The sequence below is a fragment of the Amycolatopsis lexingtonensis genome (assembly GCF_014873755.1).
GTDB lineage: Bacteria > Actinomycetota > Actinomycetes > Mycobacteriales > Pseudonocardiaceae > Amycolatopsis > Amycolatopsis lexingtonensis.
The window spans coordinates 7170037-7226375 of sequence record NZ_JADBEG010000001.1; the positions used below are offsets into that span (position 1 = coordinate 7170037).

General features: G+C 71.4%; 55 protein-coding genes and 1 tRNA gene (2 of these 56 only partly in view). 21 read left to right on the plus strand and 35 right to left on the minus strand.

The genetic code is table 11. The features are described from left to right. From H4696_RS32975 to H4696_RS32985, 3 genes are all read left to right on the plus strand, one after another. Positions 1 to 743, plus strand: partial view of a homogentisate 1,2-dioxygenase gene (locus H4696_RS32975; protein WP_086857359.1) — the 3' portion only. The gene continues 430 nt to the left of window position 1, outside the view; the window shows 743 of its 1173 coding nt (coding positions 431-1173); its start codon lies off the left edge, out of view; it ends in the stop codon at positions 741 to 743. A gap of 71 nt (positions 744 to 814) precedes the next feature. Beyond that, positions 815 to 2623, plus strand: coding sequence for a substrate-binding and VWA domain-containing protein (locus H4696_RS32980; RefSeq protein WP_086857358.1), 1809 nt, complete (start codon positions 815 to 817; stop codon positions 2621 to 2623). Positions 2624 to 2636: 13 nt separating this feature from the next. Then, positions 2637 to 3374, plus strand: a complete 738-nt coding sequence (locus H4696_RS32985; RefSeq protein ID WP_086857357.1) for a hypothetical protein — start codon at positions 2637 to 2639, stop codon at positions 3372 to 3374. On the opposite strand, the gene H4696_RS32990 is transcribed toward H4696_RS32985, so the two are convergent. Next, positions 3371 to 4582, minus strand: a complete 1212-nt coding sequence (locus tag H4696_RS32990) for an MFS transporter (protein ID WP_086857356.1) — start codon at positions 4580 to 4582, stop codon at positions 3371 to 3373. The two genes, H4696_RS32985 and H4696_RS32990, sit on opposite strands and share 4 nt — an antisense overlap. A 92-nt stretch (positions 4583 to 4674) precedes the next feature. On the opposite strand from H4696_RS32990, the gene H4696_RS32995 reads away from it, so the two are divergent. After that, entirely contained in the window at positions 4675 to 5601 is a 927-nt protein-coding gene (locus tag H4696_RS32995) for a LysR family transcriptional regulator (protein WP_086857355.1), read from the plus strand. On the opposite strand, the gene H4696_RS33000 is transcribed toward H4696_RS32995, so the two are convergent. Beyond that, a complete protein-coding gene (locus H4696_RS33000; RefSeq protein ID WP_086857354.1) occupies positions 5568 to 6590 on the minus strand; it encodes a hypothetical protein in 1023 nt (340 codons plus the stop codon). The two genes, H4696_RS32995 and H4696_RS33000, sit on opposite strands and share 34 nt — an antisense overlap. 156 nt (positions 6591 to 6746) lie before the next feature. On the opposite strand from H4696_RS33000, the gene H4696_RS33005 reads away from it, so the two are divergent. Further along, on the plus strand, positions 6747 to 7541 hold the full coding sequence (locus H4696_RS33005; protein ID WP_086857353.1) for a DUF2470 domain-containing protein: 795 nt from the start codon (positions 6747 to 6749) through the stop codon (positions 7539 to 7541). Here the strand turns inward: H4696_RS33005 and H4696_RS33010 are convergent. Then, the gene (locus tag H4696_RS33010; protein ID WP_086857352.1) at positions 7533 to 7994 is read right to left on the minus strand and encodes a PPOX class F420-dependent oxidoreductase; all 462 of its coding nucleotides are present in this window, start codon (positions 7992 to 7994) and stop codon (positions 7533 to 7535) included. The two genes, H4696_RS33005 and H4696_RS33010, sit on opposite strands and share 9 nt — an antisense overlap. A gap of 22 nt (positions 7995 to 8016) precedes the next feature. Here H4696_RS33010 and H4696_RS33015 point away from each other — a divergent pair, with 22 nt between their 5' ends. The 3 genes from H4696_RS33015 to H4696_RS33025 all read left to right on the plus strand — a co-directional run bounded on the left by H4696_RS33015 (position 8017) and on the right by H4696_RS33025 (position 10761). Then, positions 8017 to 8829 (plus strand): CPBP family intramembrane glutamic endopeptidase, encoded by an 813-nt coding sequence (locus tag H4696_RS33015; protein WP_086857351.1) that lies wholly within the window; start codon positions 8017 to 8019, stop codon positions 8827 to 8829. Positions 8830 to 8869: 40 nt separating this feature from the next. Continuing rightward, positions 8870 to 10057, plus strand: a complete 1188-nt coding sequence (locus tag H4696_RS33020) for an arginine deiminase (protein ID WP_169734869.1) — start codon at positions 8870 to 8872, stop codon at positions 10055 to 10057. 149 nt (positions 10058 to 10206) lie between these two features. After that, on the plus strand, positions 10207 to 10761 hold the full coding sequence (locus H4696_RS33025) for a ferritin (RefSeq protein ID WP_169734865.1): 555 nt from the start codon (positions 10207 to 10209) through the stop codon (positions 10759 to 10761). Positions 10762 to 10828: 67 nt separating this feature from the next. Here the strand turns inward: H4696_RS33025 and H4696_RS33030 are convergent, their stop codons facing one another. The 4 genes from H4696_RS33030 to H4696_RS33045 form a co-directional block, all read right to left on the minus strand. Beyond that, on the minus strand, positions 10829 to 11653 hold the full coding sequence (locus tag H4696_RS33030; RefSeq protein ID WP_086857348.1) for a hypothetical protein: 825 nt from the start codon (positions 11651 to 11653) through the stop codon (positions 10829 to 10831). Continuing rightward, a complete protein-coding gene (locus H4696_RS33035) occupies positions 11650 to 12162 on the minus strand; it encodes a SigE family RNA polymerase sigma factor (protein WP_086857347.1) in 513 nt (170 codons plus the stop codon). The genes H4696_RS33030 and H4696_RS33035 overlap by 4 nt, the downstream gene beginning before the upstream one ends. A gap of 198 nt (positions 12163 to 12360) precedes the next feature. After that, complete coding sequence (locus H4696_RS33040) at positions 12361 to 12714, minus strand: DUF952 domain-containing protein (protein ID WP_169734864.1); 354 nt, start codon at positions 12712 to 12714, stop codon at positions 12361 to 12363. A 103-nt stretch (positions 12715 to 12817) separates the two neighbouring features. Beyond that, a complete protein-coding gene (locus H4696_RS33045; RefSeq protein ID WP_086857346.1) occupies positions 12818 to 13699 on the minus strand; it encodes a DUF5926 family protein in 882 nt (293 codons plus the stop codon). Between the two features lie 53 nt (positions 13700 to 13752). Between H4696_RS33045 and H4696_RS33050 the strand changes: the two genes are divergently transcribed. Then, entirely contained in the window at positions 13753 to 14919 is a 1167-nt protein-coding gene (locus H4696_RS33050; protein ID WP_192782665.1) for a cytochrome P450, read from the plus strand. Between the two features lie 206 nt (positions 14920 to 15125). On the opposite strand, the gene mca is transcribed toward H4696_RS33050, so the two are convergent. Further along, entirely contained in the window at positions 15126 to 15971 is an 846-nt protein-coding gene (mca, locus tag H4696_RS33055; RefSeq protein ID WP_086858105.1) for a mycothiol conjugate amidase Mca, read from the minus strand. Further along, positions 15968 to 17323, minus strand: coding sequence for an MDR family MFS transporter (locus H4696_RS33060; protein ID WP_086858106.1), 1356 nt, complete (start codon positions 17321 to 17323; stop codon positions 15968 to 15970). Before H4696_RS33060 ends, mca begins: the two co-directional genes overlap by 4 nt. A 90-nt stretch (positions 17324 to 17413) precedes the next feature. Between H4696_RS33060 and H4696_RS33065 the strand changes: the two genes are divergently transcribed. Next, positions 17414 to 18004, plus strand: coding sequence for a TetR/AcrR family transcriptional regulator (locus H4696_RS33065; protein WP_086858107.1), 591 nt, complete (start codon positions 17414 to 17416; stop codon positions 18002 to 18004). On the opposite strand, the gene H4696_RS33070 is transcribed toward H4696_RS33065, so the two are convergent. The 13 genes from H4696_RS33070 to H4696_RS33130 all read right to left on the minus strand — a co-directional run bounded on the left by H4696_RS33070 (position 18001) and on the right by H4696_RS33130 (position 31869). After that, on the minus strand, positions 18001 to 19023 hold the full coding sequence (locus tag H4696_RS33070) for a DUF4328 domain-containing protein (protein ID WP_086858108.1): 1023 nt from the start codon (positions 19021 to 19023) through the stop codon (positions 18001 to 18003). The genes H4696_RS33065 and H4696_RS33070 overlap by 4 nt on opposite strands. A 3-nt stretch (positions 19024 to 19026) precedes the next feature. Beyond that, positions 19027 to 19386, minus strand: coding sequence for a rhodanese-like domain-containing protein (locus tag H4696_RS33075; RefSeq protein WP_086858109.1), 360 nt, complete (start codon positions 19384 to 19386; stop codon positions 19027 to 19029). 53 nt (positions 19387 to 19439) lie between these two features. After that, positions 19440 to 21068 (minus strand): solute symporter family protein, encoded by a 1629-nt coding sequence (locus H4696_RS33080; protein ID WP_086858110.1) that lies wholly within the window; start codon positions 21066 to 21068, stop codon positions 19440 to 19442. Beyond that, positions 21065 to 21415, minus strand: a complete 351-nt coding sequence (locus tag H4696_RS33085; RefSeq protein WP_143265012.1) for a DUF485 domain-containing protein — start codon at positions 21413 to 21415, stop codon at positions 21065 to 21067. The genes H4696_RS33080 and H4696_RS33085 overlap by 4 nt, the downstream gene beginning before the upstream one ends. Positions 21416 to 21619: 204 nt before the next feature. Further along, a complete protein-coding gene (locus H4696_RS33090) occupies positions 21620 to 23410 on the minus strand; it encodes a sodium/solute symporter (RefSeq protein ID WP_086858111.1) in 1791 nt (596 codons plus the stop codon). A gap of 31 nt (positions 23411 to 23441) precedes the next feature. Further along, positions 23442 to 23972 carry a hypothetical protein gene (locus tag H4696_RS33095; RefSeq protein ID WP_086858112.1) on the minus strand — a complete coding sequence of 177 codons (531 nt, stop codon included), beginning with the start codon at positions 23970 to 23972 and terminating at the stop codon, positions 23442 to 23444. A gap of 13 nt (positions 23973 to 23985) precedes the next feature. After that, positions 23986 to 24819 (minus strand): LytR/AlgR family response regulator transcription factor, encoded by an 834-nt coding sequence (locus H4696_RS33100; RefSeq protein ID WP_163046789.1) that lies wholly within the window; start codon positions 24817 to 24819, stop codon positions 23986 to 23988. 93 nt (positions 24820 to 24912) lie between these two features. Next, a complete protein-coding gene (locus H4696_RS33105; RefSeq protein WP_086858114.1) occupies positions 24913 to 26298 on the minus strand; it encodes a glycoside hydrolase family 16 protein in 1386 nt (461 codons plus the stop codon). A 158-nt stretch (positions 26299 to 26456) separates the two neighbouring features. Continuing rightward, positions 26457 to 27302: a S49 family peptidase gene (locus H4696_RS33110; RefSeq protein ID WP_086858115.1), complete on the minus strand. Its 846-nt coding sequence runs from the start codon at positions 27300 to 27302 to the stop codon at positions 26457 to 26459. Between the two features lie 20 nt (positions 27303 to 27322). Continuing rightward, complete coding sequence (locus tag H4696_RS33115; protein WP_086858116.1) at positions 27323 to 28648, minus strand: histidine kinase; 1326 nt, start codon at positions 28646 to 28648, stop codon at positions 27323 to 27325. 247 nt (positions 28649 to 28895) lie between these two features. Further along, a complete protein-coding gene (locus tag H4696_RS33120; RefSeq protein ID WP_086858117.1) occupies positions 28896 to 29756 on the minus strand; it encodes an Fpg/Nei family DNA glycosylase in 861 nt (286 codons plus the stop codon). Between the two features lie 39 nt (positions 29757 to 29795). After that, positions 29796 to 30236: a DUF983 domain-containing protein gene (locus tag H4696_RS33125; protein WP_086858118.1), complete on the minus strand. Its 441-nt coding sequence runs from the start codon at positions 30234 to 30236 to the stop codon at positions 29796 to 29798. 103 nt (positions 30237 to 30339) lie between these two features. Then, positions 30340 to 31869: a sigma-70 family RNA polymerase sigma factor gene (locus tag H4696_RS33130; RefSeq protein WP_086858119.1), complete on the minus strand. Its 1530-nt coding sequence runs from the start codon at positions 31867 to 31869 to the stop codon at positions 30340 to 30342. Between the two features lie 187 nt (positions 31870 to 32056). Here H4696_RS33130 and H4696_RS33135 point away from each other — a divergent pair. Further along, a tRNA-Gly gene (locus tag H4696_RS33135) sits at positions 32057 to 32129 on the plus strand. Positions 32130 to 32218: 89 nt separating this feature from the next. Here H4696_RS33135 and H4696_RS33140 read toward each other — a convergent pair. The 5 genes from H4696_RS33140 to H4696_RS33160 form a co-directional block, all read right to left on the minus strand. Then, a complete protein-coding gene (locus H4696_RS33140) occupies positions 32219 to 32512 on the minus strand; it encodes a YiaA/YiaB family inner membrane protein (RefSeq protein ID WP_086858120.1) in 294 nt (97 codons plus the stop codon). Positions 32513 to 32580: 68 nt separating this feature from the next. Beyond that, positions 32581 to 32979 carry an immunity 7 family protein gene (locus tag H4696_RS33145; protein ID WP_086858121.1) on the minus strand — a complete coding sequence of 133 codons (399 nt, stop codon included), beginning with the start codon at positions 32977 to 32979 and terminating at the stop codon, positions 32581 to 32583. 21 nt (positions 32980 to 33000) lie between these two features. Then, positions 33001 to 33540: a DUF2716 domain-containing protein gene (locus H4696_RS33150; protein ID WP_086858122.1), complete on the minus strand. Its 540-nt coding sequence runs from the start codon at positions 33538 to 33540 to the stop codon at positions 33001 to 33003. 374 nt (positions 33541 to 33914) lie between these two features. Then, positions 33915 to 35432 (minus strand): serine/threonine-protein kinase, encoded by a 1518-nt coding sequence (locus tag H4696_RS33155; RefSeq protein ID WP_086858123.1) that lies wholly within the window; start codon positions 35430 to 35432, stop codon positions 33915 to 33917. A 68-nt stretch (positions 35433 to 35500) separates the two neighbouring features. Beyond that, positions 35501 to 36124 carry a hypothetical protein gene (locus H4696_RS33160; protein ID WP_225955870.1) on the minus strand — a complete coding sequence of 208 codons (624 nt, stop codon included), beginning with the start codon at positions 36122 to 36124 and terminating at the stop codon, positions 35501 to 35503. Between the two features lie 214 nt (positions 36125 to 36338). Between H4696_RS33160 and H4696_RS33165 the strand changes: the two genes are divergently transcribed. Then, complete coding sequence (locus H4696_RS33165) at positions 36339 to 37472, plus strand: hypothetical protein (protein ID WP_158104281.1); 1134 nt, start codon at positions 36339 to 36341, stop codon at positions 37470 to 37472. On the opposite strand, the gene H4696_RS33170 is transcribed toward H4696_RS33165, so the two are convergent. Together H4696_RS33170 and H4696_RS33175 are read right to left on the minus strand one after the other, a co-directional pair. Then, positions 37473 to 40652 (minus strand): glycosyltransferase, encoded by a 3180-nt coding sequence (locus H4696_RS33170; protein ID WP_086858126.1) that lies wholly within the window; start codon positions 40650 to 40652, stop codon positions 37473 to 37475. A 10-nt stretch (positions 40653 to 40662) separates the two neighbouring features. Next, a complete protein-coding gene (locus H4696_RS33175; RefSeq protein ID WP_086858127.1) occupies positions 40663 to 42069 on the minus strand; it encodes an SAM-dependent methyltransferase in 1407 nt (468 codons plus the stop codon). Positions 42070 to 42158: 89 nt separating this feature from the next. On the opposite strand from H4696_RS33175, the gene H4696_RS33180 reads away from it, so the two are divergent. After that, positions 42159 to 43451, plus strand: a complete 1293-nt coding sequence (locus tag H4696_RS33180) for an alginate O-acetyltransferase AlgX-related protein (protein ID WP_192783095.1) — start codon at positions 42159 to 42161, stop codon at positions 43449 to 43451. 125 nt (positions 43452 to 43576) lie between these two features. Further along, the gene (locus tag H4696_RS33185; protein ID WP_086858128.1) at positions 43577 to 44803 is read left to right on the plus strand and encodes a DUF1707 domain-containing protein; all 1227 of its coding nucleotides are present in this window, start codon (positions 43577 to 43579) and stop codon (positions 44801 to 44803) included. Between the two features lie 168 nt (positions 44804 to 44971). Here the strand turns inward: H4696_RS33185 and H4696_RS33190 are convergent, their stop codons facing one another. The 3 genes from H4696_RS33190 to H4696_RS33200 all read right to left on the minus strand — a co-directional run bounded on the left by H4696_RS33190 (position 44972) and on the right by H4696_RS33200 (position 47650). Then, positions 44972 to 45640: a response regulator gene (locus H4696_RS33190; protein ID WP_086858129.1), complete on the minus strand. Its 669-nt coding sequence runs from the start codon at positions 45638 to 45640 to the stop codon at positions 44972 to 44974. Next, complete coding sequence (locus H4696_RS33195) at positions 45637 to 46743, minus strand: sensor histidine kinase (RefSeq protein WP_192782666.1); 1107 nt, start codon at positions 46741 to 46743, stop codon at positions 45637 to 45639. Before H4696_RS33195 ends, H4696_RS33190 begins: the two co-directional genes overlap by 4 nt. Before the next feature lie 76 nt (positions 46744 to 46819). Continuing rightward, entirely contained in the window at positions 46820 to 47650 is an 831-nt protein-coding gene (locus H4696_RS33200) for a helix-turn-helix transcriptional regulator (RefSeq protein WP_086858130.1), read from the minus strand. Between the two features lie 101 nt (positions 47651 to 47751). Between H4696_RS33200 and H4696_RS33205 the strand changes: the two genes are divergently transcribed. The 6 genes from H4696_RS33205 to H4696_RS33230 all read left to right on the plus strand — a co-directional run bounded on the left by H4696_RS33205 (position 47752) and on the right by H4696_RS33230 (position 52038). Further along, complete coding sequence (locus tag H4696_RS33205; RefSeq protein WP_086858131.1) at positions 47752 to 49176, plus strand: MFS transporter; 1425 nt, start codon at positions 47752 to 47754, stop codon at positions 49174 to 49176. Between the two features lie 149 nt (positions 49177 to 49325). Beyond that, on the plus strand, positions 49326 to 49718 hold the full coding sequence (locus tag H4696_RS33210) for a hypothetical protein (protein ID WP_086858132.1): 393 nt from the start codon (positions 49326 to 49328) through the stop codon (positions 49716 to 49718). Between the two features lie 79 nt (positions 49719 to 49797). Continuing rightward, positions 49798 to 50322: an RNA polymerase sigma factor gene (locus H4696_RS33215; protein WP_086858133.1), complete on the plus strand. Its 525-nt coding sequence runs from the start codon at positions 49798 to 49800 to the stop codon at positions 50320 to 50322. After that, complete coding sequence (locus tag H4696_RS33220) at positions 50315 to 51199, plus strand: VOC family protein (protein WP_086858134.1); 885 nt, start codon at positions 50315 to 50317, stop codon at positions 51197 to 51199. Before H4696_RS33215 ends, H4696_RS33220 begins: the two co-directional genes overlap by 8 nt. Before the next feature lie 46 nt (positions 51200 to 51245). Continuing rightward, complete coding sequence (locus tag H4696_RS33225) at positions 51246 to 51641, plus strand: hypothetical protein (RefSeq protein ID WP_086858135.1); 396 nt, start codon at positions 51246 to 51248, stop codon at positions 51639 to 51641. Position 51642: 1 nt separating this feature from the next. Continuing rightward, on the plus strand, positions 51643 to 52038 hold the full coding sequence (locus H4696_RS33230) for a hypothetical protein (RefSeq protein WP_086858136.1): 396 nt from the start codon (positions 51643 to 51645) through the stop codon (positions 52036 to 52038). On the opposite strand, the gene H4696_RS33235 is transcribed toward H4696_RS33230, so the two are convergent. The 3 genes from H4696_RS33235 to H4696_RS33245 all read right to left on the minus strand — a co-directional run bounded on the left by H4696_RS33235 (position 52035) and on the right by H4696_RS33245 (position 55646). Continuing rightward, positions 52035 to 53801, minus strand: coding sequence for a gamma-glutamyltransferase family protein (locus tag H4696_RS33235; RefSeq protein WP_192782667.1), 1767 nt, complete (start codon positions 53799 to 53801; stop codon positions 52035 to 52037). The genes H4696_RS33230 and H4696_RS33235 overlap by 4 nt on opposite strands. Before the next feature lie 28 nt (positions 53802 to 53829). After that, positions 53830 to 54222: a VOC family protein gene (locus H4696_RS33240; protein WP_338064871.1), complete on the minus strand. Its 393-nt coding sequence runs from the start codon at positions 54220 to 54222 to the stop codon at positions 53830 to 53832. Between the two features lie 119 nt (positions 54223 to 54341). After that, positions 54342 to 55646 carry a UDP-glucose dehydrogenase family protein gene (locus tag H4696_RS33245; protein ID WP_086857315.1) on the minus strand — a complete coding sequence of 435 codons (1305 nt, stop codon included), beginning with the start codon at positions 55644 to 55646 and terminating at the stop codon, positions 54342 to 54344. Positions 55647 to 55790: 144 nt separating this feature from the next. Here H4696_RS33245 and H4696_RS33250 point away from each other — a divergent pair, with 144 nt between their 5' ends. Further along, a protein-coding gene (locus tag H4696_RS33250) for an SDR family NAD(P)-dependent oxidoreductase (RefSeq protein WP_086857314.1) crosses the window boundary here: on the plus strand, positions 55791 to 56339 show its 5' portion. It continues 210 nt past the right edge of the window; only the first 549 of its 759 coding nucleotides appear in the window; it begins with the start codon at positions 55791 to 55793; its stop codon lies off the right edge, out of view.

Below are 56339 nucleotides of genomic sequence, written 5' to 3' on the forward strand. Positions count from 1 at the left end.
GCGACGGCGACTACCTCGTGCTCCCGACGTCGTGCACCTACCGGGTCGTCCCCCACGGCGAGGTCAACCTCTTCACGCTCGAGGCGCGCGGCCACATCGGGCCGCCGAAGCGGTACTTGTCGGCGAAGGGCCAGTTCCTGGAGCACGCGCCGTACTGCGAGCGCGACATCCGCGGGCCGTCGTCGCCGCTGGTGGTGGACGGCGAGGACGTCGAGGTGCTCGTGCGGCACCGCGCGGGCCTCACGCGCTACACGTACGCGACGCACCCCTTCGACGTCGTCGGCTGGGACGGCTGCCTCTACCCGTGGGCGTTCAACATCGACGACTTCGAGCCGATCACCGGCCGCGTGCACCAGCCGCCGCCGGTGCACCAGACGTTCGAGGGCCCGAACTTCGTCGTCTGCTCCTTCTGCCCGCGGAAGGTCGACTACCACGAGGACTCGATCCCGGTGCCGTACAACCACGCGAACGTCGACTCCGACGAGCTGATGTTCTACGTGCGCGGCAACTACGAGGCCCGCAAGGGCTCGGGCATCGGCGTCGGCTCGCTCTCGCTGCACCCGTCCGGGTTCACGCACGGCCCGCAGCCGGGCGCGGCGGAGGCGTCGATCGGCGCGGAGTTCTTCGACGAGACCGCGGTCATGGTCGACACCTTCGCGCCGCTGGAGCTCGGCGAGGCCGCCGACGCGTCGGAGGACCCGGGGTACGCGTGGACGTGGTCGCGTCGCGGCCCTAAGCAATAGTCAAAATACCGTCCTCTTCTCGTTCCGGTGCCGGATAATGGAATTTCCGGTGGCGGAACGGGGAGGGTTCGATGATCAATTCCCAACCAGCACGGCGAAAGAGAAAGATTCTCCCGTTCCTGGCCGCGATCGTCGTCGCCGCCGGGCTGATCATCGGGATCCGGGCCTGGACCAGCAGTTCGGGCGACGAGGCCGACGCGCCGAAGTGCACCGGCTCGGACGCCGTCGCGCTCACCGTCGCCTCGTCGCCGGAAAAGGCCGGCATCGTCCAGGAAGCCGCCAAGGCCTACTCCGGACGGACCGTCGCCGGCCATTGCGTCGACGTCGTCGTGAAATCGAAGTCGTCGGGCATCGCGATGCAGGCGCTGGCGAACGGCTGGAACGAGGCCACCGACGGGCCGCGCCCGGACGTCTGGACGCCGGCCGCGAGCGGCTGGGTCAACCTGCTGCGGGTCAACGCGAAGGGCGACTCGGCGTCGATCGTGCCGGACGGCGACCCGCAGTCGGTCGCGAACTCGCCGCTGACGGTCGCCATGCCGAAGCCGATGGCCGAGGCGCTGGGCTGGCCGGCCAAGCCGATCGGCTGGAAGGACCTCGCCACGCTGGCGACCGACCCGGCGGGCTGGGCGAAGTACGGCCACCCGGAGTGGGGCAAGTTCCGGCTCGGCAAGACGAACCCGAACATCTCCACGGCCGGGCTGAACGCCACCATCGGCGCCTACTACGCGGCCACCGGCACGTCGTCCGACCTCACCGCGGCCGCGCTCGAAAAGCCCGAGGCCAAGCAGTTCGTCTCGAACATCGAGCAGGCGATCGTGCACTACGGCGACAACACGCTGACGTTCCTGACCAACCTGCAGAAGGCCGACGACCGCGGCGCGGCGCTGTCCTACATCTCGGCGGTTACCGTCGAGGAGAACTCCCTGATCGGCTACAACCAGGGCAACCCGACGACCGATCCGGCGAAGGCGGGCCAGCACGCGCCCCCGAAGGTGCCGCTCGTGGGCATCTACCCGGCCGACGGGACGCTGAACTCCGACCACCCGTTCGTCACGCTGAACTGGGCCGACCAGACCCGCAAGCAGATCGCCGCCGACTTCCTCGGCTACCTGCGCGGGCCGGAGACGCAGCAGCGGTTCGCCGCGCTGGGCTTCCGCTCGTTCGACGGCAAGCCGGGTCCGCAGGCGACCACCGCGAACGGCGTTCAGCCGGACGCGAAGATCAACTTCATCCGGCCGCCGTCGCCGACCGTGCTCTCGAAGCTGCTGACCACCTGGACCGAGCTGCGCAAGAAGGCGAACGTGCTGCTCGTCGTGGACGTCTCGGGCTCGATGGGCGACGAGGTCAGGGGCACCGGCAAGAGCAAGATCGACCTGGCCAAGCAGGCCGCGATCGACGCGCTCGGCCAGTTCGTGCCGCGGGACCAGGTCGGGCTGTGGCAGTTCTCCACCCACCTCGACGGCGACAAGGACTACCAGGAGCTCGTCCCTCTGCGGGCGCTCGGCAACAGCGGCAAGGAGACCCTCGCCATGCGGCTGAGCGGACTGACGCCGCAGGCGGGCACCGGGCTCTACGACTCGTCGCAGGCCGCGTACGAGTACCTGAAGGCGCACCTCGACCCGGCGGCGATCAACGCGGTCGTGGTGCTGACCGACGGCCGCAACGAGGACCCCAACGGCGTCGACCTGGACCACCTGCTGCCACAGCTGCGCCCGGAAGGCAACGCGGAGACGGTCCGGCTGTTCACCATCGCCTACGGCTCGGACGCCGACCAGGACGTGCTCAAGCAGATCGCGGAAGCGACCGAAGGATCGGAGTACGACTCGTCCAAACCGGACTCGATCAACCAGGTCTTCACCTCCGTGATCTCGAATTTCTGAGATCCTCGCGGTCATGAAGTTCGCCCGTGAGCTCGCCGAACCGTGGGGGCTGCTGTTCGCCGCCACGTCGGCCGGCGTGGCGTGGGCCGTGCACCTGCCGGTCGTCGCCGCCGTCGGGGTCGGGGTGGCGGTGCTCGCCGCACGGGCGGGCGTCGCCGTCGCGACCCGCGAGAAGGAGCCGGAACGGCGTGCGGCGCGGGTGCTCGACGTCGCGTCCGGGTCGGCCGAGGAGAACTGGCTGCGCCGGGCCGAAAGCGCAGCCGAGGGCTTCGGCTCGCTCAGCGACTCCCTGGACGCGGGCCCGCTCGCCGACCGCGTCGCGGACATGGCCCCGGTGGTCCAGGAGACGCTGGTGACGCTGCGGCGCCTGGCCGGGCGCGCGTCGGCGACCGGAAAGGCCCTCTCCCGCGTGGACCTCGACGCCGTCGCGAAGGAGCGGCGCCGGCTGGAGCGCGAACTGCGGTCGGCGAGCGCGGAGGTGCACGGCGACCTCGAGCAGGCGCTGAACTCGGTGCAGGCCCAGGCCGACGTCCACACGAGGCTCTCCGGCGCGCGCGACAAGCTGCTGGCGCAGCTGCAGTCCGGCGCGCTCGGCCTGGACAGCCTGGTGGCGCGGGTCGCGGAGCTGACGGCCGCGACGACGGACGTCACCGTGGACACCGGCGCCGTACGGGAGCTGAGCGACCAGCTGGAAGGCATCCGACAAGGCGTGCTGGAAACCGAGCAGGCGACGCGGAAGTCGCTGGGTTAGGCGGCCACCGGCGTCCGGTCCCGCCGGGGCAGCAGCAGCGGTGTCGCGAGCACGAGGACCCCGGCGACCCCGATCGCGACCCGCGGGCCGGTGAAGCCGGCGAGCACACCCCACACGGCGGTCAGCGCGGCGATCGACACCTTGGTGCTGACCGACCACGCCGAGAGCGTGCGGGCGACGCGGTCCGACGGCAGCTGCTCGAGCCGGTAGGTCACCAGCACGGGGTTGAACACGCTGCAGCTGACGATCAGGCCCAGTTCGACGACCATGACGAAGACCAGCCCGCTCGTGCCGGCGGGCAGGAAGGCGAGCGCGAGGAGCCAGCACGCCCGGACCGCGCCCGACGTGAGCAGCACGGGGTGCCGCCCGAACCGGGCGACGAGCCGCGGGGTCAGCCGCGAACCGGCCAGCCCGCCGAGGCACGGCACCGCGAACGCGAGCCCGTACTGCCACGGCGTGAGCCCGAGCTCGCCCAGCATCAGCACCGCGAGCAGCGGCTCGGTCGCCATCACCAGTCCGTTGAAGACCATGGTGTTGAAGAGCAGGGGCCGCAGCCCGGGGTGGGCCAGCAGGAAGCGCCACCCGTCGGCCAGGTCCCGCGCACGCAGCCGCTCGGTGTTCCGCGGCCGCGGTTCGGCCCCGCCGATCGCCCGGATCCCGAGCGCGGAGAGCAGGAAACTGGCGGCGTTGGCGGCGACCGACGTCACCGGCCCGAACACGGCGAACGCGGCCCCGCCGAGCGGCGGCCCGAGCGCGGTGGCCGTCCAGTTCGTCGATTCGAACCGGCCGTTGGCCACGAGCAGGTCTTCCGGCGCGACGAGCCCCTTCAGGAAGGCACCGCTCGCCGAGGTGAAGGTGATGTCCGCCGCGGCGACGACCACCGAGACGGCGAGGAGCTGGCCGAAGCTCAGCAGCCCGAGGGCGTAGCAGGCGGGCACGCTGAGCAACGCGCCGAACCGGACGAGGTCCATGGCCACCATGACCGGCCGCTTCCGCCGCCGGTCGACCCACGGCCCCAGCGGCACGGCCACGAGCGCACCTACGGCGGGCCCGATCGCGGCGAGCGCCGACACCGCCGCCGGCCCGGCGTGCAGCACCAGGATCGCGAGCATGGGGAAGGCGCCGAAGCCGAGCCAGGTGCCGAACGCGCTGACCGCGTAAGCCGACCAAAGCCACCTGAACCGCCGCCCGAGCCGCCTCCGCATCACCGGGAGATCAAAGCGAGGAAGGTGCCGGCGAAGCAAACAACCGACGCCTCGGCGAGCCACAACGCGGGGTTGTGAATCTAGAGTCGGTCGCCGTGGACCTCGACGCAGTGCGCACCTTCGTGGCCGCCGTGGCGGCGGGCCGGTTCCAGGACGCCGCCACGGACCTGTCGATCACGCAGCAGGCGGTCTCGAAGCGCATCGCGGCATTGGAGAAGACCCTCGGCACCCGCTTGTTCACCCGCACCGCCCGCGGCGCGCGGCTGACCGCCGAGGGCGAGGCGTTCCTGCCGCACGCCAGGGAGCTGCTTTCGGCGGAGGCGCGAGCGCTGGCGTCGGTCCGCACCGGCCCGCTGCGCGTCGACGTCATCGGCCGACGGCTGTGCCCGGCGACGTTGCTGCGGGAGTTCCACGAGGCGCATCCGGAGGTCGCGCTGGAGGTGGTGACCCTCGTCGACACCGCGGTCGCCGCGCTCCGGAACGGCTCGATCGACGCGTCGTTCCGCGCGGTGGTGGAGCTTCCGCCAGACCTCGACGCGCGGTGGGTGTTCGACGAGCCCATCCAGCTGCTGTGCGGACCTCGGCATCCGTTGGCCGGAACGGCTTCGGTAGCACCGGATGAGCTGGCCGGGTTCCGGCTTTGGATGCCGGGCGTGGTGCCCGGGACCGAGTGGGGTGCGTATTACGGCGCGTTCGCGGCCGCGTTCGGGCTGTCGATCGACGTCGACGGGCCGAACTTCGGTACCGAGGTGGTGCTGGAGACGATCGCGAAGTCGGCGGAGGTGGCCACGCTGGTTCCCACGGGCGCGCGGGTGCTTTGGCCCGCGGAGTACGACCTGCGGCGAGTGAGGATCGAAGGGCCGGTGCCGGTGTACCCGCATTCGCTGGTCTGGCGCCGGGACAACGCGCACCCCGCGCTGGAGACGCTGATCGGTTACTTGCGCCCCGGCCGCGCCATCGCCGACGCGTGGCGGCCGGAGTGGGCGGATCAGCCCAGCCAGACCGTGCCCAGGACCGGGTAGCCCGGCAGGCCCGTGCGTGCCGCGCCCGGTCTCGGGACGCCCGCGATCCACAGGCGGCCCGTCGCCGCGATGTTCGCCGCCATCGAGGGGTCGGCCTTGGGCAGGCGGAAGGCGATCACCGTGCCGTCGGCCAGCATCGTGAGGCCGCTCAACCTCGCGGTGCCGCGGCGGCCCATGCGGACCGGGCCGTCCAGGACCGCGCGCAGTTCCGTCCAGTGGTCGGCCGGCAAGGGGCGGCCGTGGGCGATCGAGCGCAGGCCCGTCGCGAGCGCGCCCAGCAACGCGCCGGTCGCGAACGCCCCCGCGATCCAGCCCATGACCGGGAAGTCGAGCCGGACCCACAGCGCGAAACCGGCCAGTACCAGCAGGAACGCGGCCGTCGTGCGCAGTTCGCGGGCGAGCTGGCGGCGGTGCGCGGTGAGCACCGGGTCGAGCCGCGGCGAGCCCGAGCCGGCCGGGACCGGGACCGCGGCCGCACCCGGCGGCGGCGTCTCGTGGACCCGGGCGCGGCGGACCCGGACCAGCCCGGAGAAGCCGACGAAGACCTTCGGTCCCTTGCCCAGCAGCCAGACGCGCCGGTGCCCGGCCAGCAGGAGCCGGTGGGCCTCGTCGAGGCGGACGTGCAGCCAGCGGCCGTCCGGCAGGCGGACGCCGACCGTTCGCCCGGCCGCGACCAAGGCCGTGACGTCCACCTGCCGGAACGCTTCCCGCTTCAGCCGCGTTTCGGGCACGCGGGCGTGCGCGCGGTAGAGCCACCACGCCTCGACCGAGCCGGCCAGCGCGAGCGTGCCCACCGGCAGCGCGACGCCGGCGCCGGTGAAGAACTGGGCGACCCCGAACGCCAGGAAAACCCAGGACAGCAGCCGCTGGTCCGCGGTGCTCCGGCCGATGCGATCGAGGTATTCGCCGAAGATCGGTAGCGCCCCGGACGGCATCGCGGGGTCAAGTTCGAACGCCGGCACGCGCTCGGGAACCGGGACGATCTGCACGCTGGGCCCCCACCGTGTCGGCTTTGGTCACCGGCTTTTCGGTGAACCGGTCACCGGCGTTACCGGATACTCCGTTCAGCGGAACGCCGCACGTGACCCGGGTGACTACCCAGACCGTCGGATTCAGGTTAGGCTCACCTAAGTAGGAGGTGAGCCGTGACCCAGGCACCCGCATCCATCCGCCGCCCGCCGGCGCCGAACCCCGCCGAGCGGGCCAAGACGATCGCGACCCGCAACGGTCCCGCGTCCTTGCTGCCCACCTGCGAACGCGCGGGTCTCGACGGCGAGCGGGTCGTCCCGCTCCTGCACCACGTGCACCACAGCGGCAGCGTGAGCGTGCTGCTGGCCGACGACCACCCGATGGTCACCGCGGCGAAGCAGACCCAGCGCGGCGAGCTGGCCGTGATGGTCGAAATCGCCGACCAGGCGCCAGTCGCCCTGCGGGAACCGATCCGCGGGCTGCTGTGGATCACCGGCTGGCTGCGGCCGCTCTCGCCGGTGTCGGCCCGCGCGCGAGCGGTCGCGATCGCCGAGTCGCGGCCGGACGAGCGGCTGCTCGACGTCGGCCACGGCGTCACGCTGCTGCGGCTCACCCCGGCATCGCTGGTGCTCGCCGACGCCGAGGGCACGCACTCGCTGCGCCCGCACATGTTCAGCGCCGCGCCGCCGGACCCGTTCCACGACTACGAGGCCCATTGGCTGCGGCACCTGGAAAGCGACCACTCCGACGTCGTCGACCAACTGGCCAAGCACCTGCCGGCGGACCTGCGCGGCGGCCGGATCCGCCCGCTCGGCCTCGACCGGTTCGGGCTGCGGCTGCGCGTCGAGTCCGAGGCGGGCGACCACGACGTCCGGCTGGCGTTCTCGAAGTCCGTCGACAGCCCGCCGCAGCTCGCGATGGAGCTGCGGCGGCTGGTCGGCTGCCCGTTCCTGCGGGGCGCGTCAGGCTAGCTCGGCGGGGAATCCGCCCTTCGCGATCGGGCCCCAGCTCTCGATGGTGACCCGGATGATGCTCTTGCCCTGCTTGACCATGGCTTCGCGGTATTCGTCCCAGTCCGGGTGTTCGCCGGAAATGGCCCGGAAGTACTCGACGAGCGGCTCGACCGAATCCGGGATGTCCAGGACCTCGGCGGTGCCGTTGAGCTGCACCCACCGGTCGTTCCACTCGTCGGACAGGATGCAGGCGGAGACCTTCGGGTTGCGCTTGATGTTCACGATCTTCGCGCGCTTCGGGTAGGTCGAGATGACGAGCCTGCCCTCGGCGTCGACGCCGCACGTGACCGGCGAGAGCTGCGGCCCGCCGTCGGCCTTCGTGGTCAGCAGGATCGCGCGGTGGCGGGTGGACAGGAACTCGACCAGCTCGGCGCGGTCGACGGTTTCGTTGGTGGCGATGCTCCTCGGCATACCCCGAAGGTAGCGTGCGCACATGACGTTCACCGCGCGATCGTGGCTGGCCCCGGCCCGCCCCGAGTTCCCCGGGACGATCGAAGACCCGGCGGAGCGCCGCGCGATCAAGCTTGAGCTGCTGATCGTCTTCGGCATCACGCTCGGCCTGTCCGGCGTGCGCAGCCTGCTGTCCCTTGTGGACTCGCTGCTGCAGCCGACGCCGCTGGCCCAGCAGCAGGTCCAGCTCAACGTGCCCCAGGCCGCGGCGAGCCTGATCGACCTGCTCAAGCAGCTGCTCTCGGCCGCCCAGCTGGTCGGCTGGGGCGCGCTCGGGCTGTACTTCCTGTGGCGCGCCGGGGTCAAGATCGCGCAGGTCGGGCTGGACCGCCGCAGCCCCGGCCGCGATGCCCTGCTGACGCTCGCGCTCGCCGCGCTGATCGGGATTCCCGGCCTGGCGCTCTACTTCATCTCCTACCGCCTCGGGTTCAGCCTGGCGGTGCAACCGTCCACATTGAACGACACGTGGTGGCGCCCGGTCACGCTGACGCTGTCGGCGTTCGGCAACGCCTTCGCCGAGGAAGTCCTCGTCGTCGGCTACCTGCTGACCCGGCTGCGGCAGCTCGGCGTCCGCGAGAACAACGCCGTGTTCGGCGCCGCCGTGCTGCGCGGGTCGTACCACCTGTACCAGGGCTTCGGCGGGTTCGTCGGGAACCTCGTCATGGGCCTGGTGTTCGGCAGGCTGTGGCAGAAGACGAACCGGCTGTGGCCGCTCGTGGCGGCGCACACGCTCTTCGACTTCGTGTCTTTTGTCGGGTACTCGCTGCTCAAGGGGCACGTTTCCTGGCTTCCCTGACTAAGCTCGGCTGGTGATCGACGAAACGACACCTCCCCGGGTGGACAGCGAAGTCGGACCCCTGCGCGCGGTGCTGCTGCACCGGCCCGGCAACGAGCTCAAAAGGCTGACGCCCCGCAACAACGACCAGCTGCTGTTCGACTCGATCCCGTGGGTCGACCGGGCCCAGGCCGAGCACGACGCGTTCGCCGAAGTGCTGCGCAGCCGCGGCGTCGACGTCCTGCTGCTGGCCGACGCGCTCCGCACCGCGCTGGAGGACGACCGCGCCCACGCGGCGGGCGTCCACGCGGCCGTCGACGACCGGCGGCTCGGCGGCGACCTGGCCGATTCGCTGCGGTCGCACCTCTCGGGCGTCGGCGCCGCCGGGCTCGCCGAGGTGCTGATGGCCGGGATGACGTTCGAGGAGCTGCCGTCCGCGGAGGGCGCGTCGCTGGTGCGGATGATGAACCACCCGCACGACTTCGCCGTCGATCCGCTGCCGAACCTGCTCTTCACCCGCGACTCGTCGGCGTGGATCGCCGACCGGGTGGCGGTTTCGTCGTTGACCATGCCCGCGCGCCGGCGGGAAACCGCGGTGCTGGACCTGATCTACGCCTACCACCCGCACTTCCGGCACGCCGCGCGCGCGTACGGCGCGCATTCCGCGCCGATCGAAGGCGGCGACGTCATGCTGCTGGCCCCGGGCGTGCTGGCCATCGGCGTCGGCGAGCGGACGACGGCGGCCGGCGCCGAGTCCCTCGCTCGTTCGGTGTTCGCCGACGGCATCGCGCACACCGTGCTGGCGGTGCCGATCGAGCAGTCCCGCGCGACCATGCACCTGGACACGGTCTGCACGATGGTCGACGCCGACGCGGTCGTGATGTACCCGCTGGCGCGCGATTCCCTCACGGCGTTCACGCTGCGCCCGACCGGCGACGGCGGCGTGAAGGTGGCCGGCCCGGCCCCGTTCCTGGTGGCCGCGGCCGAAGCGATGGAGATCGACCGGCTGCGCGTCATCGACACCGGCCTCGACCCGGTGACCGCCGAGCGCGAGCAGTGGGACGACGGCAACAACACGCTCGCGCTGGCCCCGGGTGTCGTCGTGGGCTACGAACGGAACGTCGAGACGAACGAACGCCTGGAGGCGGCGGGCATCGAGGTGCTGCCGATCGCGGGCTCGGAGCTGGGCTCCGGCCGCGGCGGCCCGCGCTGCATGTCGTGCCCGATCCGCCGCGAACCGTTGCGATAAATGAAGTAAGCCTTCCCTAAATGCGCACAGCAATTTAGGGAAGGCTTACTTAAATTAGGTAGGTCTTCTTTAGGAATGGTAACCCTAATAGGGGGGAGATCACCAGTCCCGATTGGCATTTCCGCCAATCTTGATCTATTCTGGTCTGCATGGCCCTCACCAAGAAGAAAGAACCGCGCTCGAAGTTCTTCGAACTGCTGCAGGCGCAGATCCACAACGAGTTCAACGCGTCCCAGCAGTACATCGCGCTCGCGGTGTGGTTCGACGCCGAGGACCTGCCGCAGCTGGCGAAGCACTTCTACAAGCAGTCCGTCGAAGAGCGCAACCACGCGATGGCGCTCGTGCAGTACATGCTCGACCGCGACCACCACGTCGAAATCCCCGGCACCGGCGAGGTGCGCAACGACTTCTCGAGCGTCACCGAGCTCATCGAGCTGGCGCTGGAGCAGGAGAAGGAGGTCGCCGCCGACATCTCCGCGATGACGAAGGCGGCGCGGGCCGAAGAGGACTACATCAGCGAGCAGTTCACGCAGTGGTTCCTCAAGGAGCAGGTCGAAGAGATCTCCCAGATGAGCACGCTGCTGAACGTCGTCAAGCGCGCGAACGGCAACCTGTTCGAGGTCGAGAACCACCTCTACCGCGAGTCGGTCGGCGACGCCGGCGCCGACTCCCAGATGCCGCCCGTGGCCGGCGGCGCGCTCTAGGACTTGATAACGAAAGCCCGGGCCCTCCCCCTGTGGATGGCCCGGGCTTTCGCATGCGTCCGGCCGATCAGCCGGCGCAGTCCTGGTTGACGCTCATCAAGCTCGTCTGGGCGACCCCGGCAGCACCGAGCAGGAAGTGGTAGTCGGCCGTCGCGCTCGCCGGCGCGACGACGCCCCCGGTCTCGTCCTTGGCCGCGGGGTAGGCGGCGAGCACCTGCTCCTTGGTCGCTCCGGCGCCGATGCCCTCGGCGGTGTGCGCGACGACGTCCGGCGTGACGACGACCAGCCCGACCGCCTTCGAAATGACCACGCTCGCGGCGGCCGGGACGCCGCTGCCGGCCGCCTTGTAGACGGTGCAGCTCGGTCCGGCCTGCGCCTCGCTGAGCGTGATGTCCTGCGCGGCGACGTCGGCTTCGGTCATGCCGAGCTTGAGCCGGCCGAAGCCGTCCGCCGCCAGCAGCGGCCCGGTCGACACGCTCGGCAGCGCCGTCGGCGGGCGCGAAGACGGCGGCCGCGGCGGCTTCGGCGTCGTCGTACCCGGTGGTGCGGAAACCTCGATGCTCTGGGTGCCGGTCGGCACGGGCGGCGGCGGCTGCGGCGACCGCCCCTGCGTCAGGTTCTCGGGCGGTTTGACGGTGAGGTCGGTCCCGTCGGCGGACATCACCGCGGTGCCGTCCTCGGTGTGGATCCGGACCAGCGTCAGCCCGGCCGAAACGACGACCACGGCCGCGGCGACCCCGGTGACGGCCTGCAGGTTGCGGCGCCGGCGACGACGTCGCCCCGCGCCCGCGACGATGGCCGCGCCCGCTTCCGGTGGCGGCGGCAGGTCCAGCCGCTCATCGGCGAACATCGCGCGCAGGCGCTGCTCCAGCTCTTCCTCGGAGATGTTCAACCCACGTCACTCCCTTCGCCCTCGTTGCCGGTCGCCTTGAGCTTCATCCGCAGCGACGTGATCGCCTTGCTGGCCTGGCTCTTGACGGTGCCCTGCGTGACGCCGAGGGCCCCGGCGATCTCCGCTTCCGAGAGACCTTCGTAGTAACGCAGCACCATCACCGCGCGTTGCCTCGGCGGCAACGTCCGTAGCGCACGCCACAGCGGCTCGTGCTCGAACGGGTCGGCCGGCACGTGCGGCGTGGTGTCCGGCAGGTCGGCCACCAGGTTCTCGCGGCGCGTCCGGCGCCAGCGGCTGACGTGCGCGTTCGCCATCGACCGGCGGACGTAGGCCAGCGGGTCACCGGTCTTCTCGTGCACGTGGTGCCAGCGCGAGCCGATCTTCTCCAGCACGGTCTGCACCAGGTCGGCGGCGTCGTGCGGATTGCCGGTGAGCGCGTGCCCGTACCGCAACAGCCCGGGCAGGGTGGCCTGCACGAAGTCGCCGAAGTCGGTGAACTCGCCCGCCAACGTCGCGGCCCTCCCTCGGCCTGCGCTGGTCACCCACGTCTCTCCCCCGGTGAGGACTGGTGCCGCAGCGGTCACCGTATCGCCTCCCATCGGGGTCGGACAGCCAGAAGCCGAGTCGCTTTCTCCCCCAACACGCATCACAGCCCCCTCAGGTTGCCTGCGTTCCCGCCCGAATCCGGGCGGTTCGATCTGCCCACGTCAGCGGTGCGCGAGCGAGGACGGCAGCCGGAAACCGCCGCCGTCCACCTCGCCGAACTCGTGCACGCCGACAACGGCGGAGTGCGGCAGCGGGCCGTACACGTGGGGGAACCGGACGCCGGCCGGGTGCGGCGGCTCGCCGTCCTCCCAGCGGACCGGAACGCCGACCTTCCCCGGGTCGATCTCGAGCAGCACCAGGTCGGTGCGGCCCCGGTAGAGCGCGTTGGCCGGCAGGTGTGCCGTGCCGAAATCGGAGCAGTGGATGAACCCGACGTCGTCCAGCGACGGCGGCCGGTACTCCCCGCCCTCGCCCACTTCGGCCCAGTCGGCCGCCCCGCAGATGTGAAGTATCACGCCGAGAATCGTCCCACCGGCGCGGTCGGGCGGCGGTGTCTCGTGCGCCACAAAACCCCTGGTTGAACGCTCACCGAGTGGTCGCCCACTCGGTGAGCGCCGGTCAGCGCAGGGTGAGCTGACGGCCGATGAGGCCGTCGCGCGCACGACGCTCGGCGGCGTTCAGCGGCTCGTCGTCGAGTGACTTGAGCGCCGTCTCGAGCCGGGCGCCGAGGGCGTCCTTCGCCTCGGCCCACTCGCGGGCGTGAGCCTCGGGGTCGAGGTCCCACACCGGGACCAGCAGGCCGTGCGCCCGGAACGAGCCCGCGTACCGGGTGCCCTCGCCGAGCCCGAGCTCGCCGGCCGCGGACAGCCGTGCCAGCGCCTGGAGCAGCAGGTTCTCCGGTTCCGGACGCACCCAGCGCAGGTGCGCCTTCTCGCCGGCGAGGACCCAGTAGGCACCCGCGCCGAGCCGCTCGGTGGGCATGATCGCGGCGTTCGCGCGCTCGAGCGACACCGCGACGTCCCCGGTGGCGTCGGCGTCCTCGGGCAGCCACCACGCGAAGTCGGCGTGCAGCGTGACGTCGAGTTCGGCCCCCGGGCTCAGCAGGTCCTGCAACCGGGCGTGCTCGTCGGCGGCGGGCGGCGTGGTCGTGTCCGGCACGCCGAGGACGTCGCCTTCCTTGGCGTCGAGCAGCCACTTCAGCGACCGGCCGAGGTCACGGCTGATGTCGGAGGACCGCGTCTGGACCTGCAGCCCGAGGTAGCGCTCCCCGTCCGACCGCACGAACGCGGCGGCCGCCATCGGCAGCACCGTGCCGAGCGTGACGTCCCCGCCGTCGGCGAGGGTCAGCTTGGCCGTCGCGGACGGCACGAACTCGCGCAGCGCGATCAGCTCGGGCTCCGCCGCCAGCCCCTCGAACGGCTGACCGACGAAGACGTCGCGCACCTTCGGCTTGCGGTCCGACGCCTGCTTGGGACCCTTCTTGCGCGCGCCCTTGCCCACTGCTGCCTCCTCTGGCTCGGCCTGGAACGCTATCGAAGGGTTAGTCTCGCGACGTGTTCGACCCCCGCGATCCAGAGTTCCTCGAAAACCCGTACCCGGCCTTCGCCGCCCTCCGCGCCCAAGGCGACGTCCATTTCCACGAAGGCCTCGGCATGGCCATCGCGGTGTCGCACGCGGCGTCGTCGGCGGTGCTGCGCCACCGCGGGCTGGGCCGGATCTGGCAGGACGCCCAGCCGCTGGAGCGGTTCGCCTCGTTCAACCTGCTGCACCGCAACTCCCTGCTGGAGAACGAGCCCCCGGCGCACACCCGCCTCCGCCGCCTGATCGCGGGCGCCTTCGGCCGCGGCCACGTCCAGCGCCTGCGCCCGATGGTCGCTTCGCTGGCCGCCGACATGGTCGACGACCTGGCCGCCGCGATCGCCGCCGACGGCAGCGCGGACTTGCTCGAGCACCTCGCCCAGCCCCTGCCGGTCGCGGTGATCGCCGAGCTGCTCGGCGTGCCCGGGTCGGACGGGCCGCGGATGGTCGAGCTGTCCAACGCCATCGTGAAGATGTACGAGTTCGGCCGCCCGGAGTCGGACCGCGACGCCGCCGAGCAGGCTTCCGCCGAGTTCGTTTCGTACGTCCGCTCGGTGGCTTCGGCCCGCGCTTCGGCGCCGGGCGACGACATCATCAGCGACCTCCTGCGCAGCGAGCTGACGCCCGACGAGCTGGTGGCCACCGCGGTGCTGCTGCTGATGGCGGGCCACGAAGCGACGGTGAACGTGCTCGGCAACGGGATCACGGCGTTGCTGACGCACCGCGATCAGTGGGAGCGGCTGCTGGCCTCACCTTCCTTGCTGGATTCGTGCGTGGAGGAGCTGATCCGGTTCGACGCTCCGCTGCAGCTGTTCGAGCGGACGGCCACCGAGGACGTGTCGATTCGCGGGTATGTCGTTGCGGAGGGACAGAAGATCGGGGCGCTGCTGGGTGCCGCGGCGCGGGATCCGGAGGTGTTCGACGAGCCGGATCGGCTGGACATCGGGCGGACGCCGAACGCGCACCTGGGGTTCGGGCTGGGGATTCACTATTGCGTGGGGGCTCCTTTGGCTCGGGTGGAGATCGCTGCCGCGCTGAGTGCTTTGGCGGAGAAGCTGCCGGGGTTGCGGTTGGCGGAGGTGCCGCCGCGGCGGCCGGAGTTCGTTATTCGGGGGTTGAAGGAGCTGCGGGTCACGGTCTGAGCTGGGCTGGGCGGTGGCGGGCGGTTGGGCGTGCCGACCGGTCCACGCGAGACGGGGCAGGCACGCGGGACAGAAGCCGGCGGGACTGCGTCGGCGACGCGAGCCGAGGCCGGGGCACGTGTGGGCGGGCGGAGAGCGTTCGCGGCGGTGGGACGTGCCGCTCGAAGCGAGCCGGGGCTGGGCCGGGACGCGGTCGGATGTGCTGGTCATGGGGTGACTCCCGCGAAGAGGTCGTCTTCCAGGTCGGGGCCTGGGGCCGGGTGGGCCCGGTGGTAGTCCTCGTACGGCCAGGCCTGCCGCTCGATTTCGCGTGAGTGGGCGAAGAACGGGTGGGCCGGGTCGACCTGGGTGGTGTGGGACAGGAGGGCCTTGTCGCGGGTGGCGAAGTGGGCCTCGCAGCGGATTCGGGTGGTTACCGGGACGGGGTCCTCGGGTGGGAGTTCCGCCAGGACCTCGGTCATCGGGGACTCCAGACCGGCGGCCAGGGTGGCTTCGTGGAGGGCGAGGAACCACGCTCGGCTCAGGGTTGCCTGGTAGTACAGCTTCTGCGGCTGCCACGGGGCTCCCGTGCCCGGGTAGCGGGTGGGGTCGGCCGCCGCGGAGAAGGCTTCCTTCGTCACCTCGTGGGTGCGGATGTGGTCCGGGTGGGGGTAGCCGCCCGTCTCGTCGTACGTGATCAGTACGTGGGGGCGGAACTCGCGGATCAGCGCGACCAGCGGCGCCGCCGCCTCGGCCAGCGGAAGGGCCGCGAAACAACCGTCCGGCAAGGGCTCGCCCTCGGCGGGAAGGCCGGAGTCGGTCAGGCCGAGGAAGCGGTGGCGGACGCCGAGGATCTCGGCGGCGGCCGCCATCTCACGGCGCCGGATCGCGGGGAGGTTCGCGCGGTTCTCCGCTGTGTCGACGGCCGGGTTCAGGATGTCGCCGCGCTCGCCGCCGGTGCAGGTGGCCACCAGGACGTCGACGCCTTCGGCCGCGTAGCGGGCCAGGGTGGCCGCGCCCTTGCTGGATTCGTCGTCGGGGTGGGCGTGGACGCTCAGGAGGCGAAGCTTCATCGGGAACTCCTCAGGGGGAAGAAGGCTGCGGGGATCAGGGTCAGGACCGACAGCGCCAGCGCCCACGTGAACGTCGTGCCGAACGCCGCCGGGGGTGCCGACGCGGTCAGCGCGTGGTGCAGGATCGCGGCCAGCAAGGCCGTGCCCAGCGAACCGCCGATGCGGTTGACCACGTTGAACGCGCTTGCCGCGCGCGGGATGCGGGAACGCTCCAACGAGCCGTACAGCGTTGTCATGCCCGGGGTCGTCGCCGCGCCCAGGCCGGCGCCGCGGATCAGGAGGGACAGCGTCAGCACGAGGCCGCCGGGTTCGGAGCCGAGCTGGGTGAACGCGATCGTGCCCAGCACCGACAGCCCGAGGCCGGCCAGCATCATCCGGCGGGCGCCGAGGCGGGCCAAGAGGCGGCCGCCCGCGAGCATTACCGCCGCCGAGCCCAGGGCCTGGGGTGCCAGCAGCAGGCCGGCGCGCAACGCGCTCGCCTGCTCGACCTGCTGGTAGTACAGCGGGAGGAGCAGCATCGAGCTGTACAGCGACGCCCCGAGCAGGAACGTGCTCGCGCTCGCCACCGCGAACCCGCGGTTCCGGAACAGCGTGAGGTCCAGCACCGGCGACGGCGTCCGGGACGCGTGCACGCCGTACGCCAGCAGCAGCACCGCGCCCGCAACTGCGGCCACGAGGACGCCCTCGGACAAGCCGTAGACCAGCGCGCCGAGCCCCGGCGAGAGCAGCACGATGCCGACGACGTCGAGCGGGGCGCGGACACCGGCGGGTTCGGGGGCCGGGAGGAGGCGGCGGGCGAAGAGGAACGTCGCCACGCCCAGCGGGACGATGCCGAAGAACATCCAGCGCCAGCCGAAGTCCGCCACCAGCGCGCCGCCGAGCATCGGGCCCAGCACCGGGGCCACCGTCGCCGGCAGGGTGATCACGCCGATCATCCGGCCCAGCGCCGGGCCCGCCGCCTGTGCGAACACGGCCTGGCCGACCGGCTGCATCAGCCCGCCGCCCAGGCCGTGGAGCACCCGGAACGCGATCAGCGCCGGTGCCGACCAGGCGAAGCCGCACAGCAGCGTGCCCACCGTGAAGAGGGCCACCGCGGTCAGCCACACCGCGCGGCCGCCGAAGCGGTCGGTCAGCCAGCCCGACAGCGGGATCGCCACCGAGGCCGCCAGCAGGTACGCGCTCGCCACCCACTGCACCGTGGTCAGCGGACTGTCCAGGTCACGGGCGATCGAGTCGATCCCGACGGTCACGATCGTCGCGTCCAGGATCGACAGCACTGCGCCCATGATCAGGACGCCGCCGAGCCGCCACAGCGCCGCGTCGGGACGAGCCACCGCCGTCGTCACATCCACCCCCAGAAGATTAGGTCGAACCTCAGATTAGGTTCGACCCAGTCACTGGGTCAAGCACAATCTTGGGTCCGACCCAGTAGAGTGACACCCATGAGCGAGGGACTCCGTGCCCAGAAGAAGCACGAGACCAGGAAGACCATCTCGGACGTGGCCACGCGGCTGTTCATCCGCAACGGCTTCGACGACGTGACGATCGCCGAGATCGCCACCGAGGCGCGCGTGGCCAAGATGACCGTCACGAACCACTTCCCGCGCAAGGAAGACCTGGTCTTCGACATCCGCGCGGACTTCACGGCGTGGCCGGCTTCGCTGATCCGCGACAGCGTCTTCCACGACACCCGCGAGCTCTACTTCGAAGCACTGGGCGCCCGGCACGCACTGGTCGGCTTCTCCGGGCCGGGCTTCGTGCGGATGATCAAGGAGAGCCCGGTCCTGACGAACGCGCTGCACGAGATGCACCGCGAGCGCGAAGCGAACCTCGTCGACCTGCTGGTCCGGCGGCACCCCGACCAGGGCCTGCCCCCGGTGCTCGCCGCCGCGCACCTCACCACCGTGCTGCGAGTGCTCTTCGAGGAGGTGTTCGACCGGACGCTCGCGAACGAGGAAGCGATCGTCGACGAGCTGTGGCCGGTCGCGGAACAGGCCTTCGACCAGCTCGAACCGGCTTTCGGCGGCTACTAGCGCGCAGCTCCGGCCGGCCGCGCGTTCCGCAGCTCCGGCTCCGGCGCGCCGGACACCTTGAGCACGCGCATCGTGCGCACGGCCCGCGCGTCCGAGGGCGCCAGCAGGGCCGAGAACCGCCGGACCACCAGCGCGGTCACCACGGCGAGCGCGGCCGCGGCCAGGTCGGTCAGCGCGACCAGCACGACGCTGTCGGCCATCGACTGCACGTCGCCGCGGAAGCGCCAGACGATCGACACGCCGAGCAGCACCCAGTTCAGGAGCCAGGCGCCCCACCACACGACGACCTGGCGGGACGGCTTCGGGCGGACGTCACGCGGGCGGCTCAGCACCGCGTGCTCCAGCTCGCCGACGATCGAAAGCGCCATCGGCAGGTTCGCCACCGGCACGAGGACGCCGACGAGCACCTGCCACACCGGGCGCGGCGGGTCGTCGCCCGAGACGTCGGCCGCCGCCTGGCGCGCGACCAGCAGCCACCACAGCGACAGGCCGGCGGGCAGCAGCGCGAGGATCGAGGCCAGCAGGCCCGCGGTGAGCACGAACCCGTCGGAGAACGCCACCACCGAGCGGGACAGCGCGGCATCGCGGCCCAGCACGAGCAGCACGTACCGCCAGATCTCCGCGCCGGCGGCGACCACGGCGAGCGCGGCGAACCCGAACAGGACGGCGATCAGGCTGCGGCTGAGCACCGGCACGCGGTCGATCGGGCGGACCTCGTCGGACGCCGTGCCGGGCACCGACGTCGGGCGGCGCCAGACCAGGTTCGGGAAGCCCCAGCGCGGCGGGACCGGGTACGACGGCGGGCCGAGGTACCGCTCGGGCACGACCACGCGGCGCCGCGGCCACGCACCGGGCGGCGGGGTGGCCACCCAGCGCAGCTTCGGCCGGAGGACCGGGCGGCGGTGGTACGGGTACGGCTCCGGCTGGGCGGCCAGCGTCCGGCCCTGCAACTGCTGGGCGGACGGCGGCGGGGCCTGGCGAGGCCAGTACCCAGGCGGAGGCGGCGGACCCGGGTACAAGGGTTAGATCACTTCGGGATCGATGCCGGGGTGCTCGCCGACCATCGGCCGGCCTTCGCGCTGCCACGCGCCCATGCCGCCGGCGACGTTCACCGCGTCCCAGCCGCTTTGGTTGAGCCACGCGGCCGCGCGCGCGGACCGGCCGCCGCTGCGGCAGATCACGTGGATCGGCTGGTCGTCGGGCAGGTCGGTCAGCTCGCCGACGCGGGCGGGCAGCTCCCCCATCGGGATGTGCACGGCGCCGGGCGCGTGGCCGGCGGCCCACTCGTCGTCTTCGCGGACGTCGAGCAGCACGAGGCCGTCCTTGGGCAGGTCGCGGACCTCGGCGGTCGGCAGTTCAGCAGGGCTCACCACGATCTCCATGCTGCCATGCGGGGGCGTTGCCCGCGCGTGAGGTCAACGCCCCCGTGAAGCGGTCAGTGCGAGACGGCCTTCTCGGCACCCGCGCCGGTCAGCGCGCGCACCTCCATCTCCGCGTACTTCTTCGCGTTGCGCTCCTTCGACAGGACCGTTCCCAGCCAGCCGAGCAGGAACGCGGCCGGGATCGAGACGAGACCCGGGTTGTCGAGCGGGAACCAGTGGAAGTCGACGCCCTGGATCATCGACGCGCTCTTGCCCGTCTTGGCGTCCACCGGCTTGCCGGAGACCGCGGGCGAGAAGACGATCAGCACGATCGTGACGAGCAGGCCGCCGTAGATCGACCACAGCGCGCCCTGGGTGTTGAACCGCTTCCAGAACAGCGAATACAGGATCGTCGGCAGGTTCGCCGACGCCGCCACGGCGAACGCGAGCGCCACGAGGAACGCCACGTTCTGGCTCTTCGCGAGGATGCCGCCGGCGATGGCCAGCGCGCCGATCACCAGCGCGGTGATCCGGGCGACCTTCACCTCGCCGCCGGTGGAGACCTGGCCCTTCTTGATCACGTTGGCGTAGACGTCGTGCGCGAACGACGCCGACGCCGTGATCGTCAGGCCGGCGACCACCGCGAGGATCGTCGCGAACGCGACCGCGGAGATGAACCCGAGGAGCACCGGCCCGCCCAGTTCCAACGCGAGCAGTGGGGCCGCGGAGTTCGTCGTGCCGGGCGCCTTCGAGATCTTCTCCGGCCCGACGAGCGCGCCCGCGCCGTAGCCGAGCACCAGCGTGAACAGGTAGAACACGCCGATCAGCACGATCGCCCAGACCACCGAGCGACGGGCGTCGCGCGCGGTCGGCACCGTGTAGAAGCGCATCAGGACGTGCGGCAGGCCGGCCGTGCCGAGGACCAGCGCAATGCCCAGCGACAGGAAGTCGAGCTTCGTCGTGCCCGTCTTGCCGTACTGCTTGCCCGGGTCGAGCAACGCCGCGCCGCTCTTGCCGCCCTTGTCGACGGCGGCCTGGAACAGGTCGGACAGGTTGAAGCCGTACTTGCCGAGCACCCACAGCGTCATCGCGAAGGCACCGACGATCAGCAGCGCCGCCTTGATGATCTGCACCCAGGTGGTGCCCTTCATGCCGCCGATCAGCACGTACAGGATCATGATCACGCCGACGACGGCGATCACGACGTCCTGCCCCGCCTCGCCTTCGATGCCGAGCAGCAGGTTGACCAGGCCGCCGGCGCCGGCCATCTGCGCCAGCAGGTAGAAGAACGAAACCGCCAGCGTCGAAACGGCGGCCGCCGCGCGCACCGGCGTCTGCTTCATGCGGAACGCGAGCACGTCGCCCATCGTGAACTTGCCGGTGTTGCGCAGCAGTTCCGCGACCAGCAACAACGCGACGAGCCACGCGACCAGGAAGCCGATCGAATAGAGGAAGCCGTCGTAGCCGTTCACGGCGATCGCCCCCGCGATGCCGAGGAACGACGCCGCCGAAAGGTAGTCGCCGGAAATCGCGATGCCGTTCTGCGGACCGGTGAACGCGCGCCCGGCGGCGTAGTAGTCCGACGCGGTCTTCGTGTTCCGGCTGGCCCGGAACACGATCACCAGCGTGATCGCGACGAAGACCAGGAAGATGATGATGTTGAGGGTGGAGTTGCTGCCCTCCACGCCCGCCGCGAGTTTCATCGGCGCGGTTCCCCTTCGATTTCGGCGCGGATCCCGTCGGCGACCGGGTCGAGCTTCCGGTTGGCGTAGCGCACGTACAGCCCGGTGATGACGAACGTCGAGACGAACTGCAGCAGGCCGAAGACCAGGCCGACGGTGATGTTCCCGAACAGCTTGGTGCTCATGAAGCCGTGCGCGTAGTCCGCGAGGAGGACGTACAGCAGGTACCAGAGCAGGAACAGCGCGGTCATCGGGAACACGAACACCCGCAACCGGCGGCGCAGGTCCGTGAATTCGGGACTCCCCTGGATCTGCTCCCAGTCGGTCTGCGGCTCCGCGCCACCGACGTCTTGTTCGGTGCTGCTCACGGCGGATCTCCACCTTCCCGTTCTCGTACTGGCCGTACTGTTTGAAGCCAACGGACCGTAAAGAGTTAACGGCGTAGTTGGTAAGCCCCCAATCGGGCGCTTGACCTTGAGTAGAAATCGACCGAGGCATTCGCGTGCGATGTCCGGTTACCCAGTTGAAACTCACTCGATCAGGTAAGGAATTCCTGACCGGCAGTCAGCGGCTCACTTGCGGTGGCGTCCCCGGCCCGCGATCCGCGTCTTTTCCTCCGCCTGCCCGAACCGCGCGACCGCCCTGTCCCGCATGAAGCCCAGCGGATCGGGCGCGTGCAGCCGCAGCATGATGTCGTGGACGTGCTCGGGGCGGCCGTAGCCGGTCGCGCGGCTGACGACGTACGTCGTGGCGAACGCGACCGGGACCGTGATCAGCGCCGGCTGGTTGACGAACCAGGGCGCCCAGTCGCCGCTGTAGCCGCTCACGACGTTGACGACCAGCGCGGCCAGCACCAGCCCGCCGCCGACGAACATCCCGGCCAGCGCGCCGGGCCAGGACAGCTTGCGCCACCAGATGCCCAGCACCAGCAGCGGGCTGAACGTCGACGCCGCGAGCGCGAACGTCAGCCCGATCGACAGCGAGATGTCCTCCGGCCGCAGCGCGACCGCCAGCGCGATCGGGAACAGCGCGACCAGCCCGGTCGCCACGCGGAAGTCGCGCACCCGGCCGGGCAGCAGGTCGGTCGACACCACCCCGGCGACGCTCACCAGCAGTCCCGACGTGCTGGAGAGGAACGCGGCGAACGCGCCGGCCGCGGTGACCGCGCCGAGGATCTGCCCGCCGATGCCCGGCAGGATCGCCGAAGGCAGCCGCAGGATCGCCGCGTCGGTCTTGCCGGTGACGAGCAGCTCCGGGACGTACATCCGGGACAGCGCGCCCAGCAGCGTCGGGAACAGGTAGAACAGGCCCAGCAGCAGCAGGACGTGCACGGTGGTGCGGCGCGCGGCCTTGCCGTCGGGGTTGGTGTAGAAGCGGACCAGCACGTGCGGCAGGCCCATCGTCCCGAGGAACGTCGCGAACATCAGCGAGTACGTCTGGAGCAGGTCGGTGAGGCTGCCCGACCCCGGGTGCAGCCAGTTCGCGTTCTCGGCCACCGAATCGCTGACCACCGGCACCGGCGTGCCGGCCATGAACTTCAGCGTGGTGCCTTCGGCGACCGTGTGCGGGGCCAGCGGGGTCCAGTGCGTCGGTCCGGCGGCCGGGCCGTTGTCGGTGCGGCCGTAGGCGTACAGGAAGGTGTCCGAGGTGACGTGCAGCGTGACGTCGGTCTGCACGTCGACCGTGGTGTCGCTGGTGAACACCGGCGGCGCGGCCGCGCCGAGCGGGCGGAAGCCGTCCGGGCCGCCGCCGGCGAAGAAGACCATGCACAGCACGAACGCGGGCACGGCGATGGCGAACAGCTTCAGCCAGTACTGGAAGGCCTGGACGACGGTGATCGCGCGCATGCCGCCGGCGATCACGTTGAACGCCACCACGACCATCACCGCGATCGCGCCCGTCCAGACCGGCACCGGGAGGATCGTCGCCAGCGTCAGGCCGGCGCCCTGCAGCTGCGGGACCATGTAGAGGATCCCGATGAACACGACGAACGCCGTCGAGAACCGGCGCAGGCCCTTCGAGCCGAGCCGCATTTCGACGAAGTCCGGCAGCGTGTACGCGCCCGAGCGGCGCAGCGGCGCAGCGACGAAGAGCATCAGGGCGAGGTAGCCCGCGGTGAAGCCGATCGGGAACCACAGCGCGTCGGCGCCGTCCTTGAGCACGATCCCGGCGATGCCGAGGAACGAGGCCGCCGACAGGTACTCACCGGAGATCGCGGCGGCGTTGCGGCGGGACCGCACGGTGCGGCGGGCGACCAGGAAGTCGTGCGTGCTCGTGGCCGAACGCGCGGAGCGGTGACCGATGAAGAACGTCACCACGGCGACCAGCACGATGCCGGTCAAGGCCCACGGGTTCAGCTGCACGGGGGGAATCCTCGCACGACTCGGTGCGGAACTAGTTCTCGATCATGTCCACGAACGCGCGTTCGTTGCGTTCGGCCAGCCGGTTGTACCAGATTCCGACGCCGAACAAGAACGGGAACGGCAGCACGCCGAGGATCAGCCACGCCACCGGGATGCCGCCCAGGCTCGCCTTGGAGAACCCCGGAACCAGGTAGAACAGCACCGGCAGGGAGCCGAACACGACGACGACCAGCAGGGCGAGCAGGACCGCCGTCCGCAGCTGCACCTTCACCAGGTGGTCGCGGACGAGCAGCTTGCCCCAGCTGGTCTGCTCTTCCAGCTCGACGCGGGCGCGCAGGGTGCCGCCGGCCCGGCGCGGGTCGGCGAGGATCACCCGCTCCCGCTTGGGTTTCGCGTGGTGCTCCGGCTTCGGCGGTTTCTCCGGTTCCGGCGCGGGCGGCAGCGATTCGACGACGGCCCGGTCGGTGGGCTGCGGCAGCGGCCGCTGGCGGGCGCGCCTGCCGAGCGTCGGATCCGGTTCGCGGACGCCGTTCGCGCGGCGCTCGTAGAAGTCGTCGGTCATGACCGGGCCCGGGTCAGCCGTTCCGGCCCGAACCGACCAGCCGGTCCTTCAGCGCCCGGGTGTGCCGCCTGCTGACCGGCAGCACCTTCTCCTCGTTGCCGATCACGACCTGGTAGCCACCCTGGCCCATGCGCAGTTCGGTGATCAGCGGCAGCGCGACGAGGAACGACCGGTGGATCCGGACGAAGCCGGCCTTCTCCCAGCGTTCCTCGAGCTGCGCCAGCGGGATGCGGACCAGGTGGCTGCCTTCGGTGGTGAACAGCCGCGCGTAGTCGCCCTGCGCCTCGACCCAGCGGACCGACGAGCGCGGGATGAGCTTGGTGGTGCCGGCCAGCTCGACCGGGATGACCTCGTCGTCGTTCTTCACCGGCTCGCCGCCCAGCGCACCGGGCGGGGGCGCCGCGGCGGAGGCCAGCTTGTCGATCACGCGGGTGATCGCGCGGTCGAGGCGGTCCTGCTGGTACGGCTTGAGCACGTAGTCGAGCGCACCGAGGTCGAAGGCGTTGACCGCCTCTTCGGCGTGCCCGGTGACGAAGACCAACGCGGGCGACGGCCGGAGCGCGGCGAACACGCGCGACATCTCCATGCCGGACAGGCCGGGCATGTCGATGTCCGCGAAGACGGCGTCGACGATCGGCAGGCCGCGGTCCTTGCGCTCGCGCAGCCGCGGGTCGTCGGTGGACAGCAGCCGAAGCGCCTCGGAGGCGTCGATCGCCGGGAACACCTTCGCCACGTGCGGGCTGTTGCGCAGGCAGTGGACGAGTTCGTCAAGACCGTTCGGCTCGTCGTCCACAGCCAGGACCACGAGTTTCCGGGTGTCATCGTGAGCACTCACAGTGAAACGCATCCTGCCCATTGCCGAGTGCAATGTCCAGCCCCCGTCTGCCTGAAGTGCGGCGACCCGCGGACGGGGTTCCGCCGTCCGCGGGCCCTTCCTGTCTCAGTGCACGAACGTGAACCAGTTGAGGTTCACGAAATCCGCGGGCTGGCCGCTCGTGAACGTGAGGTACACGTTGTGCACGCCGGTCACCGCGCTGATGTTCGCCGGGACGGTCCGCCAGCTCTGCCAGCCGCCGGTGTTGCCCACGGCGAAGCTGCCGATCGGCGCGTTGGACCGGCTGTCGAGCCGCACTTCCACCAGCCCGCTGACCCCGTTCGCGGCGCCGGACGCCACCCGCGCCTGGAAGTTGGTCGCCGCGCTGCTGCCGAAGTCGACGTTCGGGTACAGGGCCCAGTCGCCGTTGGCCAGCGCGCCGATGTCCTGGCCGCCCCCGCTGTCCGTGGTGGCCTCGGTGATCAGCCCGGACTGCTGGCTGAAGGACTCGGCCTGGATGGTGCTGTACGCGCTGGTCCCACCGCCGGGCGGCGTGGTGGTCGGCGGGGTCGTCGTGCCGCCACCGCCGCCGCGGGTGGTGACGGTGACGTAGTCGACGACCATCGGGTGGCCGGGCACGATCCCCGGCCCCGGCGTGGTGGTGCCGGAGTTGTTGTTCGGGAACGCGCCGCCGATGGCGACGTTCAGCAACACGAAGTAGCCCTGGTGGGTGGTCATGTTCGCCCAGGTCGTGGCGTCGACCTGGTTCTGGCTCACCGAGTGGAACTGCTGGCCGTCGACGAACCAGCGGAACACCTGCGGGCTGGTGCTCGCGTCCCATTCGAAGCGGTAGGTGTGGAAGGCCGACTGGCAGCTGCTGCCCGGGCACGCCCGGTTGGCGGGCAGGCCGGTCGTTTCGTTGCACGGGCCGCCCGGGTTGACGCCGCAGTGCAGGACACCCCAGACGGAGTTGATCCCGTTGACGTTCTCCATGATGTCGAACTCGCCGATCGCGGGCCAGTTCCACCAGTTGCCGCGGTAGGGACCGCCGAGCGCCCAGAACGCGGGCCAGTACCCGAGCGCGGCCGAGCCGGTGACGTTCGGCATCTGGATCCGGCTTTCGATCCGCATGACCCCGCCCGCCGGCGGCTTGAAGTCCGCGCGCTGGGTTTCGATGCGCGCCGACGTCCAGTTGCCCGACCCGTCGCGCAGCGGCGTGATGCGGAGGTTGCCGCCGCCGTCGAGGGAGACGTTGCCGGAGTTGGCGGTGTAGTTCTGGATCTCGCCGGTGCCCCAGTTGGCGGGGCCGCCGGGGTAGCTGTGGCCGTTGTCGATGATCCAGTTCGCGCTCGCGGGGAGGGCGCCGGAGCCGCCGGTGAAGTCGTCGGCGAAAACCGTGGTCCAGCCCGAGTCGGGCGGCGGGATCGACGCCGCGGCGGGCATGGTCAGCGGGATGGCGATGAGCGCGGCGCCGAACGCGGCACCGATGGCGAGTCTTCGGGAGTGGGGCATCGGGTACGACCTCCTCGTCGTCCGGATTTGTTGCCGATCGCAACAAAGCCCGTCGACAAGGAGACCTGACACCCCACCCCGGATCCAGAGGCGTTACCGGGGAAGGGTGATGCAGGTCACAAAGTCTGCCCGGAAGTACTCAAACCGGACACCCGGGTTCAGAGGCCGAAGCGGGACCACGCCGCTTTCTGGGTCACCGCGTCCAGCACCGCCGAAGCCGCGGCCGGGGCCCCGATGCCGAGGCGGGCCAGGAGGGGGCGCTTGGGCTCGGCCACCGAGATTTCGGCGTCCGGGAAGCGCTCGGTGACGATCTGGCGGAGGCTGCCGAGGCCGTCGATCAGGCCGAGTTCGTGCGCCTTCGCGCCGAGCCAGACGTCGCCGGTGAAGAGATCCTCGGCGTCGGTCAGGCGGTCGCCGCGGCGTTCCTTGACCCAGCCGACGAACAGGTCGTGGAGCTGGGTGTGCATCTTCTTCAGCCACTCGACGTCTTCCGGCTTCTCCGGCGAGAAGGGGTCGAGGCGCGACTTGTTGGCGCCCGCCGTGTGCAGGCGGCGCTCGATGCCGAAGCGTTCCAGCAGGCCCGTGAAGCCGAAGCCGCCGCTGATCACGCCGATCGAGCCGACCATGGACGTGCGGTGGGCGTAGATCTCGTCGGCCGCGCAGGCCAGCCAGTAGCCGCCGGACGCGGCGACGTCTTCGCAGAACGCCAGCACCGGGACCTGCTTCTCGTCGGCCAGCTGCCGGATGCGCTCGGCGACCAGGCCGGACTGCGTCGGCGCGCCGCCGGGTGAGTTCACCAGCAGCGCGACCGCCTTCAGCCGGTCGTGGCCGAACGCCCTGGTCAGGGCCGATTCGACCGCGCTCAGGTTGATCGCGCCCCTGGCCAGCGGGGACGGCGACGGGGTGATCACGCCGTGCAGCTTCACCACGGCCACGACGTCCTTGCGCTCGACCCGGTCGGCGAGCGCCGGGATCCGCGAAGCCAGTTTGTTCGTCACGCTCATGCAGCCAGGCTAGCCGGGACTCAGCCCATGGGGAGGACGCCGGAGCGTGAGCCGTTCACCCCGCTGACGTCGGCGCCGTTCAGCTGGGCCCGACCGCTCTGCTGTGGGACGTCAGCCGGCGCGGTGTCGTTTTCGGAGCTGTAGTCCGGCATGTTCGGGCGGACGCCGGGGACGAACTTCGGCACCCGCAGCGTCACCTTCATGCCGGCGCCGGGCGCGGTCTCGACCATCACCGCGTAGTCGTTGCCGAAGACCTGCTGCATGCGCTGACTGATGTTGCCGAGCCCGACGTGCGCGCCGGTGCTGTGCGCGTTCTTGACGTCGTTGAGCCGCCGCGGGTCCATGCCGATGCCGTCGTCCTCGACGCTGATCAGCGCCTCGGTGCCGTGGTCCTGCGCGATGACCGTGACGCAGCCGCCGCTGGGCTTGCTGGCCAGGCCGTGCTTGACCGCGTTCTCCACCAGCGGCTGGATGATCAGGAACGGCACGACGACGCTGAGCACCTCGGGCGCGATCTTCATCCGCACCTCGAGCCGGCCGCCGAAGCGGGCGTTCTCGATGGTCAGGTAGCGGTCGATGTTGCGCAGCTCCTCGGCGAGCGAGGTGAACATGCCCGACGAGCGGAACGAGTAGCGCGTGAAGTCGGCGAAGTCCTGAAGCAGCTCTCGCGCCTCTTCGGGGTCCGTGCGGATCAGTGCGGAGATCGTGTTCAGCGCGTTGTAGACGAAGTGCGGCGAGATCTGCGCGCGCAGCGCCTTGATCTCGGCCTGCTGGAGCTGCTGCTTCGACTCGTCGAGCCGGGACAGCTCGAACTGCGTGCAGACGAACTGCGCGACCGCGTCGGCCATCTGCACCAGGCGCCCGCGGGTGCGGCCGACGACGATCAGCGCCGCCTCGGTCTCGCCCTCGACCAGCAGCGGCACGATGACCGCGGTCTTCATCCGGCAGGTGCCGCGGTGGTTGCACGGCATCCGGTCGTGCGCGACGACCTCGCGGCGGTGCTTGCGGATGGCGGCGCCGATGGCGTCGACGAGGTCGACGTAGTGCTCGTTCGCTTCGCCGTCCCAGGACAGCAGTGTGCCTTCGCTGTCGGTGATGCCGACGGCGACGCAGTCGAGCATCTGCAGCAGCTGCGTGGTGATCTTGTCGGCGGCGTCCTCGTCCAGGCCGGAGCGGAGGTTCGGGGCGGCCTTCGACATCCGGTGGACGGCCTGCAGCATCGCGTCTTCGACCACGCTGGCCGGCTTGCGCTGTTTCACGAGCAGCACGATCACCACGATGCCGAGCAGCACCGCGACACTCCACGGAACGATCTGCGCAAGCGGAAACCCGGACACGGCGTCCATGCTCTGCGCTCGACCAACCGGGTGCAAGGCCTGTTCCCACTTTCTGTCCAACTGTGATGACCGAGGGTTGAAGGGACCCTACCGAGAGTCGGATCCGGGCCCTCGCGGTCACTATGCGCAACACGCGGGAGGGGTCGCCTGTTCCACCCCTTCCGGCGAAAGCCGCAGGAAGGACGCGGTTTCGCTGCCGCCGGCCCCGCGCTCGGCGACGCCCGGCGCAGCACGTGCGGCCGAACGGGCGAATCTGCTACTTGAGGAGCCGCGACATGCGGCGGTCGGCGAGCGGCTTGCCGCCGGTCTGGCAGGTCGGGCAGTACTGGAACGACTTGTCGGCGAAGGAGATCTCGCGGATCGTGTCGCCGCAGACCGGGCACGGCAGGCCGGTCCGCGCGTGGACCCGCAGGCCCGAGCGCTTCTCGCCCTTCAGCCGCGCGGCCTTCTGGCCGACCGAGCGCTTGACGGCGTCGGACTCGATTTCGACGATCGCTTCGGCGAGGGTCTCCAGCGCGCCGTCGTCGAGCTTGCCGATCGTCGCGTACGGCGAGAGCTTCGCGCGGTGCATGATCTCGTCGGAGTAGGCGTTGCCGATCCCGGCGATGAGCGACTGGTCGGTGAGCGCCCACTTCAAGCGGGTGTTCTTGCCGGCGAACAGCTCACGCAGCTGCGTCGCGTCCAGGGAGAGGGCGTCCGGGCCGAGGCGGGCCACGCTCGCGATCTCCTGGGGGTCCTTGACGATCCACACCGCGAGGCCCTTCTTCGTGCCCGCTTCGGTGAGGTCGAACCCGGGCCCGGTCGCGGACTCGAGGTGCACGCGCAGCGAGATCGGACCCTTGCCCGGCTTCAGCGGCGCCGCGGCGAGGCCGTCGGACCAGCGCAGCCAGCCCGCGCGGGCGAGGTGCACGACGAGGTGCAGGTCGCCCGCGACGACGTCGAGGTGCTTCCCGTGGCGGGTCGCGCCGGTGATCTCGCGGCCGTGCATGTCGGTCCACGGCGGGGTCGCCGTCTTCAGCACGCTCAGCGATGCGACATCGATGCGGAAGATCGTCTGGCCGACCGCGTTCTCGCGCAGGTGGTGGGCCAGCGCTTCGACCTCGGGTAGCTCGGGCATGTCCCCAGTTTCACCCCTTCGGCCGAATTCCGGTACTGGCTATTCGACGGGGTGCAGCGGCCCGTCGAAGTCCGGCAGCGAGTGCCGCTGGATGGTCTTGGAGATCTTCTTGACCTCGCCCTGCACGGTGAACATGCCGCGGATGGTGCCGACCCAGCGCTCGGACGGCCGGTCGCCGGTGACGTCGCCCTCGGTCTCCGCGACCACCGTCCACGGCCGGCGCAGGATCCACCGCAGGGGGAAGAACAGGATGACGAGCAGCAGCGCGAGCAGCACCCACGCGGGGATGTTGACCTGGTCCGGCGTCCACACGACGAGGATGACGGCCAGCAGCGCGGTCACCACGATCATCGCGATGCCGGGGCCGTAGCTGCCCGCGACGTCGTGCTCGAAGTCGTCGGCCGTCGCCGGGGCACGCCATTCCATCTGGGCACGGACCACCCAGTCGCGGCCGTCTTCGCCGCGCACCAGCCGGTTCATTCAGTTGCCTCCAGGGCCGCCCGCAGGGTGAGCAGCACAACGGTACCGTGCGCGGCCGCGAACGCGCGAGGGAGGAATCGGACATCCCACCCGGCGAAGTGGATCACTGCTGTTCGGAGCCGGTCGACGTCGGTTCCGCGGATTCGCTCGAACCAGTGACTTCGGACGTGCTGCTCGGGCACGGTTTTCCGGACGTCGGCGTCACCGTCGTCGTCGGTTCGGCCGTGCCGGTCGTGCTGCTGTCCGTCGGCCTGCCCTTCGCCTCCGTCGATCCGTCGGTCGGCGACAGCTCGGGTGCGTCGGCGCTCTCCGGCGAGTCGCTCGACTCGGTGGTCATCGTCAGGTTCGGGGTCGTCGTCGTGTCGAGCCGCGGCGAAGTCGCCGGGTGGTCGGGCGAGCTGAAGGTCGAGGACGTGATGTCATCGCGCGGCGTCAGCCCGTCACCGCCGCCGCTGCCGCCCACTTCCCCGGCCGGGACGTCGCCCGCGGGCACGTACGGCACCTCGTTCGCGCCGAGCTGCCCGGCGCCGGCCCGCGGCCGGATCGGCACGGCCACCCCGGTGCCGCGGCCGTTGAGCACGCCGATGCCGATCCGGGGATCGGGCTGCGGCTGCGGCGGCGGCTGGTGGTGCGTCTCGGTCGGCGGCACCACCACGAGCTCAGGCGCGCCACCGGTCAGCCCGACGTCCTGGACCGGCGTCGACCCGAACAGCACCGGACCGGCCGCGACCCCGACCGCGCCCACGGCGGCGGTCGACGCCAGCGCGAGCCCGATCTTGACCTTCGAGCCGACCAGGACGCCCTTGATCGTCGTGCCGAGCCCGGCCAGCACCCCGCTGCCACCCACCGACGCGGCGGCGGGCACCAACAGCACCAGCACGCCGGCGTGCGCGCGCAGCGACGAACAGACGTCGCGGAGCTCGTCCTGGGTGGCGCGGCACGACGCGCAGCCGTGCAGGTGCGCCTTGATCCGCTCGGCCTCGGCGCCGGTGACGCTGCCCGCGGTGAACCCGCCGAGCTTTTCGACGACCGCGCGGCACGAGTCCGGCCCGCGGTTCACCGAAAGGTGGGCCTGCAGGTACGCCGCGCGCAGCCCCTGGCGCGCCCGGCGGGCGAGCGCCGCGGTGGCGTTCGCGCTCAGCCCGAAGTGCGGCGCGACCATGGCGGGCTGCTCGCCCTCGACCTCGGTCTGCCACAGCACCGTTCGCCAGCGCTCCGGGAGGCTGGTGAACGCGGTGGTGATCAGCGTGTGCTCCGCGGTGCGGGCGTGCGTGTCGGCGCCCGCCCCGGCGCGGAAGGTGAGTTCGTCGTCGGAGACCGGGACGTCCCGGCGGGCCCCGTGCCACTCCCACGAAACGCGGCGGGCGACAGTGAGCAGGTAGGCGCGGACGTAGTCGCGGGGACCGGCGCCGCGGCGGAGGGCCTGCAGCACGCGGAAGAACGTCTCCGCGGTGATGTCCTCGGCCTCGGACCGGTCGGCGGCCAGGCTCTGCGCGAGCCGGCGGACGGCGGCGGCGTGCAGCTCGAACAGCTCCCCGAACGCGGCGTCCTCGCCGTTGCGGAGCCGTTGCAGCAGTGCCTGCTCGTCGGATTCCGAGGCCGCTGGTGGCGGCACCGTGCCCAGCTCGGTCATCCGGCCCGGCACCTCCTCCCCGAAGGTCTCCCCATTCGGTCGAATGGGGACACCATACGGAGGGAATCAGCCGTCGTCACCCCTTGTACGCCAGCTGTGACACCGAAGCACCGGGTCAGGGCACGGGGGGACCCGGCGTTCGGCCCACCGAAGGGTGGGTATAGAGTCTTCCCATCAGCAAGGCAGTGCGGATGTAGCGCAGCTGGTAGCGCATCACCTTGCCAAGGTGAGGGTCGCGGGTTCGAATCCCGTCATCCGCTCAAGATCGAAGGCCGTCTCCCGGTTCGCCCGGGAGGCGGCCTTCAGTCTTTCGGGGGGCGTGATCGCTGTCACAGGCGTCCGTCGGGGTTCACACCGCGGGGGTTTTGTAGGGGTCGTGCTCGGCGAGGAGCTTGTCGAGCCGGGCCTGGTCGACGCGCGAGACCACGGAGGTCTCCTCCTGTCTGTCCCGGACGCACTTCGCCAGCGTGAACGTCGAGGTGACCAGGTAGAGCATGCCGAGGGCGAGGAAGCCGCGGACCCAGCCGTCGACCGGGAGGTACGCGATCCCGCCGGCGACCGCCGCCAGCGCCAGGCCGAAGGAGAGCGCCGCCTGGAGGTAGAAGGCCGTCGTGGTGGGGGACGTGGTGCCGGATTTGGTCATGTGACCACGGTCTCGTCCGGCGGCCGCGACGTCTTGAGCAGTACTACTCAGCCGCGGTTGCGATGCGGCTACAGCTCGTAGACGTCCAGGACCGTCGGGGCGACCGGGGTCAGGTGGGGGTCTTCGCGTTCGGTCACCTGGCCGCGGGCCATGCGGTAGACGCGGAACTCGTTGTCGTGCTCGGTGTCCTGGTCGTCCCAGACGTGGAGCAGGCCGTACGAGCCCGCGGCGAGTTCGCCGACCCGCGTGAAGAGGTCGAGGAGTTCCAGGCCGCGGCCGCCGTGCTTGTCGAAGCCCGCGATGTGGAGCATGGGCATGCCCGCGCTCCAGCGGAGGTCGATCAGGTCGAAGTCGCCCGCGTCGCGGATAGCGCGGTGAACGCGGTCGACCAGGCGCTCCAGGAGGGCCGCGTCGTCGTCGCCGCTCGCGGTCGCCTGGATGGTCACCCAGCCGTGGAATTCGAACACCCGGAGAACGGTAGCAAGAGCTCAGCGGGCCAGTGCGGACGGCTTTCCGTCGCGGCGCAGGACGTTGGTCAGCACGCCTTCGCCGTGGCGCTCGAACGCCGGCACCAGCTTCTCGCCGAAGACGCAGAGCGTGCGCTCCCACGGGTGGCCGAGCGTGCCGAACGAGAAGTCGGACGCCAGGAAAAGGTGGTAGTCCGCGCGCGGGAACACCGGCACCGGCCAGCGGGCGCCTTCGGTCATCAGGAGCGGGCGGACGCGGTAGGACTGGTGCTGCCAGTGCAGGGCCCACAGCCAGTCGTCCGGGCCGCAGACCTCGCGGAACGCGGCCAGTGCGATGGCGGCCACCTGGTGCTCCTCGACCGCGTACGGACCGAGGCGGAACTCGGCGGAGGCGCGGTCCAGGTCACCGGGTGAGAGGTCCCAGGTGCGGGACGGCGCCGGCTCGCGGAAGCCCGGCCAGGCGTGGGCGTAGGTGCTCGGCCAGAACGCCAGCTTGTCGTACACCCAGTACCAGGCGGGCTCGTCGGCGACGCGGGAGAGGGCTTCCCAGGCAGCATTCACTTTTACCAATCCGACCAAAAGTAGGCGGACACGGTCCGCAGCCAATCCGCGCGAGGCGACAGTTTCCGCCGTGACTGCCGTCGGACTGGTAAACCGACGGCACAGTACGACCTCGAAGTTGGCCAGGCACGGAAGAACACGCGAAAGCTTCGTGTTCGACTCTCGGTTTGTCCAGTCCGGGTCCGCCCGCCGCGAGCTGTGTCACTCGACCGGGTGGAGTCTGTCAGGTTGTCACCATGCGCATCGTCCGGGATGGCGCGTCGTGGTGCAGCGACTACGGACCGCCTGTCACCGTACGGTTTGCGCAGCTCAGCGGCCGTGCCGCCGAGGTGCGAGGCCGAGCCGCGGCCCGAACTCGTCGCCGAGGTGCTGCTTCAGAGGACCAGGTAGCCCATCAGGAACTCCTTCTTCTTGCCTTCGCAGCCGGCGTCGAGGGAGTCGAAGTGGCTCGCGCCCGCGTTGCAGCGGTAGAGCGCCCGCGAACTCGCACCGGACGGCGGGTCGGCGTAGATGTACCCCAGCAGGCCGAGGGCCTGCTGGCCTTCGCACTTGCCGCTCTGGTCGGGTGAGGTGAACCAGTCCTTCTGGTCCTTCACCTTGCAGGCGAAGAGCTTCCGCGTCCCCGGCTCGGCCGTCGCGACGAGGGAGCCGAAGACGCCCTCCTTGGTGAAGCCGGCCGGCGGGCCGACCTTCTTCGTGCCGCTGAAGTGGCCGCCATCGGGGTGGTGGAAGCGGATCAGCGGCACCTTCGCCGGGTCGGGCTTGCCCGCGGTGCTCGAGGTCGGCGGGGGTGTCGCGGACGCGCTCGTGGCCGGGGGCTTCTTGTGGCTGGGCGACGCGGTCTTCGTCGGCGCCGGCGTCGACGTCGGCGCCGCGGTCGCGCCCACCGCCACCGGCGTCGGCGTGCTTGGCTTGAGGAGGAAGATCGCGCCGAGCGCGGCGACCACGGCCGCCGCGACGCCGGCCAGCACCAGTGGGAGCCGCTTCTTGCGCGGGCGGTTCCAGTCCACTGTGGTCGGTGAGGGCGCGGCCACCTTCGCGGTCACCGGCTCGAAGACGACCGTCGGCAGCGCCGCCGGGTCGACCGCCTGCGTCGGCGAGTCGGTGATCGCCGTGCGCGCGGTTTCCAGCAGCCCACGCACACCCGACGCGGTCAGCCGGTCCGAAGTGGACTGGGTGAGCAGGCCGCGGACGGCGTCGGCGAGCGGGCCGCGGCAACGCTCCAGCACCGGCTGGTCGTACATGATCGCGTGCAGCGTCGCGGCCGTGGTGGTGCGCTGGAAGGGCGCGCGGCCTTCCGCGGCGTGGAACAGCGTCGCGCCGAGCGACCAGAGGTCCGACGCGGGCGCCGGGCCCGCACCCGCGAACAGCTCGGGCGCCATGTAGCCGGGCGACCCCATGACACCGCCGGTCTGGGTCAGGCCCGGGTCGTCCATCGCCCGCGCGATGCCGAAGTCGGCGAGCTTCACGCGGTCGCCGGGCAGCACCATGATGTTGCTGGGCTTGACGTCCCGGTGCACGATGCCGGCCCGGTGCGCGCTTTCGAGCGCGCTGAGCACCTGCAGGCCGAGTGCGGCGACGCGGTCGTTCGCCAGCGCCCCTTCGCGGCCCACGACGTCGGCGAGCGTGGGCGCGACGACGAGCTCCATCACGATGAACGTGGCGCCCTGCTCGCTGACGACGTCGTACACCGTGACGACGCCGGGGTCGTTGAGCCGCCCCGCCGTCCGGGCTTCCCGCATGACGCGGTCGAGGCTGGTGCCCGGCGGGGTGGCCAGTTCCTTCAGCGCGACCGGGCGCCCGAGCACCTGGTCTTCCGCGCGCCAGACCACGCCCATCCCGCCGCGGCCGAGCTCGGCCGAGATCGCGTACCGCCCCGCGACCAGTCTCATCGTCGCCCCCTGAAAGCTCGGGGGCCGATGCTAGGGGAGGCGCCGGGAAGCCCGGCGCCTCCCCTGGCTCAGGCGGCGTCCCAGAGGGTGAGGAACGCCGAGGCCTCGCTGCGCGCCCAGGGCTTCAGCCGCTCACGATCACGTGCGGACAACTGGTACTCCTTCGCTCGGCGGACGTCGATCACCAGCGCCTCGCCGCCCGGCAGGACGTCGGGCATCGCCTGCTCCAGCACCCACAGCGCGAGCTGTGCCGAGGACTTCGTCAACGGCTCCTCCTTGAAGTAGAGCCAGGTCGCGAACCGGCGGCCGTCGCTTTTGCGCAGCCCCATCTGCGGGCTGACGCCGATCTCCAGCTCGCCGATCCGGCAGCGGCCGCGGCCGACCTCCACCAGCTTCGGTGTCTTCCGGCCGAGGTACCGCAGCCAGCCGTCGGCTATCGCCGCGTAGTGCGGCTTCGTCCGGTCGTCGGCGGCGTTGACGAGCGCGCGCAGCGCCACCTCGTCCTGGTTCGCCGCCCGGCCGGACCGCACCGCGTTGGCCGCCCGCCGGTAGTAGTTGAACGCCGCTCGCGCCGGGTCTTCGTACTGCCTCCGCTGCCGCCGGACGAACGACGACCGCGACGGACCGGAACTCGCGCTGTAGCCCACGAACGTGGACAGGGTGATGTAGGCCATGGCCCTGCCTTCCTCCATCACGCCACCCGCGGACGCGGGCGGCATCTCCCCTGGACAACGCCAATTTTAGAACATATGTACGACAGTTTTCGGCCGCTCGACGGGTGACCCGGGAGGGGACTCCCGAAACCGGCCGACTTGCGCTACGTTGCCGATCAACCTCAAACCGCAACCTCGCAGGTCGGCAGCGCGTGCCAGACTGATGCCCCGAACGGTGGATGGGGGTCCTTGGATGAGCTGGCAGGAAGAGCTTCGCCGTCTCGACGCGGAGCTTGCCGAGGGTCGCATCGAGCCCGCTGACCACCGCAAACAGCGGGATGAGCTGCTCGCACAGGCCTCCGGTTCGACGGTGCCGTCACCGGTGCCTTCGCCGCTACGCCGTCCGGGTGAAACCTGGCGGAGCGCGAACCCCGCGAGCCACCCCACGCCCGTCCACCCGGTGCCGCCGCCGCAGCGCATGGAGTCGCCCCGGCCCGCGCCGTTGCCGCCCCCGCCGTGGCAGCGGACCGGGCTGCCGAAGACGGTCTCGACGAGCCACGTGCCCGCCATCCCCGACCACATGACGACCGCGCCGAGCCCGGCCGACATCACGCCGACCCGCTACCTGCGCGTCGACGGGCCGGCCGAGCAGGGGCCGGGCAGCCGGTTCCCGCCGATCACGCCGCCGGGCGGCGAAGCGCGCCCGCCGCAGCTCGAACCGGACGGCCCGGCGGGCAAGCACCGGTGGGACACCGACGGGCCGTCGTCGGGCCGGCCGACCTGGCCGTTCATCGCGCTGGGCGTGCTGGTGGTGGTCGGCATGGTCGTCGGCGCGACGCTGTGGCTCGGCAAGGAAGACCCGGCGCCCAGCGCCCTTTCGTCGTTCACGCCGTCCGTGACGCAGCCGCCCGCCGCCGCGACGCAGCCGCAGCTGGAGGACCAGGTGCCGCCGCTGCCCGGGATTCAGCACCCGGAGAGCTCGACGATGTCGCTGGCCCGCGGCCTCGACCTGAAGCTGTACCCCAAGGAAGCCGCCCAGGTCTTCTCGCAGCACGGCGTCACGCAGCTCGTGTACCGCGCTTCGTCGGCCGGCGACACCGGGTTCCTCGGTTACGCGATCCCGGCCGAGAACGCCGACGGTGCGAAGGCGATCGTCGGCTACCTGCGCCAGGCCGCCGCGGCCGGCGGGTTCGCCCCGATCGCCGCCGACCCGGCCGCCGTCACCGGCCGCAACGACGACCAGCGGCTGGACGGCACCTGGTACACCTCGGGCAAGGTCGCCATCGTGCTCTGGGCGTCGCAGCCGTTCGACAAGGACAAGAACGAGCTGAAGACCAGCCTCGACAACGCCGTCGCGGTGTTCAAGAAAGCGCTGCCGCCCAGCTGATCAGCCGCGCCGCTCGAGCACCCCGGTGAGCGTGCGGCGGGCGACGTCGGCGCCGAACAGGCGGTCCACCACCGTCTTGCCCTCTTCGGACAGCCGCTGCCACAGCTTGTCGTCCTCGAGCAGCGTGACGATCTCGTCGGCGAGCTCCTCTGCCGAAGCGCCGACGAGGACGTCCTGGCCGTGCGTCAGGTGCATGCCCTCGGCGGCCAGCGGGGTCGCGACCACGGGCACGCCGTAGCCGAGGCTCTCGCCCAGCTTCCCCTTCACCCCGGCGCCGAAGCGCAGCGGCGCGACGACGACCCGCGCCTCGCCGTAAGCGCTGTCGAGGTTCGGGACCCAGCCGCGGACGACGACGCCGTCGCGCTCCAGGTCGAACATCTCCTGCGGCGGGTTGCTGCCGACGATCTGCGCGACCGCGTCCGGACGGCGGCGGCGCACGAGCGGCATGATCTCCTCCGCCAGCCAGCGCGCCGCGTCCCGGTTGGGCAGGTGGTCGAAGCTGCCGACGAACAGCACGCCGGAGCGGCCTTCGGGGACCGCGACCGAGCCGTCGGCGTGGTGCACGTTGGACAGCACCTCGACGCGCGCCGACGGCACCAGCTCGCGCAGCAGCGCACGCTCCACATCGGACACGACGAAGGTGACGTCGGTGGCGCGGGTGAGGCCGAGTTCGGACTCCCGCAGCACTTCGGCGCGTCGCCGCAGCGTGAGCTCTTCGCGCGTTTCGCCGAGCTGCGCGGCCAGGTCGGCCTGCCGGTTGAGCCGGACGAAGTGCAGGTCGACCGTGTCGTAGGCGATGACGCAGTCGGGCGCGTGCTCGCGGACCTGCTCCAGCAGCTGCCAGGCCACGTGCGGGCGGGACAGCACGGCCAGGCTCAGGTCGGCCCCGGCGTCGCGCAGGAACTCGAGCTGTTCGCCGAGCCCGGCCACCACCGTGACGCCCGCGCGGTACAGCGCGTCGGCGTACGGCTCCGGCAGCGCGTTGTTCAGCGGCATGAACACGACACGCTGGCCGAGGCCGACGAGCAGTTCGAGGATGCGGAACATCCGGACCGAGCCGGAATCCTTGTCCGGCATCGGCACCTGGTGGTCGGCGACCAGCACGGTGCCGCCGCGGTGGCCGTCCTTCGTGCGCTGCCGCCCGGCCCAGACCGCGCGCGGGCTCGCCTCGGGGAAGTGGTCGCGCAGCTGGACGCTCCACTTGTCGACGAAGACGCCGCGGTTGAGCTCCTGGTGGCGCTTCACGCCGGAGGAGACGTCCGTGCCGTTGGTGATGCCTTCGTGGTGCACGACGACCGACGCGGGCTGGACCATCGTCCGGTACCCGGCCGCCCGCACGGCGAACGCGAGGTCGGTGTCTTCGTAGTACGCGGGCGCGAAGCGCTGGTCGAAGCCGCCGATGCGCTCGAACAGCTCGCGGCGGACGAGCAGCGCCGCGCCCGAGCAGTAGTCGACGTCGCGCAGTGCCTGGTACCAGGGGGCGTCCGGGTTCTGCAGCCTGCCGTAGTTCCAGCCGGTGCCGTCGGCCCAGATGATGCCGCCGCACTCCTGCAGGCGGCCGTCCGGGTAGACCAGCTTGGACCCGACGAGCCCGACGTCCGGCCGCGTCTCGACGACGGCGACCAGTTCGTCCAGCCAGCCCGCCTTGACCTCGGTGTCGTTGTTGAGGAAGAAGATGAAGTCGCCGCGCGCGTTCTCCGCGCCCAGGTTGCAGGCGCCGACGAAGCCCAGGTTCTTCGGCGCGCGGACCAGGCGGACCCCCGCGCAGCCGGCGACGCGGTCGGCGGAGTCGTCCGGCGACTTGTCGTCGACGACGATCACCTCGAACGGCGTCGCGGGCAGGTGCCGCTGGATCGAGTCGAGGCAGCCGCGGGTGTAGTTCCAGTTGCCGTAGACCGGGATGACGACGCTGACGATCGGCTGGTCGCTGGTGGTCACCGCGACCGGACCCGGGACGCCGGCGGGCTCGCCGGGCAGCACCCCGGCCGGGCGGCCGAGCGCCGTCTCGTAGAAGTCGCGGCGGCGGGTGCCGCGGGGCGCGTACTTCTCGATCGTGCCGCGGTACTTCCCGATCGCGCGCTGGACGAGCGCGGACGTCTCGGCGCGCAGCTTCTCGTTCTCCGCGGCGAGCCTGCCGATGGTCTCGCTCAGGCCGGTGTTGTTGCTGGCGAGCCACTCCAGGCGTTCTCGGTCGTAACCCGCCTTGCGCTGCAGGCGGTTCAGCTCGTCGGCGGCGCGCTGCCGGTCCTCGCGGGCGCGCTCGGCCTGCCGGAGCGCCTCGTCGCGCTCACGCGAAGCTCGCTGCTCGGCCGCGGTCACCTCGGCCAGCTCTCCGGTGAGCCGGGCGACGGACGCCGTCGCCTGGTCGCGCTCGGCTTCCGCGCGGCCCAGCCCGTCACGCAGGCGGCCCGCTTCGGCGGCGGCCCGCGCGACGAGGGTGAGCTTCGGGTCGATCAGCGCCGACGTCGAGGGCACGTCGAGCGGCTCGGCCGACGCGACGGAGACGAAGTACGTGTGGGGCGCGCCCGGTTCGATGACCCAGCCGTCGGCGTCGTCGGGCTGGAGCGCGAAGACCTCCGCGCCGGCACCCGCGCCGTTGTCGTGGATCAGCGACCCGACGGCGACGTTCTGCCGCAGCACGACGACGTGCTCGAAGCTGCCGGCCAGCAGCGAGCGGAACGCCGACTCGGTCAGCTCGTGCACGTGGTACGGGTTCTCGTTGCCGTGGTCGTGCGAGTAGACCTCGATGTCCGGGGTGCTGCAGAGGAACACCCCGCCCGGCGCGAGCCGGTTGCGGACCAGCGCCATCAGCCGGTCCTGCTCGTCGACGTGCTCGATCGCCTCGAAGCACGTGATGACGTCGAAGACCTCGCCGTCGAGCGCGGCCGGGTCGGTGATCGACCCGACCTCGAACCGGACGTGCGGGTAGCGGGCCCTGGCGTGCTCGACGGTCCGCGGGTCGATCTCGAGCCCGACGACCTCGGCGGCCGACCCGGCGACCAGCGCGGCGCCGTAGCCTTCGCCGCTGGCCAGGTCGAGGACGCGCTTGCCGGCGGTGAACCGGCTCGCGAACGCGTAGCGGTGGTAGTGCTCGTAGATCACCTGGAGGTCGTCGGTCCACGGCACGCACCGCTCGCCGGTCCACTCGATCAGGCGCTCACCGCTCGTCCCCTTGCCCATGGCGGGCAGATTAGCGGAGGCTCAGTCCGACCAGGACGTACGCCAGTGTGCGGCGGTCGCCGCCCAGGCCGGCGGTGATCGACCAGTCCGCGTCGAGCGAGAGCCGCACCTGCCGGTGGGCGTCCAGCCGGACCGGCAGCACCTGCTCGGTCAGCCCGGCCCCGACGTCGGCCTTCGCGACCGGGACGCCGTCCACGGACACCGTGACGCTGCCGTGCTCGGTGGCGTCTTCCGGCAGGTAGGTCTTGAGTTCGACGGCCTCGACCGCGGCGGTCGTGAGCAGCGGGAACTCGACCGACGGCGCCGCCCAGTCGTCGTGCGCGACGCCGTTCATCCGCCCGGTCACGAGTCCCGCGCCGCCCACCAGCCGTTCGCCGTTGGTGCCCCCGGGCCGGAACGAGACGCGGCCGGCGGGGTCGACGACGCGGGTGTCGCGCACCGACCGTTCGGGCGTCCGGTTGCCGTGCACCCGCAGCGGCTGCGGCGTGGGGTGGAACAGCGCGGTCAGCCGCGTGCCGGTGACCAGCCCGAGGTCGAGCAGGTTGTCGTCGAGCACGCCGATCTCGTCGATCAGGGCCACGTGCGCGGGGTTGTCCATGTCGAAGTTGTGGCCGTAGATGCGGTCGACGAACGGGTCGATCACGTTGCCGTAGGGCAGGAACAGGCTCGGGTGCAGGTGGTCGAGCAGCACCGGCAGGACGTCCTGGGCGCGGATGCCCTCGAACCCGTCGGCGGCGCAGTCGACGTCCTCGAACCGCTCGTCGGTCCGCCCGGTCAGCGAGTTGTGGCGCAGTTCGGGCGGCAGAGTCACCCAGATCCGGTCGACGACCTCGTGCGCTTCGGGCCACCGGCGGTGCCCGTTGCGGCCGATCATGTCGTGCACGACCAGGACGCCGTCCGCGGTCAGGCTGTGCTTGATCTGGCCGTAGAGGTGTTCGAGGTCCAGCACGTGGTGCAGGGCCTGGAACCCGACGACGACGTCGTGCTCGGCGTCGGCGCGCCAGGTGTTGAAGTCGGCGGTGATCAGCTCGACGCGGTCGGCAACGCCCTGCTCGCGGGCCGACGCCTCGGCGCGCGCCTGCATCTCGGGGTTCAGCTCCAGCAGCCGCAGCCGGACGTTGTCCAGGCCGGCGGCGGTCAGGCCGCGCAGCCAGCCGAGCTCCTGGTCGCCGTTGCCGCTGCCCAGCGACAGCACGACGGCGTCGCGGGAAAGCGCCTTCGCGCGTTCGGCGATCTGCCCGACGATCAGCTCGTCAAGGCCGGGCACGCCGAGCGCTTCGAGCTTCGGGCGCACGTGCCGGTTGGACCACCGGTGCGCCGACGGCGGCAGGTTGCCGTGGATCTCCTCCTGGCCGGCGAAGGTTTCGCGCTCCCTGGCCAGCCGCGCCTCGTAGCCCGGCCCTCGGCCACCGTTCATCGCACGTCCCCTCGGGTTCACCTGTTCCGAGCCGCCTGTCACCGGCCCGGCGCTAGGATACGGCCGTGTCCTCCCGTCCTCCGTCGCAGTTGCCCACGCCGCCACTGCTGCCCAGGACCCCGGAGTCGTTCCTGCCCAAGGAGCACAACCTCTACCGGCCCCGGCACAGCAAGCGCCAGCGCACCGCGCTGGCCTGCGCGGCCTTCTTCTTCGTCACGCCGCTGTTCCTCTCCGCGGTCGGCGTGCGGCCGGCCGCGTTCGAGAACCGGCCGCTGCGCGACTTCCCGAGCCTGTCCGACGGCTTCGGGTTCTTCACCGGCCTGTCCGGCTGGGCGACCGACCACCTGCCGCTGCGCCAGGCCGGCGTCCAGGCCGCCGACGCCGTCGGCACCGGCGTCTTCGGCGACCCGCCCGGGTCCGGCCAGGGCACCAGCCACGACGGCGGCACCGTCGGCGTCGACCAGGGGCACCCGAACACCGGCGACGTCCCGGGGTACGTCTACCCGACCGTGCTCCCGGGCAAGGACGGCTGGCTGTACCTCGGCGAGGACGTCAACGCGCGGTGCCGCCCGGTGATGGACACCGACCACGTCGTCGCCGCCCTGCGGAAGCTGCGGGGCGTGGTCGAGCGGTCCGGGCGGAAGTTCGAGCTGGTCATCGCGCCGGACAAGTACAGCGAAGAGCCGTCGCACCTGCCCGACACCTACGTCGGCAAGCCGTGCGCGCAGGCGCGGACCGCCGAGTTCTGGAACCGGGTGCCGCGCGAGACCGGCGCGATCGACCTGCGGCCCGCGCTCGCCGACGCCGAGAAGCGGGTCGGGCATTCGCTGTACGACCGCAACGACACGCACTGGTCGTTCGACGGCGGCCTGGTCATGACGTACGCGCTGGGCGCGGCCATCCAGCCCGGCAGCACGGCGAACTGGCAGGCGGCGCCGACCGGCGTCCGGCCGTGGCCCGCCGACCTGGCCCGGGTGCTCGGCAAGAACGAGCAGCGCTCGCTGACGACGTACAGCCTCGCCACCGACGGCGGCGCCGACCGGACCCGCTACATCGCGAGCGACTTCAAGACGCCGCTGCACCTGAGCCAGCCGGACGGCGCCAAGCCGAAGGGTTCGATAGCTCCGAACACGGCGGTCGTCGCCGACTCGTTCACCCAGTTCGCCAGCCCGTTCCTGGCCGCGACCTGCCAGGACGTCACCATCGTGCACGCCGAAACGGTCGCGCAGAGCAGCGCGCAGGAGATGGCCGGCCTGTTCGCCGACCGCGACATCGTGACCTTCGAACTGGTCGAACGGAGCGTCATCGGCGGGTCGTCCGCGCTGCTGCGCGACCAGACGATCGACCTGCTCGGTCAGGTGCTCGCCGCCCACCCTCGCTGACGCTGAACCACGCGGAGGTAACGACGGGGTGGTGGGCGACGAACAGGTGAGCACACCCGTGCACAATGACTCCGTGCGGACCTCCGGTTCGCACCAGCAGGCGATATACCCAAGGGGGTACCGGGGTGACCTGGCAGGAAGAGCTGCGCAGGCTTGACGAGGAGCTCGCGGCAGGCAACCTGACGGCCGACGAATACCGGGCCCGGCGCGACCGGGTGCTGTCCATGGCCGTCTCGACCGGCGAGAGCCAGTCGGCGGCCCCCGCCCAGCCCGCGCAGTCGCAGCCGGCCGGGAACGCCGCCGAGACCCAGATCATCCCGCCGGTGTCCCCGCCGCAGCCGCAGCCGCAGGAGAACTCCGCCGAGGCGACGCAGGTCGTCTCCGCGGCCGACGCCGGCGGTGGCGAGCGGACCCAGGTCGTCCCGCAGTGGCAGCAGCAGCACCCCCACTCGCCGTCGGGCGGGTTCCCGCAGCAGCAGCCGCCCCCGCAGTACAGCCAGCACTCCCCCGCCGGCGGGTTCGCCCAGCCGATGCAGCAGCAGAACCCGTGGGGTGCGCAGCAGCAGGACGTCAGCCCGCCGTGGGGCGGTTCGGAGTTCCCGCCGCTGGCGCCGTCGAACAACGCCGACTGGATCAGCCAGGGCCCGGAGAGCTTCCAGACCCAGCCGTCGTCCGGCAAGGGCAAGAAGATCGCGTTCGCGATCGTCGCAGTGCTCGTGGTGGCCGGCCTCGGCTTCGGCGTCTGGGCGCTGTTCATCAAGGACGGCGGTGGCCAGAACCCGCCGGTCGCGCAGAGCTCGAGCCAGCAGCAGCCGCCGCCCGCGCCGACCGTCAAGCCGCTCCCGGAGCCGCCCGCGGCCAAGCCGGAGCCGGCCGACAACTCCGCCGCGCTGGTCACCCCGGCGGGCACGACCCGCGCCGGTGGTGGCGAGTTCGACCTCGACAAGCTGCAGTCGGCCAAGTACCTGCCGACGACGGTCATCGAGAAGGCCAAGCAGAGCGGCATGACCGAAGGCCTGCTCAAGACGACCAAGGACGGCGACGTCACGCTGGGCCTGTTCGCGCTGGAGCTGCCGAACACGCAGGCCGCCGCCGCGGTGGCCGCCGAGTACGGCAACGCGGAGCAGGAAGGCGGCCTGACCGTCAACCGCAACCTGTCGCTGCACGGCGTCCAGGTGTTCTCGGCGGCGGACGCGAACCAGCAGGTCTACCGCGCGGTCTACGTGCTCTACAACCGCGTGATCATCATCGACTCGTTCGGCCCGTCCAAGGACGCGACGCTCAACTCGTTCAAGACGCTGCTGACCGCGCAGGTCCAGAAGGCTCCGCCGACGGAGCGCACCAACAACTGACACTGACCCGAACGGGTGAGTTCGGCCGTGTCGGTGAACGCGGTCCCCCTCCCGGACGCCTCTTGAGCAGAGAGTCGGCCGGGAGAGGAGGCGCCGTGATCTGGATCTGCTTGGTCTCGGTCCTCGCCGTGGTGTTCCTGGTGCGGGCCGTGCGGGTGGTGCGCCGGGTCAGGCGGGCCGACGCGGGCTGACCAGGCCCGACTCGTAGGCCAGCACCACCAGCTGGGCCCGGTCGCGCGCGCCGATCTTCGTCATGATGCGGCTGACGTGGGTGCGCGCGGTGGCCGTCGAGATCACCAGGTGGGCGGCGATTTCGTCGTTCGACATCCCGCCCGCGACGAGCGCGAGGACCTCGCGTTCGCGGTCGGTGATCTCGCGGACTGCGCTGGTGTCGACGCGCCGGTTCTCCGGGCGGCCGACGAACTCCTGGATCAGCCGCCGCGTGACGGTCGGCGCCAGCAGCGCCTCGCCGCTCGCGACCACCCGCAGCGCGCGCAGCAGCTCGACCGGCTCGGTGTCCTTCAGCAGGAACCCGCTCGCGCCGGCGCGCAGGGCTTCGTAGACGTACTCGTCGACGTCGAACGTGGTGAGCACCAGCACCTTCGTCCCGGCGAGATCGGGGTTCGCGGTGATCCGGCGGGTCGCTTCGAGGCCGTCGACGCCCGGCATCCGGACGTCCATCACGACGATGTCCGGGTGGTGCTCGATGGCGAGCGCGACGGCCTGGTCGCCGTCGCCCGCCTCCCCGCACACCTCGAAGCCGTCCTCGGTCTCCAGGAGCACGCGGAACCCGGCGCGGACCAGGACCTGGTCGTCGGCCAGCAGGACGCGGATCATGCTTCCCCCTCGATCGGTAGCTCGACGCACACTTCGAAACCGCCGTCGACCGGCCCGGCGGTGCACCGGCCGCCGAGCGCCGCGGCGCGTTCGCCCATGCCCCGCAGGCCGTGGCCGGGCGTCGGCCGGGCGGTGCCGCGGCCGTCGTCACGCACCTTCAGCGTGAAGGCGCCCGGTCGCCGGTCGAACCGGATGTCGACGCGGGACGGCTGGTCGGCGTGCCGGACGACGTTGGTCAGCGACTCCTGGAGGATCCGGTACGCGGCCGCGTCGACCGGCGCCGGGAGGTCGCCCGGCTCGCCGTGGACGTCGACCGCCAGCTCGGCGTCGCGGGCGTGGTCCAGCAGCTCACCGGCCTGGGCGAGGCTCGGCGCGGGTGCCTTGTCCTCGCCCGAGCGCAGCACGGCCAGGGTCGCGCGCAGGTCCTTGAGCGCGGACGCGCTGGCCGCCTTGATGTTCAGCAGCGCCTCCTTCGCCTGCTCCGGCCGCCGGTCGGCGACGTGCGCGGCGACGCCGGCCTGGACGTTGATCATGGCGAGGCTGTGCGCGACGACGTCGTGGACCTCGCGGGCGATGCGCAGCCGCTCCTGCTCGGCGAGCCGGTGGCGGTGCTCGTCGGCCTGCTCGCGGCGGGCGGCGAGCGCGTCGAGCTGGTACCGCACGGCGGTGCCGACCCCGATCACCGCGACCAGCCAGACGACGAGGAAGCCGGCGCCGAACTCCAGCGCGAACGACCCCGACGTCACGATGTGGACCAGGTAGAGCACGGTCAGCGCGGCGGACCCGGTGATGCCGGCGGTCAGCGGCCCGCGTTGCCGGGTGAGCAGGAAGAGCGCGACGGTCGGGACGAGGATGACCGGCCCGCCGGGCAGCCCGGAGGCGTAGTAGCCGAACGCCGACGCCGTCGTGACCAGGAAGATCATCAGCGGGAAGCGGTGGACGAGCAGCAGCGTCAGCCCGGTGGCGGCGAGCCACGCGGCCGCGGCCGGCGTCATCGGCGTAGCGCCGGGCTGCCAGCGCGACGCACCGCTCGTCGCCCCGAGCACGAACCCGGTCACGACGACGGTGCGCACCACGCGCCCCACCCACGGCGGCCATCTCATGCCGCGAAAACTACCGGTCGCGGAGCCGGGCCGCGTCCGCCTCGGAGCGACTCCTCGCGTACGCCGTACGCCGTAGTCAGAACACGAGCGGCAGCTTCGCCGCGGTCTCCTCGTCGGCCGGGGTGTAGGTCGACACGGTGATCTCCGAGCGGCGGCCGTAGTAGAGGTAGGTGAAGTTGAACCGCAGCAGCCCGACGTCCGGGTGCAGGTAGCGCTTGGTGCGGATCGGCTCCGAGTTGACGTCGTGGTGCGGCCAGAGCTCGGCGAACAGCGGTGACTCCGCCTTGAGCCGCTTGACCAGCTGCTTCCACGCGGGCTCGGCGACGTGGTCGGCCATCGCCGCGCGGAAGGAGGCGATCACGCGCGGGATGTTCGTCTCCCAGTCCAGCATCCGGGCGCGCCATTCGGGGTTGAGCAGGCACTGGACCAGGGTGTTGCGGTCGGCGAACGGGATCGAGTCGACGTCGCCCATCAGCCAGGTGTAGCCGCGGTTGTAGGCGAGCAGGTCGCAGCGCGCGTTGCGGACGGCGACCGGGTACGGCTCCAGCTTCTCGAGCATCAGCTCCATCGACGGCGTGATGACCTGGCAGTCCTTCTCGCCCTCGGGCTCGGGCGCGCCGGCCAGCCGGAAGAGGTGGGTGTGCTCGTGCGGGTCGAGCCGCAGCGTGCGGGCGATCGCCTGCAGCACCTGCTCGGACGCGTTGATGTCGCGGCCCTGCTCCAGCCACGTGTACCAGGTGACCCCGACGCCGGCGAGCTGCGCGACCTCTTCGCGGCGCAGCCCCGGCGTCCGGCGGCGGCCCAGGATCGGGAGCCCGACCTGCTCGGGCGTGATCCGCTCGCGCCGGCTGCGCAGGAACCTCGCCAGCTCCTGGCGGCGCAGTTCGGATTCGACGGCGGTGGTCATGGTGCCAGGATGGCACGCCCGCGAACCTGGTACCAGGTAGTGGCAGTACCAGGATGAACAGCAACTGGTACCAGTTTAAATCCGGGTCGATCGTAGTACCCATGACCACGACTGAACCCGCGCCGACCTCGGCCGGAGCCCAATTTCGGCCTGGGTTGACCCCCGCCGGCCTGGTCACGGTGCTACTGGGGGCGGCGCTGCCGATCATCGATTTCTTCATCGTCAACGTCGCGCTGCCGACCATTAACGCCGACCTGCACGCGTCCACCGCGACCCTGGAACTGGTGGTCGCCGCCTACGGCATCGCGTACGCGGTGCTGCTGGTGGTCGGCGGCCGCCTCGGCGACTCCTTCGGCAGGCGGCGGCTGTTCTTCTGGGGCCTCTGGCTGTTCACGCTGACGTCCCTGGCCTGCGGACTCGCGCCGACGGCCGGCACGCTGGTGATCGCCCGCGCCGCGCAGGGGGCGGCGTCGGCGTTGCTGCTGCCGCAGGTGCTCTCGATCATCCAGGCGACGACGTCCGGCGAAGAGCGGTCCCGCGCGCTGGGACTGTTCGGCGCCACCGGCGGCCTCTCGACGGTCGTCGGCCAGCTCCTCGGCGGCGGCCTGGTGGCCGCGGACCTGCTCGGCAGCGGCTGGCGGCCGATCTTCCTGGTGAACGTGCCCATCGGCCTGGTGGTACTGGTACTGGCCCGCCGCCTGCCGGAGAGCCGCGCGCACAACCCGCTGGGCGTCGACCGGCTCGGCACGCTGCTGCTGGCCGTGACGCTGCTGTCGTTGCTGGTCCCGCTGATGGAAGGCCGGGCGCTGGGCTGGCCGGCGTGGACGATCGCGTTGCTCGCCGTGTTCCCGTTCGCGGCCGCGGCGCTGGTGCACGTGGAACGCCGCCTGGAGCGGACCGGCGGCACGCCGCTGCTGCCGCCGTCGGTGCTGCGGCTGCCGAGCGTCCGGCGCGGGCTGATGGTGGCGATCCCGTTCTTCGCCGCGTTCGGTTCGTTCATGTTCGTCTACGCGATGACGCTGCAGGAAGGCCTGCACTTCGGGCCGCTCGGCGCCGGTGTCGCGCTGACGCCGCTGGCCGTCGCGTACTTCACGGTGTCGATGCTGAGCAGCCGCCTGGTGGCGCGCTACGGCCAGAAGGTCGTCCCGGTGGGCGGCGCGATCACGGCGATCGGCATGGTGGCGCTGCTGTGCACGACGCTGTCGACCTGGCCGCACGTGACCGTGCTCGACCTGGCGCCGTCGATGGTGGCGATCGGCGTCGGCAACGCGCTGGCGATGACGACGCTGTTCCGGATCGTCCTGTCGCACGTGCCGACGGACCTGGCCGGGGTCGGGTCGGGCGTGATGACGACCAACCAGCAGACGTCGCTGGCGCTCGGGGTGGCGACGTTGGGGAGCCTGTACGCGGCGCTTTCGGGCTCGCTGGGCAGCCGGGACGCCTTCGCGCTGGTGATCGGGGTGGTGGCGCTGCTGGCGGCGATCGTCGCGATCACCGGACGGCGGTTGCCGGACCCGCGAGTGTGAAACTCCGCCCGGCACACCGGCCCGGTGGCCCACCCCGCGAACGGGGTGAGCGCGCCGAACAATCCCCATTACCCCGGTAACCCGAAAGGGAGAAAGAGAATGCTGCGCCGCATAATCGCCGTGGCCGTCTCGGCGTTCTTCACAACAGCGTGAGCACCACCACTGGGGCGCTCACGACGTCGTTCAAGGACGCCGGTCTCGGCACCGGCACGACGAGCGTCCAGATCACGCTCACCGTCGACACCGCGACGGCGGTCTACCAGTGCTTCAACAACGGCGGCAACCACCCGAAGGCCGGGAACAAGGAGACCGTGTCGACGTCGCTGGTCGTCTCGGGCACCTTCCCGGTGCGCAACGGGCAGACGACCGGCAGCCTGAGTGCCGGCCCGCCGAGCCAGGGAAGCTTCTCCTGCCCGAGCGGCCAGACGCTGTTCCTGCAGTCCGTCACGTACGCCGGCACCAACGTCTCGGACGCGACGGGCAACACGTTCCACGCGACACCGGACCCGATTTCGACCGGTCCGATCCACGTGGCGCTCTGACCCCCCGCTCCACCCCGGCGTCGAAAAAAACTCCGGATCGACCCGTCGGAAAAGCCGCGCGCCGGACGACTATGAGGGTGTGACGGAACCTCGGGTACGACCGGACCCGGCCTTCGCGCTGCTCGGCCTCTACGAGACCGCGCTGCCGGAGGTCTACGGGTACCTGCTGTCCCGCTGCGGCGACCGCACGCTCGCCGAGGAGCTGACGTCCGAGACGTTCCTCGGCGCGGTCGCCGCCTGTCGCAAGGAGTACGCACCTCCAGTGAGCACCGGGTGGCTGATCGGCGTCGCCCGGCACAAGCTCGCCGACCACTGGCGGCGCAAAGAACGCGAGGAACGCGGCTTGCGGCTCGTGCACGACAGCGAGCCGGACGTCGAAGACCCGTGGGACGAGCAGCTCGACGCCCTGCGCGCGAGACAGGTGCTCGACTCGCTCGGCCCGCACCACCGGGCCGCGCTGACCCTCCGGTACGTCGACGGCCTCGGGGTGCCCGAGGTCGCCGGCCACCTGGGCCGGAGCGTGCACGCCACCGAGGCGTTGCTCGTGCGGGCCCGCGCCGCGTTCCGGCGCGCCTACGAAGAGAAGGAGGGTCGCGATGCCTGAGCCGTTCGACGCGCTCCGCCGTCCCTCCGCACGGGTCGAACCCGACCCGGACTTCGCCGCCGAGCTGCGCGACAACCTGCGCCGCTCGATCTTGAACGGAGCCGACATGACCACGACCGAAGCCCCCGCCGTCGCGGCGGAACTGCGTTCGCTGACGCCGTACCTCGCGGTGTCCGACGCGCGCGCCGCCCTCGACTTCTACGTCGAGGTGTTCGGCGCCGTCCGCCGCGGCGACCCGATCCTGATGGACGACGGCCGCATCGGGCACGCCGAGCTGGCCATCGGCGACGCCGTGCTGATGCTCGCCGAGGAATACCCCGAGATCGGCCACGTCGCACCGCGCGAGGGCGGCGCGTCGGTGCGGGTCGAGGTGCCGGACCCGGACGTGTCGGTGGCCCGGGCGCTGGAGCGCGGGGCGACGCTGATCCGCGCGGTGAGCGATTCGCCGTACGGCCGGGGTGGCTCGTTCCGCGACCCGTTCGGCCAGCGCTGGCTGGTCTCGCAGGCCGCGTCCCCGGCGGCGGGCCCGAAGCCCGCGCGCCACGGCGAGGCCATGTACTTCACGTTCCAGGTCCCGGAAGCCGAGCCCGCGAAGTCGTTCTACGGCGCGGTGCTGGGCTGGCAGTTCACGCCGGGCTCGGTGTCCGACGCGTGGGGCTTCTCGGGGCCGGGCCTCGAGGGCGGGTTGTGGGCCGGCGACCGGCAGGTGGGCTGGAAGCTGATGTACGCGGTCGACAACCTCGAAGCGGCGTTGACGCGGGTGCGCGAGCAGGGCGGCCGGGCGGGCGAGGTGGAGAACCACCCCTACGGGACCACCGCGGACTGCGTCGACAACCAGGGCATCGAGTTCTGGCTGTGGGAAAAGCCCGGGAAGTGAGCAATCCCATCCGCCGGGCCGTGCGTTCGGGCGCACACTCGGAAGCATGGCCGGGCAATGGATGCCGCGTGACCACGACGAGCTGGCCGCCGGGTGGCGGTTGTGGCTCGAACTCGGGTCGGGCGCCTGGCCCCGGCCGGACTGGGACGGCAGCCCCGACGAAGCCGTGCGCGGCCTGTGCGAGCTGCTCGACGCCTGCGACCGGATCCTCACCGACTACCTGGCCTCGGGTGGCTCGGCCGACGCGGAGGTCGCCGGGCTGATCCGGTCGATGCACCTGTCCGCGAGCTGGATCCGCGAGCTGTGGGCCGGCGACACCACACCGCTCGACGACGAGCGGATGGCGTTGCTGCACGGTGACCTCGCCGGGTTCGCCGACCACGCCGCCGGCGTGCGCACGTTGCTCGCCGAAGGCGGCGGCTGGACCTCGTTGCGGCTTTGACATGGCCGGGCGATGGGTGCCGCGTGACCACGACGAGCTGACCGCCGGGTGGCGGTTGTGGCTCGAACTCGGGTCGAGCGCGTGGCCCCGTCCCGGCTGGGACGGCACCCCCGCCGAGGCGGTGCGGGGGCTGCGGGAGCTGATGGGCGCCTGCGAGGAGATCCTCGCCGGCTATCTGGCGGCCGGGGGTTCGCAGGCCGCCGAGGTCGCCGCGTTGCTGCGGTCGATGTACCTCGCCGCCGGCTGGACGTGGAAGCTGTGGCAGGGCGACACCCTGCCGCTCGACGACGAACGGGCCGAGCTGCTGCACCGGGATCTCGCCGGGTTCGCCGACCACGCCCAGGGCGTCCGTACTTTGCTCGCCGAGGGTGGCGGCTGGGCGTCGCTGCCTCTCTAGCGCCCGGCCGCGTAGCCCTGCATTCCCCGGGCGTTCGCCGCCGCCCGGAGGAGGCCGTCCGAGCGGGACACCGCCGACAACCGGCCCAGGGCCCAGTCGCCCGCGTCCACCACCTCGTGGCCGCGGGCGCGCAGGCCATCCAAAGTGGACTCGCCGAGGCGGGACTCCACCACCAGCTCGCGCGGGTTCCAGGAGCGCGGGTAGAACGAGCTCGGGAACGCCGTCGTGTGCCAGGCCGGCGCGTCGATCGACTCCTGGAGGTTCAGGCCGCCGTAGACGTGGGCGAGCCAGAAGCACAGCTGCCACTGGTCCTGCTGGTCGCCGCCCGGGGTGCCGAACGCCAGCGTGGGAACGCCGTCGCGCAGGGCAAGGGACGGCGACAGCGTGATCCGGGGGCGCTTGCGCGGGGCCAGCGAATTCGGGAGGCCCTGCTCCAGCCAGAACATCTGGCCGCGGGAGTCCAGGCAGAAGCCCAGCGACGGGATGGTCGGGCTGGACTGCAGCCAGCCGCCGGACGGGGTCAGGGACACCAGGTTGCCCGCCGCGTCGACGACGTCGAGGTGGACCGTGTCGCCGCGGGTCTGGCCCTGCGGGCCGACCGTCGGCTCGCCGGTCGCGCCGCCCTCGGCCCGCAGTCCTTGCAGCGAGTCCAGGATCGCCGGGAGGCGGGCGGGACCACGGGCGTCGCCCGGGCGGAGGGAAGCGGACGCCGTGTCGGTGATCAACGCCCGCCGCGAATCCGTGTACGACGCCGACAGCAGGACGTCGAGGGGGACGTCGGTGTCGCCGTACCACGCCTCGCGGTCGGCGAAGGCCAGCTTCGCCGCTTCGGTCGCGAGGTGCACCGTGCGCTCCGAGGCGACTCCGTCCACAAAGGACAGTTCGTCGCGGAAGCCGTGCAGGAGGAGCGCTTGCTGGAGCAGTGCGGGGCCCTGCGTCCAGCCGCCCATCTTGACCAGGCGCCAATCGTCGACGTCCACGAACGCCGGGTCTTCGTACGACGCCGACCACGACGCCAGGTCGTCGCCGGTCAGCAGGCCCGCGTGCTCGCGGCCGGAGTCGTCGCGGAAAGCCTGGCGGCTGAACGCGTCGATCTCCTCCGCGACGAACCCCTGCGACCAGGCCCGACGTCCCGCGTCGAGCTGCGCTTCGCGGCCCGAGACGGCTTCGGCTTCGCGCAGCAGCCGTTCCCAGGTGTCGGCCAGCGCCGGGTTCTTGTGCAGGCCCGAAGCCGGCTTGCCGCCGGGCAGCCACAGCGCCGCCGACGTCGGCCAGTGCTCGGTGAACAAGCCGGAGACCGCGCTGATCGTGTCCGAAACCCGCGACACCAGCGGGACGCCGTTGCGGGCGTACCCGATCGCGTAGGACAGCACCGTGCGAAGCGACTTCGTGCCGTAGTCGCGAAGTAGCAGCAACCAGCTGTCCCACGCGCCCGGGACGGTCGCCGGGAGCAGGCCGCTGCCGGGGATCAGGTCGAGCCCCAATTCGGCGAAATGTGAAGCGGTGGCCCCCGCGGGCGACGGGCCTTGACCGGCCAGCGCCCGCGGGGTCGGGTCGTCCGCTGTCACGAAGAGGCCGGGCACCTGGCCCGCCGGGCCGCAGAGGTGCGGCTCGGCGACCTGCAGGACGAACCCGGCGGCGACCGCCGCGTCGAACGCGTTGCCGCCGTCTTCCAGCACCGCCATCCCGGTGGCCGAGGCCAGCCAGTGCGTCGATGCCACCATCCCGAAGGTGCCGGCCAGCTCCGGCCGCGTCGTGAACATGCCCCCGATAGTACGCAACGCTAACGAATTACCAAGCCGTCGGACGTCGCCGTTCCGGCTCGTACGGCTGCGTGATGATCTCCATCCCGTTGCCGCCGGGATCGAGGAAGTACACGCCACGGCCGCCGTGGTTGTGGTTGATTTCGCCGACCTGCTTCCCCATCGGGTCGGCGTGGTAGGTCACGCCGGTTTCGACGAGCCGCGCGAAGACGGCGTCGAAGTCGTCCTCCGGGATCAGGAAGCAGTAGTGCTGCAGGCGAAGGTCCTCTTCGGGGACGGACGCGAAGTCCAGGCGGACCCCGTTGCGGGTCTCGACCGGGACGAACGGGCCCCATTCCTCCCCGACTTCGAGGCCGAGCAGGTTCGCCAGGAATTCGGCGGATTCCCGGTTGTTCCGGGACGGGACGATCAGATGGTTCAACTCAACGGAAACTGACACGGTTGAAATGCCTCCACGGGCACTCCCGCCACCTCCATGCCTCACCCAGCCGGTGACCGACACGCGATGCCGTGCTGATCACCTTAGCCAAGAGGGCGGCGTCAAGAAACCTTGATTCGCGCCGCCGCCCGTGGCCGCCCGACGCCCTGCCAGGCCAGCCCGGCCTCGACGAGCACCCGCGGGTCGAGCAGGTTGCGCGTGTCGACGACGTCGATGCCGTCCATGAGCTCGGCCATCGCGGCCCAGTCGAGGTGCTTGAACTCGGCCCATTCGGTCAGCACCACGACGACGTCCGCGTCCTTCGCGACCTGGTAGGCGTCGTCGACGACGGTCATCCCGTCGAGCCCGCCGTCGACCGCCGGGTCGTAGGCGGTCAGCTCCGCGCCGAGCGCGCCCAGCACCGAGGCCACGGCGAGCGCGGGCGAGTCGCGCAGGTCGTTGGTGCCCGCCTTGAACGCCAGGCCGAGCAGGCCGATCCGGGCGCCGGCCAGCGTGCCGCCGACCGCGCCGGCGATCTTCGCGACGATCCGGTCGCGCTGGGCGATGTTCTCGTCGATGGCCGAGGTCAGCATCTTGAAGTCGTAGTTCACCGACTCGGCCACCTTGACCAGCGCGATGGTGTCCTTCGGCAGGCACGAGCCGCCCCAGCCCGGGCCCGGCTTGAGGAACGTCCGGCCGATCCGCCGGTCGTAGCCCATGCCCTCGGTGACCAGCGTGATGTCCGCGCCGAGGCGTTCGCACAGCTCGGCGATCGAGTTGACGTAGGACAGCTTCAGCGCGAGGTAGCAGTTCGCGGCGTACTTCACGAGTTCGGCGCTCGCCGCGTCGGCGACGACGACCGGCGCGGCCAGCTCGGCGTACAGCTCGCCGACCCAGCGCGCGGCGGCGAGGTCGGCCGACCCGACGACGATCCGGTCCGGGCCGAGGAAGTCCGCGACCGCGGTGCCTTCGCGGAGGAACTCGGGGTTCGACACCACCGGCACGTCGGGCCGGCCGAGCATCGCCTGGATCCGCTCCGACGTGCCGACCGGCACGGTCGACTTGGTGACCAGCGCGCACCCGGCGGGCAGGACGTCACCGATCTCGGCGGTCACCGCCTCGACCGCGCGCAGGTCCGCGGAGCCGCCGGCGCCCATCGGCGTCGGCACGCACAGGAACACAGCCTGCGCGTCACGGACCGCGTCCCGCGCGCCGACGACGAACTGGAGGCGCCCGGCGGCGAGGCCGCGGGTGACCAGGTCGGCGAGCCCGGGTTCGAGGATGTCGACGCGGCCCGCGCTCAGCCGGGACACCTTCGCGCGATCGACGTCCACGCAGGTGACGGAATGCCCCAGGCCGGCCAGGCACGCCCCCGTGGTCAAGCCGACGTAACCGGTACCTACCACCACGATCCGAGCTGGCGTCATGGTGCTGAAGGTGACAGCCGGAGTTGACCACGACGCTAACGGAAACAGACGCCCCCGAGAGCGGTGAGCGAAGACACGAACCGCGCGTGCGAACGAGCGTTAACCTACAGACCGCGAACCGGAGCAGCGAAGGGAACGGCACAGATGCAGATCACGGACACCGCGGCGCTCGTCACGGGTGGCGCGTCGGGCCTCGGCGGAGCCACGGCGAAGGCGCTCGCCGCCAAGGGCGCGAAGGTGTTCGCGCTCGACCTGGCGCAGTCGATCGAGAAGGCCGAGCAGGTCGACGGCATCACCTACGTCGAGGCCGACGTCACCGACGTCGAGCAGGTCGAGGCGGCCGTCGCGACGGCTTCGGGCGCCGGCGTCCCGCTGCGGACCGTGGTGAACTGCGCCGGCATCGGGCCGTCCGCGCGGATCCTGTCCAAGAAGGGCCGCCACGACCTCGCGCTGTACGCGAAGGTCATCCAGATCAACCTGATCGGCACGTTCACCGTGCTGACCGTCGCCTCCGAGGCGATCGCCAAGACCGAGCCGCTCGCGGACGACGCCCGCGGCGTCATCATCAACACCGCGTCGATCGCCGCGTTCGACGGCCAGATCGGGCAGGTCGCCTACTCGTCGTCCAAGGGCGGCGTCGTCGGGATGACCCTCCCGGCCGCGCGCGACCTGGCCTCGCACGGCATCCGCGTG

Excerpts from the sequence above, each read along its gene's own strand:
- H4696_RS33225 (WP_086858135.1), top strand. The coding sequence starts at position 51,246 with ATGGCCGGGCAATGGATGCCGCGTGACCACGACGAGCTGGCCGCCGGG.
- H4696_RS33100 (WP_163046789.1), bottom strand. The coding sequence starts at position 24,819 with ATGCGTTTCACTGTGAGTGCTCACGATGACACCCGGAAACTCGTGGTC.
- H4696_RS33190 (WP_086858129.1), bottom strand. The coding sequence starts at position 45,640 with ATGATCCGCGTCCTGCTGGCCGACGACCAGGTCCTGGTCCGCGCCGGG.
- H4696_RS33155 (WP_086858123.1), bottom strand. The coding sequence starts at position 35,432 with ATGAGACTGGTCGCGGGGCGGTACGCGATCTCGGCCGAGCTCGGCCGC.
- H4696_RS33105 (WP_086858114.1), bottom strand. The coding sequence starts at position 26,298 with ATGCCCCACTCCCGAAGACTCGCCATCGGTGCCGCGTTCGGCGCCGCG.
- H4696_RS33200 (WP_086858130.1), bottom strand. The coding sequence starts at position 47,650 with ATGACCACCGCCGTCGAATCCGAACTGCGCCGCCAGGAGCTGGCGAGG.
- H4696_RS33230 (WP_086858136.1), top strand. The coding sequence starts at position 51,643 with ATGGCCGGGCGATGGGTGCCGCGTGACCACGACGAGCTGACCGCCGGG.
- H4696_RS33110 (WP_086858115.1), bottom strand. The coding sequence starts at position 27,302 with ATGAGCGTGACGAACAAACTGGCTTCGCGGATCCCGGCGCTCGCCGAC.
- H4696_RS33195 (WP_192782666.1), bottom strand. The coding sequence starts at position 46,743 with ATGAGATGGCCGCCGTGGGTGGGGCGCGTGGTGCGCACCGTCGTCGTG.
- H4696_RS33160 (WP_225955870.1), bottom strand. The coding sequence starts at position 36,124 with ATGGAGGAAGGCAGGGCCATGGCCTACATCACCCTGTCCACGTTCGTG.
- H4696_RS33245 (WP_086857315.1), bottom strand. The coding sequence starts at position 55,646 with ATGACGCCAGCTCGGATCGTGGTGGTAGGTACCGGTTACGTCGGCTTG.
- H4696_RS33165 (WP_158104281.1), top strand. The coding sequence starts at position 36,339 with ATGAGCTGGCAGGAAGAGCTTCGCCGTCTCGACGCGGAGCTTGCCGAG.
- mca (WP_086858105.1), bottom strand. The coding sequence starts at position 15,971 with ATGAAGCTTCGCCTCCTGAGCGTCCACGCCCACCCCGACGACGAATCC.
- H4696_RS33025 (WP_169734865.1), top strand. The coding sequence starts at position 10,207 with ATGGCCCTCACCAAGAAGAAAGAACCGCGCTCGAAGTTCTTCGAACTG.
- H4696_RS33175 (WP_086858127.1), bottom strand. The coding sequence starts at position 42,069 with ATGAACGGTGGCCGAGGGCCGGGCTACGAGGCGCGGCTGGCCAGGGAG.
- H4696_RS33065 (WP_086858107.1), top strand. The coding sequence starts at position 17,414 with ATGAGCGAGGGACTCCGTGCCCAGAAGAAGCACGAGACCAGGAAGACC.
- H4696_RS33120 (WP_086858117.1), bottom strand. The coding sequence starts at position 29,756 with ATGCCCGAGCTACCCGAGGTCGAAGCGCTGGCCCACCACCTGCGCGAG.
- H4696_RS33095 (WP_086858112.1), bottom strand. The coding sequence starts at position 23,972 with ATGACCGACGACTTCTACGAGCGCCGCGCGAACGGCGTCCGCGAACCG.
- H4696_RS33015 (WP_086857351.1), top strand. The coding sequence starts at position 8,017 with ATGACGTTCACCGCGCGATCGTGGCTGGCCCCGGCCCGCCCCGAGTTC.
- H4696_RS33140 (WP_086858120.1), bottom strand. The coding sequence starts at position 32,512 with ATGACCAAATCCGGCACCACGTCCCCCACCACGACGGCCTTCTACCTC.
- H4696_RS33075 (WP_086858109.1), bottom strand. The coding sequence starts at position 19,386 with ATGGAGATCGTGGTGAGCCCTGCTGAACTGCCGACCGCCGAGGTCCGC.
- H4696_RS33080 (WP_086858110.1), bottom strand. The coding sequence starts at position 21,068 with ATGAAACTCGCGGCGGGCGTGGAGGGCAGCAACTCCACCCTCAACATC.
- H4696_RS33130 (WP_086858119.1), bottom strand. The coding sequence starts at position 31,869 with ATGACCGAGCTGGGCACGGTGCCGCCACCAGCGGCCTCGGAATCCGAC.
- H4696_RS33235 (WP_192782667.1), bottom strand. The coding sequence starts at position 53,801 with ATGTTCACGACGCGGCCGGAGCTGGCCGGCACCTTCGGGATGGTGGCA.
- H4696_RS33115 (WP_086858116.1), bottom strand. The coding sequence starts at position 28,648 with ATGGACGCCGTGTCCGGGTTTCCGCTTGCGCAGATCGTTCCGTGGAGT.
- H4696_RS33220 (WP_086858134.1), top strand. The coding sequence starts at position 50,315 with ATGCCTGAGCCGTTCGACGCGCTCCGCCGTCCCTCCGCACGGGTCGAA.
- H4696_RS32985 (WP_086857357.1), top strand. The coding sequence starts at position 2,637 with ATGAAGTTCGCCCGTGAGCTCGCCGAACCGTGGGGGCTGCTGTTCGCC.
- H4696_RS33125 (WP_086858118.1), bottom strand. The coding sequence starts at position 30,236 with ATGAACCGGCTGGTGCGCGGCGAAGACGGCCGCGACTGGGTGGTCCGT.
- H4696_RS33205 (WP_086858131.1), top strand. The coding sequence starts at position 47,752 with ATGACCACGACTGAACCCGCGCCGACCTCGGCCGGAGCCCAATTTCGG.
- H4696_RS32980 (WP_086857358.1), top strand. The coding sequence starts at position 815 with ATGATCAATTCCCAACCAGCACGGCGAAAGAGAAAGATTCTCCCGTTC.
- H4696_RS33170 (WP_086858126.1), bottom strand. The coding sequence starts at position 40,652 with ATGGGCAAGGGGACGAGCGGTGAGCGCCTGATCGAGTGGACCGGCGAG.
- H4696_RS33010 (WP_086857352.1), bottom strand. The coding sequence starts at position 7,994 with ATGCCGAGGAGCATCGCCACCAACGAAACCGTCGACCGCGCCGAGCTG.